This window comes from Undibacterium sp. TJN25, from assembly GCF_049339885.1.
Lineage (GTDB): Bacteria > Pseudomonadota > Gammaproteobacteria > Burkholderiales > Burkholderiaceae_D > Undibacterium.
In genome coordinates, this window is record NZ_JBMPPM010000002.1 from 1 (window position 1) to 57,331 (window position 57,331).

Genomic DNA, 57,331 nt, shown 5'->3' on the forward strand with positions numbered 1-57,331 from the left:
TTTATAACGAACGGCGAATGCATTCGGCGCTAGGCTATCAATCACCCAATAAATTCGAAGCACAACTCGCTCGGCAAGCGGCTTAAATCTGGAAACCCGATTGGTCCAGCCCAAGGGGTTCAGTCCACAAAGTGGGTCAGTTTTCAGTGCAAATCAACAGTTAGCGGACATACACAACCAGCTAGCTAAAACGAATTTGTAACGCTGCAAATTAAAGACTGTCATCGCTTCCTCACCGCATGAATTTTCCTTCACAAACGGCTGAGCGCGATCCCCGCACGATTGGTGCAACGGTTGCGGGTCCCTGCAGATGACCTGGCCCACTACTTGACTCCTGCGGACTAATGCCGCCAATTCAGAGCTAAACGGCATGGCGCAATAGCCTGGCATCACATACGTATCGGGTGACCGTATTGCAATTGGCTTGTTCCTCATGCAACCTCCACGTAGGTGCACACCTCCCATTTAATCATCAGTATCAATCGCTGCGGTCGCTATGGTGTGGTAGCATCGACAACTATCGGTATCCATCCGGGCGGAGGATTAGCCGAAGCCATACGGGAGTATATCCATGCGACTATTTGCTGTTGCTGCGGGCTGCCTCATGATGCTGGCCGCGCCTCTTGATGCCTCGGCCCAGGGGCATAATCGCGGGGATACTGGGGATGCAATTGCCGGAGAGCATGACCATAGCCACGCAATGACGGAAACGATGACGGAGACGCTCGGCACCGTCAGCTTCAGCACCTCATGCAAGCCCACCGTTCAGCCTGACTTTAATCGCGCGGTTGCCTTGATGCATTCGTTCCAGTTCGGCCCGGCGATCAACAGCTTTCGCGGGATATTCGACCGCGATCCTGAGTGTGCCATTGCCTATTGGGGTATTGCTCTTAGCAGCTGGGGCAATCCGTTCGCAGGCTTCAGGTCCCCAGCGCAACTGGCGCAAGGATGGAAGGCAGCCGAGGCCGGGCGGGCAATTGCCCCGAAAACGGCGCGGGAACGGGCCTATATCGACGCAGTCGCGCAGCTGTATGCGGATAGTGCGCGCATAGACCAGTCAGTCCGTCTCAACGCCTATGATACGGCGATGGCCAGGGTCAGCGCCGGCTATCCGGACGATATCGAGGCGCGTATCTTCTATGCCCTGGCCCTGGCGTCAGCGGCTGATCCGGCGGACAAGACCTATGCAAAACAGCTCAAGGCCGGCGCGATGCTGGAGGCGCTGTTCGTTCTATATCCCGATCACCCCGGGCTGGCGCACTACATCATCCATGCGTATGACGAGCCCGAACTTGCCTCGCGCGCAGCAGAGGCTGCGCGCCGCTATGGCAACATTGCGCCGTCCACGCCGCACGCCCTGCACATGCCGTCGCATACCTTCACGCGCATCGGCGACTGGCAGGCATCAATAGCTACGAATATGGCGTCGGCAGCGTCGGCCCGCAAGGCGGGTCAACCGGCAGACGAGCTGCATGCCAGCGACTACATGGTCTATGCCTACCTGCAGACCGCACAGGACGAGGCCGCCAGGAAACTCGTGCTGGCGTCTGCGGAAACATTCCGTCGTTTTGATCCTGCCAATGCAACCGGAGCGGCGCCCCCGACGACGGCATTTTTTGCCAATGCAGCCATTCCGGCGCGCTATTGCCTTGAACGACGCGACTGGGCGGCCGCGATGGCGCTGACGCCGTACGAAAGCCCGTTTCCCTACGCCGACGCCATCACGATTTTTACCAAGGGCTTGGGTGCCGCCCACTTGAAAAACGCCGCAGTGGCGCAAAAATCAATCGCTGACCTGGCCGATATACGCGACCGGCTGACCGCAAAAAAAGACAATTTCTGGGCTGATCAGACTGAGATTCAGCGGCGGGAAGTGGCGGCGCAGCTGAGCATCGCGCAGGGAGATACCGCTCAGGCACTGGCGACGCTTACCCGCGCCGTGGAGATGGAAGACGTGACTGAGCTCGCTTCGATCACACCGGGGCCGTTCGTGCCGGCCCGGGAAATGCTGGGTGAATTGCTGCTGGACAACTCGCAGCCGGCGCAGGCGCTGGTGCAATTCAAGATGACCCTTGCCAGACATCCCAACCGGTTTTGGTCGGTCTATGGCGCAGCGCAGGCAGCAAAAAGTTCAGACGATGTCGTAACGGCACAGGCCTATTTTCAGCAATTGCTGGCAATTGCTCACCTTACGGACGAACCGCGGCGCGCAGCGCTTGTCACGGCGAGCGAGGCCGTCAGGGGAAAATGATGATTTTCAAAAATTCTTACGGTTTCTCGATTCCACAGATCGAACTTCACCGGGATCTGTTTGATTACCGGCCCCGTCGCCGTAGCTGACGGAAGAACTTTATGGCCGCCCGGAACAATAGGGGGAAAATCACTTCGTAATGCCGCGAGTGTCTGCAAACGGAAGCGATTCGGCGGTGTCACACGTTTTGCCACGCGTGCCTGTTCCCCTCACCCTGCAATCAGCATGCCCCCAATGCCTGACGAGAGCACCTGTTTAACTGAGTAGGTGCAAAACCCTGCGCCGTATCTGGTTCACCAGCGGGCTCCTGCTGGCGGACAAGGCTCATTCACACTTAAGCCTGTCCCACATTGCTTGCGGCACACGTATTGCCATTTTCCAATGTTAGCCAGCGAACGGAGTCGTTTTGTCGTGGGCATTAAGCTTGCACATCACTCATGCAGCCATAGTCTGGCCATATCGCAAGGCTGCCGCATCTAACATGGAAAACAACAATGGAAATAAGAGAGTTGCTCGTCAGCTGCTATGCCGAACTGGACAACGGCGTCACTTCGGCCGTGCCGATAGACGTGTTTGAGCAGCGCGTGCTGAATTGCAATGTGCCGTTTGATGTCTATGCGCAAGGACTCGATTCTGCCATTGCGGACGGCAACTTCGCCATCCTGTCCCCAGGGATGATCGCTTTCATCAAGAGCGACGTTTGCCAGGCCGGCGCAGGTTTTCCCGGGTAGCTGGGTTGCTGACGCCGATCTGCCTGGCTGCCTGGCATTGCATGTTGCTTACTTCAGGAGTTGTTCATGAAAATCATCGGTATCTCGCCTGGCCGGCGCAATTTTCTGCGCAAGTCGGTTGCCATGGCGCCCGCAGTTGTTTTGATGGCAGGTGGCGCCGCCGCGGTGGTTTCTTCCGGTTCTTCAGGGTGGGACTATAAGCCTGCCTATTTCAGCGAAGCGGAATGGGTGCTGCTGTGCGCGCTGGTGGACCGCATGATTCCCGCGGACGCGGAAGGGCCGGGCGCGCTGGAAGCCGGTGTGCATGAGTTTATCGACATGCAGATGAATACGCCCTATGCCTACGGTGCGCTGTGGTTCATGCAAGGGCCGTTTGTGCCGTCGCCGGACGAGTTCGGCTACCAGCTGGCCATGAACCCGCGCCAGCTTTACCGCAGCGCGCTCGCCGGCCTGGCCCAGGCGGTGCAAAAAAAAACCGGCAAGCCTTTTGACCAGCTGGACGCTGCAGGTAAGGACGCCCTCATTGCCGACCTGGAAAAAGGTGCGCTGGAGATAGGGGAGGTGCCGCCCAAGACTTTTTTTGCACAGCTGCTGCAAAACACCCGCGAAGGCTATTTTTGCGATCCCAAGCACGGCGGCAATAAAGGCATGGCCGCATGGAAGATGATCAATTTCCCCGGTGCGCGCGCGGATTACATGGATTGGGTGGAACAGTACGGCAAACGATATCCGCTGCCCCCCGTTTCCATCGCATAAATACAAACCAGCACCCGTCGCTTGGATTGGTAAAGAACAAGAAGAACAGGAAACCGGCATGGCCGATATAAAAATGAAACCAGTGGATGCGGTCATCGTCGGCTTTGGCTGGACGGGCGCGATCATGGCAAAGGAGCTGACCGAGGCAGGCCTGAATGTCGTTGCGCTGGAGCGCGGCGAATACCGCGACACCTATCCGGACGGCGCTTATCCGAATTCTATCGATGAATTAAGCCATATCCAGCGCACCAAGCTGTTTCAGGATATGTCCAAAAGCTCGTTCACCTTCCGCCAGAAAACCGGCGATGTTGCCGTGCCTTACCGCCAGATTGGCGCGTTCAAGCCGGGAGAAGGTGTGGGCGGTGCCGGCCTGCACTGGTCCGGCCAGCACTGGCGGGTATTGCCGGAAGAGCTGGAGATCAAAAGCCATTACGAACGCCGCTATGGCAAGAGGTTCATCCCGGAAGGCATGACGATACAGGATTTCGGCGTCAGCTATGCGGAGCTTGAACCGCATTTCGATTTTGTTGAAAAAGTCTTCGGCACGTCCGGCCAGGCTTACCGCGTCAACGGCAAGGTGGTCGGTGACGGCAACCCGTTCGAGGCAGACCGTTCCGACCACTATGCGCTGCCGCCGCAGAAGGTGCCGTACACGTCGGACCTGTTCCGCAAGGCGGCGTTGCAGGTTGGGCTGCACCCGTTTATCGGCGCTTCTTCCAATGCGTCGCAGCCGTATACCAATCCCTACGGTTGCCAGATGGGTCCGTGCAATTTCTGCGGCTTCTGTTCCGGGTTCGCCTGCTACAACTATTCCAAGGCTTCGCCCAATGTGAATATCATGCCGGCGCTGCGCCTGGCCGCCAATTTTGAGTTGCGGCCCAACAGCAATGTGCTGCGCATCAACCTGGATGACAGCAAGACCATGGCAACCGGCGTCACTTATGTCGATGCCGCCGGCAAGACAGTGGAGCAGCCGGCGGACCTGGTCATCGCCAGCACGTTTGCCTACAACAATGCCCGGCTGTTCCTGTTGTCCGGCATAGGCAAGCCTTACGACCCCGTCAGCGGCGAGGGTGTGGTGGGGCGCAACATCGCCTACCAGACCATGTCCACGATACAGCTGTTTTATGGGCTGGACACCAATACCAATCCTTTCATCGGTTCCGGTGGCGTCAGTGTCGCGGTGGACGATTATAACGGCGACAATTTTGACCATGGCCCGCTCGGGTTTGTCGGCGGCGCGCCGTCCTGGTGCAACCCGGCCGGTGTCAAGCCGATAGCCGGTATCCCGGTGCCGACGGGAACACCGGCCTGGGGCAGTGCCTGGAAGAAAGCGGTAAAGGATAACTACGTCAACACCGTGTCCTTCGACATCCACGGCGCCAACATGGTGTACCGCGATTGTTATGTGGACCTGGACCCCACCTATACCGACAAGTTCGGCCAGCAACTGCTTCGGTTTACCTTCGACTGGAAAGACAATGACATCAAGATGAGCCGCTATGTCACCGACAAGATGATGGATGTTGCACATGCAATGAATCCAAAATCGATCAATGTCAGTGTCAAAAAATTCGGCGACCATCTAGATCTGCGCAATTACCAGACCACGCATTGGGCCGGCGGTACCCCGATGGGCGCAGACCGCAAGACGAGCGTGGTCAACCGCTACCTGCAAAGCTGGGATGTGCACAACGTGTTTGCGGTCGGCTCCGGTGTCTTCCCCGTCGGCATCGGCTACAACCCGACCGGCCTGGCAGCGGCGCTCACCTACTGGTCCGCCAAGGCGATACGCGAGCAATACCTGAAGAACCCCCGGCCTCTGGTGGATGTATGATGACAACGACGCAGATGAGAAGCAGCTCTTTACGCTGGCTGCACGCGCTGGTTTCATGTATCGCCTTTTCGGCAGGTTTGCCAGCGCATGCGGCGGATGCCGCGATGCCGGAGCGCGGCAACCCGCAGGCTCAGTTAATCAAGCAGGGCGAATACCTGGCCAGGGCCGGCGATTGCGTTGCCTGCCACAGCAGCGCAGGCGGCAAGCCGTTTGCCGGCGGCCTTGCAATGGCGACGCCGGTCGGCAAGGTTTATTCCAGCAATATCACACCGGACAAGGAGCAGGGCATAGGGAGCTGGAGTTTCGAGGATTTTGACAAGCTGATGCGCACCGGCGTCAGCAAGCGCGGCTATACCGTATATCCTGCCATGCCTTATCCGTCTTACTCACGGCTAAGCGTAGCCGACATGCAGGCCTTGTATGCGTATTTCATGCAGGGCGTGCAGCCGGACCCGGCGCCCAACAAAAAAGCCGATATTCCCTGGCCCTTGTCGATGCGCTTTCCGCTGACTTGGTGGCGCTGGGCGTTTGCGCCCCGGCCCGAACCCTATCAGCCGGCCACAGCGGGCAGCGCAGGCAGCACAGGCGGCACGAGCAGCGCCAGCGCGCAACTGCTGCGCGGCGCCTACCTGGTGCAAGGCCTGGGCCATTGCGGCGCCTGCCATACTGCGCGCGGCCTCGGCATGCAGGAAAAAGCGCTGACCGAAGTCGGCAATGAGGATTATCTGGCCGGTGGTACGGCAATAGACGGCTGGTCCGTGCCTTCGCTGCGCAATGAGCATGGCGGTGGCCTGGCTCGCTGGAGCGCGGCGGATATTGCCGCCTTCCTGAAAACCGGGCGCAATACCCACAGCGCATCATTCGGCGCGATGAATGATGTGGTCGCGCATTCGATGCAGTATATGAGCGATGAGGATCTGGCGAGCATTGCCGGCTATCTGAAATCCCTGTCGGCCAGCACGCCGGTAGCGGCTCCCTTTGTTGCCGATGACAAGATAGGCAAAGAGCTGTTTCGCGGCGTAGTCACTTCTGCCGGCGCGCAAATTTACCTGGACCGTTGCGCAGGCTGCCATCGCTCCGACGGCAAGGGCTACAGCAATGCCTTCCCGGCGCTGGCCGGCAACGCCGTGCTGCAAAGCGCGGACCCTACCTCCGCAATCAATGTGGTGCTGTCCGGCGGCAGGGTGCCTGCTACCGTCAGCGCCCCATCTGCACTGGCCATGGCGCCGTATTCCAGCCTGCTCAATGACGAGCAGGTGGCCCAGGTGGTCAGCTTTATCCAGACCAGCTGGGGTAACCAGGGTAGTCCGGCCACGGTCGTCCAAGTGAAAAAGATCCGCAGCATCTCGGTTGGGCTCACACCACTTGGCAAGGCTGCATTTGCAGCAGGCCGCGCCGATACTATTCCGGCGCCTGCGAGGACAAATCAAAAAATGGAGAGGCCCACGCAGGGGGCTGCAGATTTGTAGGGCCTGTGGGGAGCAGATGGAGGGGGAGGGTCGCTCACGGCCAAATTTAAATTCGGCTATAATTGCCGACATGAAAAAGCTGGCCCGATTTTTCCTGCTGTGCATGCTGATGCTGGCGATACCCTTGCAGGGCATCGCGGCAGGTACGATGCTGTTTTGCGGCGCCGGGCATCACCAGATGGCGGCCGATGTTGCCGGCGTTGCTAATGTTGAATATGCTGCGATGGCAATGCCGCAGGGCCATGAGCATCATCACCATGCCGCCGCTTCCGCAGGCAATGCTTCTGATCATCACCAATCCTTTGCCGCTGCGGCAAAGGATAAATGCAGTTCCTGCGCTGCCTGCTGCGTGGGCGCCGTGCTGCTGACGGCCTTTGCCGATCCCACCTTATCCCGCCCTTCCTCTGAAAAAATCGACCTGATTTTTTCTTCTTCCGCCGGTCATATCAGCGACAGCCTTGAACGGCCGCCCAGAGCCTAAACTCCGTTAGTCCTGTTGGTACTGCCTTGCTGAACCTGCGCTCTGTTTGCGGGTCTTGGATTGCAGATCCAGATACGGCAGCTGTTGTTGCGACCTTGCTTTTAATACGCTTGCCTGGTCGCGGTCTCTCACATTTTTACACAGGGATTGTATGAATCCATCAATTTTGGCGGCCTTGCGGCGGCAGGCGCTTGCCTGTTGCGCGCTGCTGGCTACGTCGGCTTTGCCGCCCTTTGCCATGGCGCAAACGGTACAGCCTGCACAGCCTGAAAAGCGGCCCGATCCGCTGGAGGCGCGGGCGCCTGTGCCTGCCTTGCAGTACCAGTCCAGCTTGCAGACCTACCGGCCCTTTGCCGACGAGGAAGTTGGCAACTGGAGGGCGCAGAACGATGCCGTCGGCAAGATCGGCGGCTGGCGCACTTATGCACGCCAGGCTCGCGAGCCTGACGCCGCGGAACTCAATGCCGGCGGCAAGAAGTCCCCGGCAGCAATGAAAGAGGAGGGCGGCCAGCAAGGCCACTCCCACCAGCATGCGGAGCACGGCCAATGAAGCGCATGCATATAGCAAATATCAGGAAAACGCTGAAAGCAGCCGCGCCGGCCGTTTTATTGCCGCTGCTGCTGGGTGGCTGTGCGTCGTTCAGCGCGGACGGCGGCTTTGCCAGCGTGGAGCAGGTCGCAAAGGAAAAGGCCGGCAAGGACGTCAGCTGGCAGCGCAGCGACACTGAACGCGATGTCGCCGCTAAAAGGGTAGAGACCTTGCTGGCGTCGCCCCTCAGCGCCGACGATGCGGTGCAGCTTGCGCTGCTGAATAACCGCGGCTTGCAGGCAGCGTTCTACGAACTGCGCATTTCGGAGGGGGAGTTTGTGCAATCCGGCCGCATCGCCAATCCCGGCTTCAGTTTCGGCCGTTTGCGCCAGGGCAGCGATCTGGAAATAGACCGCGGGCTGCAGTTCAATATTGTCCAACTGCTGACCATGCCTTACGTGCAGCAGATGGAACGGCAACGCTTTGAGCAGACCAAGCGGAATACGGCGATGCAGGTGCTGTCGCTGGCGTCTGAAACCCGCAAGGCGTATTACGTAGCGGTGGCCGCCGACGAATCCATGCTGTACCTGCAGCAGGTGAAAAAAGCGGCGGATGCTGGCGCAGAACTGGCGCGGCGCATGCAGCAGGCGGGCAACTTCAATAAGCTGCAGCAGGCGCGTGAGCAAGGCTTTTATGCGGACGCGGCGCTGATGCTGGCCAGGGCCGAGCAGGCGCAGACGCGCGCACGCGAAAAGCTGACCCGGCTGCTGGGCCTGTGGGGTGGGCAAACGGCATTTGTGCTGCCGGTGAAATTGCCGGAGCTGCCGCAGGCACCCGGCGACATGGCCGATCTTGAACAGCAGGCCATGACGCAAAGGCTGGATGTGCAGGCCGCGCGACTGGGCACCGAGCAGCTGTCAAAAAACCTGGGTCTGTCGCAGGCGACGCGTTTCGTCAATGTGCTGGACATAGGCGCCGTGCGCAACAGCTACCGGGATCAGCCGGTGGAACGCGGCTACCAAGTCACGCTGGAGTTGCCGCTGTTTGACTGGGGCGGCGCGCGGGTGGCCAAGGCAGAAGCCCTGTACATGCAGGCGCTGAACCGTACTGCAGAGATCGCCGTCAATGCCCGTTCCGAGGTCCGCGAAGCGTATCTGGTCTATCGCTCCAGCTATGACATCGCGCGCCACTACCGCGATGAAATCCTGCCGCTGAAAAAGCGCATCTCCGAAGAAAACCAGCTGCGCTACAACGGCATGCTGATCGGCGTGTTCGACCTGCTGGCCGATGCCCGCTCGCAAATCCTCAGCGTCAACGGCGCCATCGAGGCCAAGCGCGCTTTCTGGCTGGCCCAGGCAGACCTGGACATGAGCCTGGTCGGCAAGCCTGCATTGGGCGGTGGGGCCGGCATATCAGCTTCCTTGCAGGCGGAAGCCGAGGTCGGGCAATGATCACAATATATGGATAAGGATTACCAATGAGTTCAAGAAGACATTTCCTCAGTGGCCTGGGGGCGGTCACGGCCGCTGCCGCGGCGGCTTCGGTCAGCAAGGTGGCCATGGCGGCACTGCCTGAGCCTGTAACGCAAACTACACCGGACACGATGCCGCCTCTGGTGCCGCAGTCCGGCCGCCCCTATAATCCGGTGGTGACGCTGAACGGCTGGACGCTGCCCTGGCGCTTGAATAAGGGCGTCAAGGAGTTTCATCTGGTGGCGGAGCCGGTAGTGCGTGAGATGGCGCCCGGTTTCAAGGCCCACCTGTGGGGCTATAACGGCCAGTCTCCCGGGCCGACGATAGAAGTGGTGGAGGGCGACCGCGTGCGCATCTTCGTTACCAACCGGCTGCCGGAACATACCAGCGTGCACTGGCATGGGCAGCGCCTGCCCAATGGCATGGACGGCGTTTCCGGCCTGACGCAGAAATCCATCCAGCCCGGCAAGACTTTCGTCTATGAATTTGTGGCACGCCGGCCCGGCACCTTCATGTACCACCCGCATGCGGATGAAATGGTGCAGATGGCGATGGGCATGATGGGTTTCTGGGTCACGCACCCTAAAGGCAAACATCCGCAGATAGAAGAAGTGGACAGGGATTTTGTGTTCCTGCTCAATTCCTACGACATCGACCCCGGTGCCTACACGCCCAAGGTGACGACGATGCTGGACTTTAACCTGTGGAGCTGGAACAGCCGCGTGTTTCCCGGCATCGATCCGCTGGTGGTGCGCAAGAACGACAAGGTGCGCATCCGCGTCGGCAACCTGACGATGACCAACCACCCCATCCATATCCACGGCCACGAATTCCAGGTCACCGGCACCGACGGTGGCCCGGTGCCGCGTTCGGCCCGCTGGCCCGAGGTGACGACCGATATCGCCGTGGGGCAGATGCGGCAGATCGAGTTCCTGGCGGACGAAGAGGGCGACTGGTCCTTCCATTGCCACAAATCGCACCATACGATGAATGCAATGGGGCATGACGTTCCCAATTTGATCGGCGTTGACCATAGTGGCGTCGCCAAGCAGATCAACAACCTGATCCCGGATTACATGGTCATGGGCGAGCGAGGCATGGCCGACATGGCGGAAATGGAAATGCCCATCCCCGACAATACCGCGCCGATGATGACCGGCGAAGGCCCGTTCGGCGGCGTGGAAATGGGCGGCATGTTCACCGTCGTCAAAATTCGTAAGGACCAGAAGCCGGGGGACTATAAAGATCCTGGCTGGTACAAGCATCCGCCCGGCACCGTCGCGCATGAATGGACAGGCGGCACCACCGAGCCGGTGCGCGCCACGCCGGAAGCGGCGGCTGGCAACAGCATGCCGCTCAAACAAAAACACCAGCCGGAAGTGGAAGTGCAGGTACGCAAACCCACCGGCAAGATGGAACACTAAAAATGAAAGAAAACACGATGAATATCTTCAAGACACTGATGCTGGCGAGCCTGTTGGTTACAGCGACTCATGTAGCGAGCGCCGCCGAATCGGCAAGCCAGGAACCTGTTGTCGCCAAGGCGGCGTCTCGCGGCCTGACGGAAGGCGAAGTACGCAAGATCGATGCCGGAGCCGGCAAGATCACGCTGAAACACGGTGATATCGCCGACATGGACATGCCCGGCATGACCATGGTCTTTCGCGTGAAAAGTCCCGCCATGCTGGACAAGCTGAAGGTGGGCGACAAGATTGCCTTCAGAGTGGAGAAGGCGGATGCGGGTATGGTAGTGACGGAACTAGAGCTGTTGAAGTAAGCCGTTTAAGTTGTATGGGTGTTGGGCGAAGGCGTTCTCAGCTCAACACCCGGTGTTCGCATTAGTGATTTCCAGGTTTGCGAAGATGTTGGGCTGATAAAGCGTCAGCCCAACCTACCATTCTGCGCAGGTCCGAGCCTACGGTGCAAATCTGCATTAGCTTTACCTTGTCTTAGAAATAATATTTCGTGTCCTTGGCCCACACGCTGTTCGGATACAGCTTGTGCAGCAGGTCGAAGGCTTCGCGTGAATACACGCCGCGCAGCTGGTCTTTTTCCGGTTTGCTGGCGCCGTACGGACATTCCATGCGGGTGGAGGCAACCAGGAAGTGCAGCGCTTTTGGCGCTTCTTCATCTTTCGGCTTTTGTTTTGCCCATTCCAACAGCGGCGGCGCAATGTATTCAGTGCGCAGCGGCAGGCTGAGGAAAATTTTCTGCTCCTTGACAGCGGCTTCCGCCTGGGCCTGGCTCAGGTAGCGCGGCGAGGCGCTGGTTGCCTGCCTGTCCGCGGGGGAGGGCGTGTGGTCGAAGGTTTTGCAGCCCCAGTATTTTGCCTGGTTTTGCTGGTCAAAAATGGAGGGGCTCAGTTCGGGCGTGTTGACGAGGATCAGGCTGCCGGCAAGTTTTCTTTCCTGCCCCGGCTTGGCGGCGCGGTAGCGTGCATAAAGCTGCCTGGTGGTGGCGCGGGGTTTGGCGACGCTGTCCAGCATATCCAGCGCAGTCTGTTCATCGCCCAGCACCAGGGCACGGGCCAGCATGGTTTCTTGCAGTTTCGGTTTCCATGCGGCCGGCAGCAGCGGATTTTGCGCCAGTGTCTTTAATTCCGGCAGGGGCAGGAAACGAAAGACCGTACGTTCGAAATCATCATCTGTTTCCGGCTGTTTTGCTGCATTGCTGTCGATCGGCGTGCCGGAATCCAGTGCATCGGGCTGGCGCACGGCAGCTTTCAGGAATTCATCCTGTGAACCGGCGGACAGCATTTTCAGCGCCAGATAGCGGTTTCTTGTCGCTACAGACATGGTCTTGCCATAGGCGGCCAATACACGGTCCAGGTCTTTGTCGGCCTGCGCCGGATGGCCTTCCAGGATAGCCAGGCGGGCGAGATGGTATTGCACTGTCTGGTACAGCGGATGCGTGGCGGGCACGGCGGCTGCGGCTTTTCTTTCTGCCGGGTTCAGTTCATTGGCACGCGCCAGCGACAGCAACGGCGCCATCCACAGCGGATCGGCCTGTTTGAGCCAGCGTTGGCGCAGGGTGTCGATGGCGATCTTGTGCTGTTTCTGAATCTCCTCTTCGGAAGGGGCGTCCCAGTAAGTCGAACTGCTTTCCGCCTGCATGCTGCCTATCCAGGCGGTCAGCGGTTCCTTGGCTTCTATCATGGCAGTGCGCGGCTGATTGTCCAGCAAGACCAGGTAGTCGCTCAGCAGGCCGGCCGTTTCTTCATTGAACGGTGCTTTTTCCAGTGTGCGGGCCAGCACGGCGACGCGTTCGGCGGGGTTGATGCGCGCATCCACCAGCGACAGCATCTGTTTGGCAACGGGGAAGGATGGAAGGATTGCTTCCAGTTCTTTTTTTGCCTGCAACAGCGTTTCGTTACGTTCGCGGGCTGGTGGCTGGCCGTTTTGCAGCGGATAGTTCAGCAGCGCCTTGCGGATCAGGCTGCGGGCCGCCAGATAGCCGCCCAGCTTTTGCCACGGCGATTTGCCGTTGGCGGCAATTGCCTGGAATTGCGCATGGGCGGCATCGAAATTACGTGCGTAGAAGTTGGCGGCAGAGGTCTGGTAGGCCTGATCGTATTTCAGCCAGTCCGGCGCGTTGGCCGGGAGGGGCGGCGGCAACTGCAGCGTACGTTTGACGATGGGTTTGCCGTATTGGCGCGGCGGCTCTGCGCAGTTCGCAAACACCGCATCCTGCCCTTGCAGCCACACCTTGTGCCAGGCATCCGGCTTGCCGCCCGCGCCCAGCCTGGCGCGTGCTTTCAGCGTGGTGACGGCCTGGGTAAAGGCATCCGGATGGCAATTCAGATAGTCTTCCCCGGATTCGCTTTGCGCGCTCATTTCCACCGGTGCACCCGGCGGCAGCCCCCATAATTTGGCGAACTCTGCGCGGGCCTTGGGCCAGTCGTCGCCATCGCTCTGGGCATCGCTGGCCTTGACGCTGGTGTTGGCGCTGGCATTAGAGCTGTCAGCCGCGTCGCCCGGGACGCCGCCGATATGCCAGCGGTCCAGGTGCAGCGATTCCAGCTGGGCCGGTGTCAGCGGCTTGCCGCGTGCAGCCTGGAAGGTCAGGTATTGATAGATGCGCCAGTAACTACCCGGCAGTACACCGACGTTACCCGTTGCAAACGCGGGTAACTGTGCTGGCGCAACCTGGTATTCGGAGGCGAAGCGGTTTTCGGTAAATCCCTCCCCGCCGCTGGCAAGGACAGAGGTGGAAAAAGCCAGCGGCAGGGCGCTGGCCAGCAGGGAGTGGAGCTTCGTTGTGCGCATGGAAAGGTGCTTGGTCATGGAGTGGCAATCATGGAGTGTGCGGGGATGACGGGGTGGCCGCCGCGAGGTTCTGCCAGCTGGCGGCAGTCCAGGGGCGGGGTGAAAAGTAGTAGCGCCGATGGGCATGCACACGCATCCTCGGTTCGTCGCTGGAAAAACCTATCGCCGAGCGGCAGTGCGCTGGTGTAAAGCCCTGCTGCTGCAACAGTCTCTGGCGTAGCGCCTGCTGATCCGGCCCCATGCGGAAAGCCATGGGCACGATTTCGTCGGCGCGGCTTTGCTGCATCCAGTTGTCGTCCAGACACCAGGAAGCCAGTGCGGTCACGGACAGCGCAATGCGCGGGTCCAGTTGCTGCCGGATGGCAGCGATGGAGGCAGCCAGGAAAGCGCGCTGCGAGCGGCGCACTTCAAAATCCAGCTGCACCACGCGGCTGTTGCTGCGCTGCGCCACGCGCAGCAGCTCTCGCGTGATGCGCGCCTGTTGTGGCAGGCTGAGCGTAGGCGGCATGCGCCAGGAAGCATCAACATGCAGCACCGGCACCAGCGGCGTGGATTCATTGACCAGCAGCGGCATGGCGCGCGGGTGCACCAGGGCTTCATCACCCTGCAAGGTGATGGACGAGGCGACATAGGCAACGCCGATACCGGCGGGCAGCCAGCGCAGGTCTTCCGGTCTTTCCCAGGCCCATACCAGTTCTGAAGGCAGCTGCGCCAGTGCCGGATGCAGCTGTGCAGTGACCGCTTCGCTGCGGCTATCCATCTTCAGCGCCAGCGATATTCCGCAAGCCAGAAGGAAGAAGCTGACACCAAGGCTAAAGCCGCGCATTTCGCTCACGTAAAGGAGAGGTTGTTTTTCATGGATATTTTAACCGGTATGCAGTGCGGACCGGTTGAGAATTACTGACGCTGAACTGCGGTGCCTGCATTTGCTTGCAGCGAGGAAGAGGCAGGAAGAGGCAGGAAGAGGCGCTTGCAAAAATCCCCGCATGGCGCGGGGATTTAGCGAGGCGGATACCGGATTGAAAACCAGGCGCTTATTTAGCTTATTTGCCTGCCTTGCCCTGCCACACATCCATCATGTCCTGCGAGCCTTGCGAGCGTATGCCGTTGTCGGTCAGGATTTCGTCAGTGGCGGCCATCAGCTCCTTACGTGGCAACACGATGTTTTCGCCTATGCGCTGGTCGAACTTCAGCACGATCAGCTCATCCTTGGAATCGCGCAGCAGCGTGACCAGGTGTTTGAGGCTGCGTACCGGCGTGCCGTTGACGGAATACAGTACCGAACCGAAGCGGTTGTCGTAGCCCTTGACCAGCTTATGCGGGAAAAATGGTGCGCTGACTACGACCAGTTCTTCGCGCTCTGCGCTGGGCTCGTCCCCAAGCTGCGTCACCAGCGGGCTGTTGTTGTAGGCATAGGCATTCAGTGCCACGGGGTTGTTGGCGATCAGCGCGCGGAATTCCAGCGAGGCGCGAGAAAACACGATAGGGCCTGCAACGAAGTAAGAAGGATAGCTGCCCAGCAGCGGCGGTACCAGTTGCGGACGGGTGGCGCTGACGGGCAGCTGTATCGTCATCGTCTTGCCATTGCGGATCAGCGTCAACGGCAGTTTGCCGTCCTTGGCCAGCTGCTGTATGCGGTACTGGAAGCGCACATTCAGGTCTGCATTCAATTTCACCATGCCCTGGTTATCGACAGGAAATTCGCCGATCTGCGTGACCACGTCCCATTCCTTCAGCGGATAGGAAGCGCTGGATTGTGCCGGATGCTGCACCACCATGCCGTGCACGGATTTATCCAGCTTCAGGTAGGTGCGCAGCACCGGGTTTTCCAGAGTCTGCAGGGCATCGAACATGGCGGGCTTGCCGTCGTAACGGCCATCGGCGATGTCCTTGAGGAACAGTTCGATTTCTTCATTGGGGATGATGTAGCCGATATTCTGCGTATTGATCGCGCCGGAAAAGGCCAGGCCTATCATCTTGTCGCCGGCAATGACCGGGCCGCCGCTGTTGCCGGGGTTGATGGCGGCATCGATCTGTATCCGGAGGCCGGAGGTCTGGTAGTTGTAGGGCACGAACTCGATGCGGGAGACGATACCCTTGGTGATGGACAGCGATGTACCGCCGGTAGGGTAGCCGTAGGCCAGCACGGCATCCTTGATGTCCGGCAGCACATTGGCGCGTACCGGCGGCTTGTGGCTGGCGAAGAAGGATTCATCATCCAGCTTCAGCACGGCCAGGTCGATGCCGCGCGCAATGGCCACCACCGTGGCGGAAATCTTGTCGCCGCCCTGCTTGGCCTGCACCTGTACCTGGCTGGCGTAGCCGACCACATGCGCATTGGTCAGGATGCGGTTGCCCTCAATGACGACGCCGGAGCCGCTGACTTCCACTGGAGTGGCCTTGTTCCATGGCCGGAAAGGGTCGGGTGCGCGTATCGTCGAAAAAATCTTGACGACGGCGTTTTCCAGATGAGGCGAGGCTGGCACTGTAACAGGTGTCGCGGCTGCGGGGGCGGAAGTTGCAGGTGCGGGCGTCAACGGGGGAACCGTAGGCACCGGCAGGGTTGCCACGCCGTCGTCGGCTGTTTGCGGTGCGGCGTGCACAGGCAGGGCGAACAGGGCGGGGGATGCGCAGGCAAGAATGATCAGGCTGCTGCGGCAAAACTGGGTAAGGCGGCGAGGTGTCATGGGGCTCTTGAAAGATGCAGCTTTACGCTGGTTGGGAATGGTTTCAAAAAAGATTCAAAAACAGGCCTGAAACACGCAAGCCCGAGAATATAGCGAGCATAACCGAAGCTTGCAATCCCGGCAATTAAGCTTGTGTATCCAAATGCCAGGTGATATTGCACCTCAAGCTGCGCTTGTCTTCTTTCTCGCTATTGCGGTGGAGTTCCGTCGCCGCTTTTGGCCGCCGCCTCGCGCAATTTGTCCTTCTTGCTCTTTCTTTTCCCCTTGATGCCGCCGTTGAGCTGCTCGGTGGCCAGCGCGGCCGCTTCTTCAGTCATCGCCTGCTGCTTTTCTGCAGGCTCGAAGCCGGGAACCTGTTCGCGTGGCAGTTTCAGTTGCAGCCGGTTTTCTATCAGCCTCAAATGGGCTTCCGTTGCGGCACTGTAAAAGCTGACCGCAGCGCCGCTCTGGCCTGCGCGGCCGGTGCGGCCTATGCGGTGGGTGTAGTCGCTCACCGAGCGGGGCAGGTCGTAGTTCACCACGGCAGGCAACTGGGCAATATCGATGCCGCGCGCGGCCACATCGGTGGCGACCAGCACCTGCAGCCGCGCCGCCTTGAAATCTGCCAGCACTTGCGTGCGCTTGCCCTGGCTCAGTTCGCCGTGGAAGGCTTCGGCATGGATGCCGTTGCGGCGCAGCTTGTCGGCCACATGGCCAGCGGCGTATTTGGTGGCGACAAAAACCATGACCCTGCTCCATTGCTGTTGCTGGATCAGATGGCGCAGCAATTGCGTGCGCCGGCCCTCGTCCACGGCAATGGCGGTCTGTGCGATATCGGGTTTGCCGGCGTCGGTGGCTTCCACTTCGATGCGCAGCGGCTGCTGCAGTAGCGCAGCGGCCAGCGCGTCCACCGCAGGTGGAAAGGTGGCGGAAAAAAACAGGTTTTGCCTTTGCGCCGGCAGCAGCGCCAGGATGCGCTTGATCTCTTCGGCAAAGCCCAGATCCAGCAGGCGGTCTGCCTCGTCCAGCACCAGCGTGGACGCGCGTGAAATGTTGACGGCGTTATGGTCTATCAGGTCCAGCAGGCGGCCCGGTGTGGCGACGACGATGTCGGCGCCGCCGCGCAGGTGCAGCATCTGCGGGTTGATGGACACGCCGCCGAAGACGATGGCGATTTTCGGCTGCTGCGGCAGGTGCTGCGCATAGGCGCGCAGCGAGGCGCCGGTCTGCGCCGCCAGCTCGCGGGTGGGCGCCAGGATCACTATCCGTACCGGCTTCGGCTTTTCGTTGGGGGCCTGCTGCAGCAATTGCAGCAGCGGCAGGGCAAATGCGGCAGTCTTGCCGGAGCCGGTCTGGGCCAGGCCCAGCACATCCTCGCCACGCAGGATGGCCGGAATGGCGGCAGACTGGATGGCGGTCGGCGCGGTATAGGATTTTTCGCTGACTGCACGCAGCAGCGGAGGGATCAGGCCCAGGGAGGAAAATGGCACGGTGCTTGGAATGAGAGCCGGTGAGGGCGATGGATGCGGGCTTGCAGCCGCAAGTATAAGGCAGGCGGGAGGTATTTGGCGTGGGCGTCTTGAATTGCCTGCCCGAATTGTTTATCTGAATTGCCAGGCCATCACGACTTTGGCCCCCCGCCGCATTGTGCGTACCCGCATGGCGTTGGTTTCGCTGAGCTTGTATTCGAGCGCAGGGCGTTCTCCATCGGTCATCATGTGCAGGCCGTCGCGGCTATCCATGGGGATGTCCATCGTCCTGCCCTGGTCTGCCGATGCAGGGGCATAAACGCCCGAGGAAGCCATGCTCATGCTGCTACGGTCGGCATAGGCTTGCGTGCTCGCGCGCGGAACATCCATGCGTAGCGCCGAAGGTCTTGCCGCATCAGGGGGCACAGGAGCGGACGGGCCGCTGGAAACGTTAGCCGAAAGCTTGTCCGCCAGCGCCAGGGGGCTGACGAACACGGTAAGCAGCAGTAACAGCATTGGCAGCGCAATCGCTTTAATCGCATCCATGATCTTGCCTCAACAAAAAATAGTGTCACCCGTGATTCATCTGAAGCACCCGATATAAGCGTCCATTCCCGCCTTGAATCCAGAAAGTGAGGCGACTCTCTGGTCGGTTGATGCTAAATGATCTCGTGTTACTAATATCGTCCTGTTGAAAACGGAATTCCGTACGCCAGCTAACGCTGAAAGCAGGAAGTTTTTCAAGCAGACGCACTGGCAAAATCATTGTTTTCTGGAATCAGCTTATGCCTGTTTGGGCAGATGCTCCAGTAAGAAGAAGTGAGCGTTCGTGCTAATTTGTAAGACAATGTAATATTGCCAATAATGAAAGCCGGTCCGCTCTTCCGGCTTTCGCGAAGCTGAGATATAATTTCCATGTGGAAACATTAACTGTTACATGGATCTGTGCCGTGGCAATACGGCGCTTACCCTGAACAGCATGTCTTTTTGGATCAAGAGGCCGGCGATGGAAAGAAAATACTATTTCGAGATCGGTAATTGGGACGAAGCCGCATGGCTCGTGGCAAAACACGACCCCGAGCGCTTCCAGGACGAGAAGGTAGCAAAGACGCTGCTGAAAAACACGGTCATCGATGCGCTGTCCGCCAAGTCCCTGGACGAGCTGAAGCGTTTTGATCCCTTGGTCTACGGCCCCATCATGGCGCTGCCGTCCGCTTTTCTGCAGTCCAGCGCGGCCGGGGAATATGAGAGCGTGCACGTGCATTTTTGGCATTGCCTGGCCACGCTGGACCATTCCACGGTGGAAGTGCAGGGGCGCGAGCATGACGCCGCGCCGGAAATGGTGAGCAAAATAGTGAACAATATAGAGCACGCCCTGTAGCAAATCGGGCAGACAAAGTAAAACGGCGGCCGCGATATGCAGGCCGCCGTTTTTGTTTCAGGGCGAACGGCTAGGCTTGCAGCATATCGGCCACCCAGCTTTCCGCATCCTTGGTATTGTCAAAAGTCCGGTAGGGAAGGTTATGCTTCCTGAACAGTTTCTCGTAGCGGATGGCCATGATGGTGCGGCCCTCGACGCTGTCGTCCGTAACATGCGCAAAGGCGGATGCCGCGCGGCCCTGCTTCAGCAGGCAGCCTATCATCTTGTCCATCGCTTCATAGGCTTCCAGCGACATGATGGCATTGCCGCGGACAACCAGGATTTCCGCCCAGCGGCCCACCGGTTTGACAACCGTGTGCAGCGCATGCAGGGTTTTTTTCAGCGTCTGCACAAACTCCAGGTTGAACGGACCGCTCGCCTCATGATAGGCCACATTGCCGTCGAAGCGCGCGTCCAGATAGCCGTGCGCGCGGAAGGAGGTGACTTCAAATTGCCTGGTATTGAATCGGGCTTCGGTGAACATGGCTGCTCGCTGGTGGACTGGTGGCTGGTTGCTCTGTGCCTGCATTGTATTGGCTGAAGGCAACAATTTAAAGCACAGATCGCCTTGCGTTTGCAAACGATTGTTAGCTGGCCCTGCGGTTTCTGCTAGCTGCCAGGATGCCGAATCCCGGTGCAAAAAAAAGCGGCCCGTGATGGGCCGCCATGTGGCTTTGCGTTGGTCTGCTACTTCTGCAATGCTGCCTGGATGTATTCCAGGCGGTCGAGGATGCGCCTGCCTATGACGGCGGGGCTGTATTCCTCCGCCATCGTCCGCCTGGCTTCGGCGGAGATGCGGGCGCGCAGCTCGCCGTCTTCGACGATGCGGCGCATCAGCTCTGCAGCGTGCCCAACATCGGCATTTGCCCAGGTCTGGCCGGCTTTGTATACACCCACGTCTTTTTCTATTTGGACCAGCGTGTAATTGACCGGCAGCGAATTTTGCGGGCGCATGAACTCGGTATTGCCGGACCAGTTGGTGGCAATAACCGGCTTGCCGAGGAACATGGCTTCTGCCGGCCCCAGGCCATAGCCTTCCGAGCGGTGCAGCGATACCAGTGCGTCACAGACGGATTGCAGGTCATACACTTCCTGCCGCGTCATCGTTTCATTGATCCAGATGACATCGCTGCGGCCCGCCAGCCTGTCGCGCAGCGCAGCCACATCGGCGTTGTGGAACTGCGCATTCTGGGTCTTGATGACCAGTGCGGCTTTGTTGCCTGCGTTGTCGTTGCCTTTGCCAAAAGCCTGGTCGAAAGCGTCCAGCGCGGCTTGCGGATTCTTGCGCTCCTGGTATGACGAGAAGTCGTACATCATCAGGAACAGGAAGGTGTCTTCCGGCAGATTGAAACGGGCGCGGCTGGCATCCGGCGAAATACTGAAGTGTATCGCATGCGGCATGCGCACCACCGGCACCGGCGAGCGTTTGGCGACGGCTTCCTGCACAAAACCGGTCGGTACCCAGATTTCGTTCAGGCTGTTGAAACCGGCCAGGTGTTCATCCAGCATATTGGGCAGCTCCCAGTGCCAGAAGCCGATGTTATAGCGGGAGAAAAGGTGGGCCGGCAGATTCATCTCCGCTTCCGTCATCTGGTCTGCATTGATGTGGAACACATTGATCGCGTGTACCGGCTCCGTGACAAGGCGGCTTTCCAGGCTGCGGTCTTCCACGCGGCTGTTGTTGTTATTGTTGAAGTCGATGATGGCGCTGGGAATCGCTGCCGCATCCAGCGCCCCGGTAAACTGGCGCAGCGACTGGCCTACGCCATGCTCGGAACGGGCATAGCCGATGACGTTGACGCCAGGTGCGCCGCGTGCCTGCGGCAGATTGGCAGGCGGCTGTTGTGCGGCATTGAATACGTGTATGCCGCCTATGCTGATGCTGGCAATCTGCAAGGACAGATGGCGGACATCGTCGCTGTCGCCCAGTGCGTTAGGCACAAAGCTGGTTTCCGGCCTCAGGTGCAGCGTTGCCGGCCAGGTTTGCGGAAGCTGTTTCAGGTCGATGCTGATGTCGAATGGGCCAGCGTCGGAGATCTTCACGGTGCTGCGGTCGCCATCGTCCAGCCCGAGCGACATGGATAGGACAGGATTGCCGTGCGCGCGCTGGTGCATGTCCGGGTGGTGTATGCCTTGCAGCCTGAGCGTGCCGGAGGCAGGGCTGTCTAGAATAACAAACCGTGCCTGGCGGCCTACCCACCAGGCGTTCTTTCCGGGCTCTGCGTACAGGCCGGAAAAGCGGCTGATACGGCGTGACGGGCTGACCAAAGGAACTCCGCTGCTGCGGTCGCCGTAGGCTGCCGCGGCCTGCAGCGGATCCAGTCTCGCGGTATCCGGCAGTGCCAGCCCCACCTTGCTGGCCCAGCGCGAACCGCGAAATTGTCCAAAGGCCAATTGTGCAAAGGCGACCGGCCCGGTAATTTTTTGGTATTGTTGCAGCCGTGCGGCACCCAGCTTGCCGCCGGTTGCCTTTTTGTGCAGATACACCAGGCTCTTCGTCCAGACCGAGGGCTGGTCGTCAGGACCTATGGCCTTGTCCCCGCTGGCGCGCATGCCTGCCAGTGCGCGGCGCACCGGCAGAATATAGATGTCGGAGATACCGGCTTCGACGCCGCCGGATTCGGTAAACCAGTGATAAAACGCGACGCGGCTGCTACCCAGGGGGTCTGGAAACATCCGCTGGAGGTGCTGGTGCTCCAGCCATAGGCCGCGCAGCACGGGCGGCAGGTTGCCGGCATTGCCGTACACGAAGTAATCGGCACTATCGAACGGGTTTTCTCCCGCCTGGAAGCGTACGTCGGCATCCTCACGGTACAGCAGGCGTATAGCCGGTGGAATAGGCGTACCTTCCGAAAAGCCGCCGAATGCATAGGGATGCTTCCTGAATTCGGCAAAACCGTGGCTCAGCACGCGCCTGGCGTATTCCAGCGCCAGTTCGCGCGCTTCGCCTATCGTATCCAGCCGAAGGCGGTTCTGGTGCTTGGAAAATGGCTGAGGGTTCTGCGGATCGAAGCCGCTGAAATGGAAGAAGCGCAAAGGACGTCCGCCGGCCAGCCATGCATTGCCCTGGCGGGTAACAGGGCGGTGCGGCAGGTTCCAGTAAGCGACGTTGTAGCCGGGGTCGCGCAGCACGGCAAAGCCGCCGAACATGCCGGGCGCCATGTCTACCCATTTCTGGTCGGTAAACAAGCCGCGCGCCGGATCGGAGACGGCGCCGTATTCCAGCTTGTCTTCCCACCACTTGATGAAAGCATCCGATGCCGGCAGGCTGCCCAGCGCCAGGAACCCCAGGTTGTAGGAACCTGCGCGCATGATGTCGAGTTCGCTCGGCTCCAGGCCATCGTCCAGCGGGGCGGTCAGGTGCGGTGTGACCACGGCGGCTGCGCCTTCGTCCAGCAGGCGTTCCACATCCTCCAGGCGGTCCAGCACCAGGATGTCCGGGTCAATATACACAACGCGCTCGTAACCCTGGCGGCGCAAGCGGGCGAACATATAGGGCTTGGCCGCTGTGTTCAACTCCATGATGCCGTAGCGGAACAGGAATTCGCGCATTTTCGGCAACGGCAACTGCTCCACCGTCATCGCAGAAAACAGGTCGCCGCCGACACTCGCCGGGTCTTCACAGCGGTCCACCAGCAGCACATGCCTGTCCCATTCCGGGTGCGTGGTGCTGAGGCTTTCCATCAGCGTCCTGGCAAATGCGCCGTAATTCAGAGAAACAATGGTAAAGACCGCGGTTTTATTCGTTTTTTTCAAAATCCATTCCCAAATGATTGAACAGTACCCGAGGCCCGTGTTGGCGTGTCCGCCAAGGCCGATATCGGATACTCACTTGTACTTACAGCAAGGTAAAAGTTTAGGGATGGATGATACCCCAAAGCGCACGCTCCGGGAGCCAGCCGGGAGCTTCCAGAATTGTAATGAAATGCATCAAATATTGCCGGTAAAGCATGACGAATGCGCTTTTTTACTCTCTATCGCCATCATCTCCGGGCTTGTCATGGAACGGAATTCTGCCCTTGGCATCACGGGAACCGCAACCCGGTTAAGATAGCCGTGCAGTGACTGAAATGCATCTTTTTGCCGGTATCCGGCTTTCATCTATTCAAGGAAAACGCATATGGAAAATCGAAGACTGGGAGCCTCCGGCTTCATGGTGCCGGCATTGAGCATGGGTACCGGTACTTTCGGCGGCGGTGGCGAGCTGTTCCGTGCCTGGGGTTCCACCGACGTCGAGGGTGCGCGGCGCCTGGTGGATATCTGCCTGGAGTCCGGCGTGAACATGTTCGACAGCGCCGATGTGTATTCGGCCGGCCTGGCCGAAGAGATACTCGGCAAGGCGATACAGGGGCGGCGCGACAAGGTGATCGTGTCCACCAAGGCCACCTTCCGCATGGGAAAGGAGCCCAACAATGTGGGCTCGTCGCGGCACCACCTGATACGTTCAGTGGAAGGCGCATTGCGCCGGCTGGATACCGATTATATTGACCTGTTCCAGCTGCATGGTTTCGACGCGCTGACGCCGGTGGAAGAAGTGCTGCGCACGCTGGACGACCTGGTGCAGGCCGGCAAAATACGGTATATCGGCGTATCCAATTTCTCGGGCTGGCATTTGATGAAATCGCTGGCCGCCTCCGAAAAGAACGGCCTGACGCGCTATGTCGCACACCAGGCTTATTATTCGCTGATAGGCCGCGATTATGAATCGGAGCTGATGCCGCTCGGCATAGACCAGGGCGTGTCCGCTGTCGTGTGGAGCCCGCTGGGCTGGGGCCGGCTCACCGGCAAGATCCGCCGCGGCACCGGCTTGCCGGAACAAAGCCGGCTGCACAAGACGGCCGAATTCGGGCCGCCGGTCAGCGACGAGATCCTGTTCCGTGTTGTCGATGCGCTGGACGCCGTTGCGCAGGAAACCGGCAAGACGCTGCCGCAGATCGCGCTGAACTGGCTGTTGCAACGGCCTACGGTCGCTTCCGTCATCATCGGCGCACGCGACGAGGCGCAACTGAGGGATAATCTTGGCGCCGTCGGCTGGACGCTGTCAGCCGAACATATCAAGCGCCTGGATGCCGCCAGCGCGTTTATTCCGCCTTATCCTTACTGGCACCAACGCGGATTTGCAGAGCGTAATCCTTCGCCTGTTGCAGTCTGACAGTCTGAATTTCAGCCCGCCAGTCCCTCACGCCGGTGAGGGACTGGCGGGGCGGCATAAAAAGCTTGCACTTAAGTGTGCTGCCCCACCGACGGGCTTTGCCATTGCCTATATCTTCAGTCGTACGTCGCGGCTTTGTGCAGCACATTTTTACTGCACACCCCAATACCGGGGCACGCGCGATGCCGATAGACAATGATAAGGAGAATGCAATGAGCCTCGGACTGATTTTATTGATTATCTTGATTTTGATACTGGTAGGCGCATTCCCCGCGTGGCCGCATAGCCGCAGCTGGGGTTACGGTCCCAGCGGTGCAACGGGGCTGATTGTGATTATCCTGATTGTGCTTTTGCTGACCGGGCGAATATAGCTTTAGCGGCAGCAATGGTGCACTTCTATTGCACTCATGGTGCTCCAGCGGAGCACTGCAAGCAACGATGAAAAAGGCGGCCCTGCTTACGCGGGCCGCCTTTTTTATTTTCCCGACACCTGCTTATTTTTCCGCCGCTTGCTTATTTTTCCGCCGCCTGCGGCATGCCGAGTGCTTTCAGGATGTGGGCCAGCACGATCTTCCATGACGGCGAGGTCGCGGCTATTTCATCGTAGTGGCTGGCGCCGGTGAGGATGATGGCTTCTGCATGGTCGCCGGCCTCCCTGGCCCGCTTCGCATAATCTTCGCCGACGCGCGGCGGCGACACCGTATCCAGTTCGCCGTTGATCAGTATCGTGCTGCCGCCGACAGGCAGCATTTCTGCCGACGAGGTGTCGGAGAAAACGTCGGGTCGCATGGTGCTGGGCGTGCCGGTCAGCTGCACCATGTCGCGGTCGCAGCTGGACTTGATCAGTTTTTCTTCGCGTCGCAAATCCGCCAGGCCTCCCAGGCTGATCACTACGGGAATCGGCAGCGGATCAGGCTGGTACAGCGGGCTGGATACCGGCAGTTTTTTTCTGGCCGCTGCCCACTGGGCCAGCTGGCCGCCGGCGGAATGGCCGATGGCAACGACGCGGTTGGCGTCCAGTCCATATTTGCCGGCGCTGGCTTGCAGCAGGTTGAGTGCCGCGCTGATGTCCTGGTAGGTGCCGGGATAACCGCCGCCTTCTTCATCCACGCGCCGGTACTCCACGTTCCACACTGCAATGCCGCGCCGGGCGAGGTCGCCGGCGACGTTATGCATCTGCTTTATACCGCCGAACTCAACTGTCCAGCAACCGCCGTGGATGACGATGGCGACAGGAAAAGGGCCATGTCCCTCGGGTTTGAACAGCTCCACGAATTGCGAGGGCTGGGTGCCGTAGGCGAGGTGCACATCCGGCTCCGGCCCCTGCAGGTCCATGTAGTTTTTCAGACTCATCGGTGCAGCAGCCGCCGTGCCCACAGCGACGGCGGAAGCGGCCAGCAAGGTAGCGCAACCCAGGTTTTTCAGCATATCGGTTTCCCGTAAAATAGGAATCGGATTTCCCTCGCCCGCTCAGCAGCGGCGCGGGAAAGTGCACGATTTTAACCGATCACGCGGGGAAAGAGCGCGCAACTGCGGAGGCCTATGCCGGGATGGTATTTCTCTGCAGAATGGCAACCCTGATTCTTTGCCGGCGGTCGCCCATCAGGCTGCGCAATTCCTCAACGCTGATCTGGCTGACTTCCTGCATGCGCATCAACAGCCACGCGCCTACCGGCACGGAATGCTGTCGTATCAGGTGGATGATGGGGCGGGAAACGGCAAGTACGCGGGAAAGTGCGGCATCGTCGCGTAACTTCAATCTTTCTTTGATGGTGTTTAACAAACGGTTGGGATCGTAACTTGTCTTGTCCAAAGACGATGTCCTTACTGGCGTCATCGTAATACTCCATTGCAAATAGGTCTGCTGACCCGAATTCATACTGATACTGAAGATGTGGGCGGAGTATAAAAAAACAATGAGGAATTTGTAACTGAAAAACGCCGGCGCCGATGCAGGCAAGGGCGCACCGTTCATCCCCGCATGCTGCTGTTCGACCTTCCCATCATGCCGTTTATCCGATGCCGCTGGCGCGGTGGTGCGGGTAAATTTACTATACGGCAGTGAAAACACGTAGGGGAGTAAAAATGGCGCGCAAAAAATATCATTCCCTGCTCAGCATCATGGCAGCTACTGCTTTGCTATTGGCAGTAGCGCCGCAAAGTTTTGCCGCGCCGCAGCAAGACAATGCCGCCCTAAGCCGGAAAATTGCGGAGCTGGACGCCGAGGTCTTCGACGCCTACAACCGCTGCGACATGGAGAAATTCGAAAGCCTGTTTACCCCCGATGTCGAGTTTTATCATGACAACGGCGGCGCAACCTTTGACCGCGCCAGTGTCATTGCCAGCACACGTCAATATATCTGCAATAAAGTGCGCAGGCAGCTGCTGGGCGAGAGTCTTAGGATTTATCCGATCAAGGATTTTGGCGCGGTGGAAGAGGGGGAGCATATTTTTTGCCAGACTGAAAACGGGCGATGCGAAGGCGCGGCAAAGTTCCTGATGATCTGGGAGAACAAGGAAGGCCGCTGGCGCATCAGCCGGGTCGTCAGCTACGGCCACCGCGAACTCAGCGAGACGGAGAAAGCGCAGCTGCATTGACGTGATGCAAAGCGCTCCGCGTGCTATATCAGTCCGATATCCTTGCCCCTGACGCCGAACACGCGTTCCACCTGGCCTGCATTGAGCCCGTACATGCGTGCAAACATGCCGCCGAACATGGCGCGATATTCATTCAGCACAGGATAATCGCGGTTCTGGAACAGCGTTGCCTGTTCCACCCGTATCTGTTCACCCATGACCTGGCCGCCGTGTATGCCGCCGCCTAGCACCCAGTAGACGCTGCCGTGGCCGTGGTCGGTGCCGCGGTTGCCGTTTTCGCGGAAGGTGCGGCCGAATTCGCTGACAACGATGACGACCGTATCCTTCCAGTCGCTGCCCATCTCCTGCGCAAAGCCTGCCAGGCCACGCCCCAGTTCATCCAGCCTGCCGGCCAGGTAGCCGGTGGCGCCGCCTTCGCCGACATGGGTATCCCAGCCGCCGACATCGACGAAGCCGATGTTGTATTTATCCTTCATCAGCTTGGCGATGCGGCGGGCTTCCAGTTCAAAGCCTTTGGCGGTAATGGCATTGCGGTTGGCGGCATCCATCTCGCCTATCATTTCCTTCATGACGTCGTCGCGCACGGTAAAACCTTCATTGACCTGCTGCGCCAACGGCGTGCCCTGGTACATGGAAGCGATCAGCTTGCTCTGGCGCGCATCCACGGCGGGTTTGCCAACGGAGCGCAAAGCCGTATTCGGAATCTGCACGCCACCCTGCATGATCAGCGGCAACTGGTCGGTAAAGGAAATGGCCGCCGTGGTGTCCACATTGAGGATGCCTGCCAGCCGGTTCAGGAAACCGGAGCGGTAATCGCGGCTGCGGTCCAGCGGCTGACCCAGCTCTATGCTGTCCTGGGTTTCAAAATGGCTGCGCGACACATCCTCGGTACCGGCAAACGGCACAAAGGCTGCCTGGCCGGCGGTGAACAGCGGGTAAATGCTCTCGCGTAGCGCCGGGTGCAGGCCCCAGTCTGCGTTGATGGGCAGTGCCGAATTCAGGTCGGCGCCGGGTTTGGGCACGGCGATGTTGGGCCGTGCCTGGTAATAGAACTGGCTGGAAATCGGCACCAGCAGGTTGGCGGCATCATAGCCGCCGCGCATGAAGACAAACAGCAGCCGGGTCTTGGTCGCCGGCGCGGCCCACAGCTTGCCGGCAAACGAGGCGGCAGGCAGCATGGCAAGGGAGGTCAGGGACTTCAGCAAGGTGCGGCGTTTCATCATGTTCTCCGTTCTCAACAACACCTTAGCGGTGCATCAATTCAGGCGACGACAGCAGGAAGGTATTCCATTCCTGCGGCGAACTCGCCTGGTCCAGCACCTGGCGTGTGGCCGGGCTCAGCGTTTTTTGCAGCGACTGGTAATACAGCGCATTGGCCAGCTGCGGGAAGGCGGCGCGTTCCTGCGGCTGCGGGCCGTCGGTCTTGAACAGGCCGGCATTGCCGGAACCTATGGCCTTGGCGATCTCAAACCGGGTATTCATCTGGCCGGGGCTGGCCCACGATGCTTCCGTCAGCGGATAGCCGTCCGGCGTCTGGCGGCCATACAGCGGCTCGCCCATGCGGTTGAGCCAGTTCAGCATAGGGCCGGCGTTCAGGATGGCCTTGTCGTCGTAGGCCAGGCGCACGGCGGAAACCACATAATGCACCGGGTCCTTGAATTTATGCGCCAGCGACTGCGTGAATTCTGGCGAGGTGAACATGGTTCGCAGCGTGGCGGCAATGTCGCCATCGGTTTTAAGGAAAGTCTGCGCCATGCTTTCCACCAGCGCCGGTGGCGGTTCGTCCGCGACGAAATAGACCGCCAGCTTGCGGCTGATGAAGTGCGCGGTGGCAGGGCTGCTGCTCAGCTTTGCGATCGCTTCGTCCACTTCCGTCAGGCCGCGGCCGCGCACTGTCTGCCCCAGGAACTGCTTGTTGCCGTAGTCGTGGCGATTGGGGTTGAATTCAAACATGCCCTGGTGCACATACTGGCCCTGCAACTCCTTTTTGACGTTCGGCGTATTGTTGCCCATGTTGACGCCGACGCCGGTCAGGATGCGCGCCATTTCCTGCACATCGCGCTGGCTGTAGCCGCCGTTGACGCCCAGCGTGTGCAGCTCCATCAGCTCGCGCGCATAGTTTTCATTGATGCGGTTGACGGCGTTCTGCTCATTATCCAGGTAGCGTATCATCGCCGGATGGTGCAGCGTGGCGGCCAGCAGATCGCGGAACTTGCCTAATGCATGCGGGCGTATCGCCTTCTCTTCATAATCGCCGACCAGCAGGCGGATATTGCTTTTCCCCTGGTGGACGTTGAAATGGTTCATCCAGAACCAGGTCATCTGTTCCTGCAGCTGGTTGGATGAATACAGGTCGCGCAGCAATGAGCGGGTGGCCGATTCTCGCGCCAGCCGGTTCAGCTCCTGCTGGTAGGCTTGTTGGGCCGCCTTTTTTTCATCATCGCTGGTAATGGCGTCGGCATCCTTGCGGCGCTGCTCCAGTTCCAGGTTCAGTTGCTCTACCGGCCGCTGCGATATGGTCATTGCCGCGATCTGCGCCTGCACCTGGGGTGGCAACGTTGCGGCGGCAGGGTGCAGCTGCTGTTCCAGATAGCGGTCGTAGCCAAGCGCCTGCGCCTGCTGTTCGGCGGAGGAGGTGACACCCCAGCTGATGCGGTTGAGCGCATTGGTCAGCTCGGCCTGCTTCAGCGGTTGGCCGGACGCTTGCCCTGTACCAGTGGATGCACAGCCGGCAAGCAGCAGCATGGGCAGCAATAGGCCGCAGCCAGTGGTGAAGGCGAGAGCGAAGTGGGGTTTCAGCGCGGGAGGAGCAGGCATATTAGGGTGCCTCAAAGGTGATTACGGCTGTTATTGGTTCAGAATTGCTTCAGTATAGGAGCTAGAACGCAATGAACGGTCTTAACGATGACCGGTATCGTGTTAATGCTGAAACAATTTGTAACGCGCGTTGCCAGCAAATGGAAAGAACGGCCTGCGCCAGCATGCCGGTTTCTCTGTGGGGTTAGCGAATGCTTAAGGGACGCTTAATGGACGCCTAATGGACGCCTAATGTACTCTTAATGGACGCATACTGGACGCGTAATGCATAGGATAATCCAGTGCCGTTGAATCAGCTTTATCGTTGAAAGTTGATGGTAAAGGATTGCCCGGAATTCGGTACGTTACGCTTCGCTAACGCACCCTACTTTTTTTTAGTCCTTATTTTAGTCCTTATTTTAGTCTTTAACCGACGGGTTTCTGTGCCCAGAAAGGGCGGATGTAATCCTCCCGGCGTCCGGCGCGCACCAGCAGGTAGATACTTGCCAGCGTCACGGTGAGCAGCGCGGCAATCGAGCCTTCCACGCCGTAGTCTCCGCCGGTCAGCCATTGCGGGCCGCTCAGCTGTCCTTGAAGCAGTCCTTTGGCCGGATGTCCGGATACCGCGACAGAGAAGATGTCGCCCAGGCAGAAGTTCCATGCAATATGGATGCCTATCGCCAGCCACAGGCGGCGGGTAGCCATATAGGCAGCCGTAAACATGATGCCCGCCACAAAGGTGATGGCGATGGCAAGCAAAGTGACGCCGGCGTTGGGCGCATGCGACAGCGCAAAAATGACGCCGGACAAGATCAGCGCGATACGGGTTCCCAGGGATTTTTCCAGTATCCGGAAAATCACGCCGCGAAACAGTATCTCTTCAAAGAAGCCCACCATCACCGGTTCTGCCAGCGCAATCAGCACCGCCGTGCCGTTATTGTTGCTGCCGGTGATGGAGTAGGCTCCTGCAAGGGCAAGCGCGCCCATCGTCACGGCCAGCAGCAGCGTGCCGGACAGCAGGCCGGCGCCCAGTTCCTTGCCGGCGCCCGCCAGCGACAGCTCCTGTGCGCTGCGTTTTTCCATCAGCCGCACATACAGTAGGTAGGCGCCGATACAAAGCGCCGTGGCCAGCAGGTAGGGCCAGACGATGCGCATCGATTTTTCGACCACTGCCTGCACTATCCCGAATGTCAACGCCACCGGCAGCATGGTGGCGAGGATGCCCAGGATGATCCTGGTCAGCGGAAAATACAGGATGCGCTTTCCCACACTGCGGGTAGGGGGTGTGACGAGGCTTGCTGCGATCATTGCTGCTCCTTGGGAGTATTTACGATGACGTGGATTTTTTGCGGCCGGCGGCCTGCTTCGTCGCTTTGCCGGATGCAGTACGTGTTTTAGTGCCGGCCTCTACATTGTCTTTTTTTATTGTTCCCCTGGCTTCGCGGATGCGCGCACCGTAGCTTTTGGCTTCCAGCGCGCTTATCGTATCTTCCAGTGTTTGTTGCAGCGAGTAGGGCAGGTCGGCTTCCAGGCTGTCTGCGGCCATGGCGGTGGCTCGCCAGCACTCCTGCAGCAGCGGCAGCAGTGCCTGCCCTTGTTTCGTCAACTGTATCAGCCGTTGCCTGCCATCTTCTGCGCCAGCCTCGGCCGACACCAGACCCTTCTTGATCATCAGCGCAACAGTCTGCGTTGCCGCCGGCTGCGTCATGCCTGCCGTTGCAGCAATATGTCCTATGGTGGCTGGCGACTGCTGCATCAGCGCGCGCATCACCGGCGTGTAGCGCGGACGGTAGTCTATACCCGCTTCCTCATAAGCCGCTTCCACTGCGCCGTCCAGCAGCTCTGTCAGATGCCTTAGCAAGGTTCCAAGTCCTGGTTTCATCAAGATATATCGCTAATTATATAAGTGGTTAAGTAATTATAGGGATTTTTTCGAAGAATGGTAAAAATTTTTGAAACTATTCTGAAACGCCTGCTGTCAATACAGCAGCGACACAGGCCGATCGCAGCAGTGAAATGGAAAATGTCTTAAAAGAGATTTGGTACGGCTGCCGAAAGCGTCATATCATTGCTCGCCGGCGTCCGGCATCGGAACAACGCCCCGGCAGCGTAACGTCGCATGAAGTCAATACAGGAAACCAATGACCGGATATCTCTCTTTGTACGCGGCACCCGTAACGCATCAAAGCACGCTGCGGCGCATGGCATTGCCGGCGATCATCGCGCTGCATATCCTGTTCGTTTACCTGTGGATAGGGGCAAGGCATCAGGCGGCAGTGCAGGGGCATGCCAGCATGCCGCTAGTGCTGAGCTTCTTTTCGCCCGCACCTGAACCGCTGGAAACTACGCGTCCTGCACCTGTGCCGCCGGTGCATGAATTGAAGCCGCAGCCGGTGAATATCCCCTTGCCGCCGCTGGCGCAACCCGACAATACGCCGCGCATCACAGCAACGCCGGCAACAGCCATTGATCAAACACCGCAAACGCCGCAAACCACGCCCATCACGGCTAGCAGCGACATCACTGCCACCGCGATGCGCAGTGTCGGCAAGCTGGACAGGGAATTGCGCAAGGAATTCCCTACCATTGCCCGCGCGCAGCCGGAAACCATGCAATCAAAGCTGGCGAAAGGTATCGCCGCGGCCGGTGTCTCGCAGGAGCGCACGATGCAGGAAAGAATCAGCCCGGACGGGCGCAGGGTTACCAAGATCAGCGGCCCCGGCTACAGCTACTGCGTGACGACTGACAACGTCGGCCACGACGCAGGCTTTGACCAGATGCAGCGTGGCGTACAAAGCCGGACTACCACCTGCGGCACTCTTTTTGACTGAAACCTGCCCCGAAAGCGCCTCTATGCCACGCTGCTTCCTCGACCATATCGCCATTACCGCACCGACTTTGGAAGCCGGCGCCGATTATGTATACCGCGCGTTGGGTGTGTCACCGTTGCCCGGCGGCGAACATCCGCGCATGGGCACGCACAATATGCTGCTGCGGCTTGGCGAGACGGTATACCTGGAAGTAATCGCCATCAATCCCGCTGCGGAGGCCCCCGCCAGACCGCGCTGGTTCGGGCTGGATGCCTTGACGCCGGAGTCGCCGCCCCGGCTGGCTACCTGGATCGCAAGAACAGCAGATATCCATGCCAGCCATGCAGCAAGTACCGAAGCGCTGGGCAACATAGAGCCGATGAGCCGCGGTGCATTGAACTGGCAGATCAGCGTGCCGCAAGACGGCACACCGCCGCTGGGCGGCATGGCCCCGGCGCTGATACAGTGGGAAACCGAAGCGCTGCCGCCCAGCCGCATGCCTGACCTGGGCCTGACGCTGACCCGGCTGGAACTATTCCACCCCGAACCGCAACGGATCGCGGCGCTGCTGCGTTCGCTGGAAACGGACGGACTGCTTTCCGTCTCTGCATTGGCCGCCGGAGAAGTGCGCTACCTGGTAGCGCACATTGATACGCCGCAGGGGCCGCGGGTCTTGTCCGGGCAGTAAGCACGATGGCTGGCGTACAAGCTGCCCGATTGCCCAAGGTGTAAAATCCACAACACGGAATCTACATCGGAAGAAAGCGGCATGAATCTCATTTCCAGCCAGGACCAAGGCCATGCATTGGCCAGCCTGCAAAATAAAACCCCTTTCCTGTGGACGAATCCCGGCCACGGCAGCGTCCCTCACGCCGGAGGCCAGCCTCATCCGCAAGATATCCAGCAGGCCGCTAACCGCCTGCAGCGTTTCGCGCCTTTGTTGGCGCAGCTGTTTCCCGAGGTCGCTGCCAGCGGCGGCATCATCGAATCGGAACTGATGGCTGTCCCCCGGCTGCAGGATATCCTGCTCGGTGGCGGCAGCGCCGACACTGTCAACAGTGCCGGCCGCATCTGGATCAAGGGCGATCATGCATTGCCGATTGCCGGCTCCATCAAGGCGCGCGGCGGCATCCATGAGGTGCTGGAGTTTGCCGAACGTCTGGCGACCGAGCAAGGGCTGATCCATGCCGGATCGGATTACCTGGAGCTGGCGGGGCCGCAGGCGCGCAGCCTGTTTGGCCGATACACGGTGGCGGTGGGTTCCACCGGCAACCTCGGGCTGAGCATAGGCGTAATCGCTTCCGCGCTGGGCTTCAAGGCAGCCGTGCACATGTCGGCCGATGCCAAGGAATGGAAAAAAGAGCGCCTGCGCAAGCGCGGCGTGCAGGTAGTGGAGCACCAGGGCGATTATGAAAAAGCAGTGGCGGCCGGCCGCAGCGAAGCGCAGGCCGATCCATACAGCTATTTTGTCGATGACGAGCATTCGCTGTCGCTGTTTCTCGGCTATGCGGTGGCGGCGTCGCGGCTACAGGCCCAGCTGCATGCGCAAGGCATTGTCGTGGACGCGCAGCATCCTTTATTTGTTTATCTGCCTTGCGGCGTGGGTGGCGCACCGGCCGGCGTCAGCTTTGGCCTGAAGCAGGTATTCGGCGCGCACGTGCATTGCTTCTTTGCCGAGCCGGTGGCGTCTCCCTGCGTGCTACTACGCATGCTGTATCCAGACAGGCCCGGCATCTCCATCTACGACATCGGCCTGGATAACCGCACCGATGCAGACGGTCTCGCGGTGCCGGTCGCCTCCGAACTGGCGGTGGACGTCATGCGGCCTCTGCTGTCCGGCGTATTTACCGTGGAGGACGATGCGTTGTTCCGCCATCTATATCAGTTGCAGACCAGCGAAGGCATACGCATAGAGCCATCCGCCGCCGCCGGTTTTGCCGGCCCCGGCATGCTGTTGCAGACGGATGCAGGGAGGGCATATTTACAACAAAACGGGCTGGAGCCTCTGATGGGGAATGCCAACCACATCCTGTGGACGACCGGCGGCCTGTTCGTGCCCGAGGATGAATATGCAGGCTTTCTCGCCCGCGGCAAAGCGCTTGACGCGGAGTGAGCGCAATATGGCCTTGCATTGCTGAGCGGTAACATATACCATCAGAAAAATACCTTACGGCAATTATAATTTTTATATTACGCGCCAGGCTGATGCACGCATCAGCTTGCCACGGCAGCAGGATTCCAGGCTGACAGATCCAGTACGACGTTGAGCCTAACAATTTCAATAATGGGGACAAAATGAAAGTACATCAAAAACTGGTCTGGGCTGCAGGCGTCAGCCTTGGCCTGGCTTCATTGCTGGCAAGCGGCGTGGCACGCGCGGAACCCGGCATCACCTCCGACACCATCACGATAGGGCAGTCCGCCGGCTTTACCGGCACCGCAGCCGAAGAAGTGAAGCAGGCGACCGCCGGCGCGCAGCTGTATTTCGACATCATCAACAAGCAGGGCGGCTTATTCGGCAGGAAGATCGTGCTGGAATCGTTGGATGACGGCTTTGAGCCCAAGCGCACCGCAGAAAACACCCGCAAGCTGATCGCCGACAAGAAAGCCTTCGCGCTGTTCCTGTACCGAGGCACGCCGACCACGGAAGCCGTGCTGCCGCTGATCGACGAAGCAAAGATCCCGCTGATTGCCCCCGTCAGCGGCGCCTCCTCGCTGCATGAGCCGGCCCAGCATTACCTGTTTAACGTACGCACCAAATACCGCGATGAGGTGCATTCCGCCGTTGCCCAACTGGCCGGCATGGGGCTGAAGCAGTTTGCCGTGCTGGCGTCGAATGACTCCTTCGGCCTGGATGCGCTGGAAGGCTTGAAAGAAGCCATCAAGAAAAACAAGCTGCCAGAACCGCTGATCGCCAATTACGAACGCAATACCGTCGCCGTGGAAGGCGCGGTGAAAAAGATATTTGAGGCCAAGCCGCAGGCCGTGCTGCTGTTCTGTACCGCCAAGCCATGCGCTGCGTTCATCAAGCAATACCGCGAAGCGGGTGGCGGTCAGCAGCTGGTCACTTTGTCCAATGTCAGTTCGCAGGTGTTCCTGCAAGGCCTGGGCAAGGATTCGCGCGGCCTCGGCATGACGCAGGTATTCCCCAACCCACGCAGCGCCAGCGTGCATATTTCCAAGGAATTCCTCACGGCGCTGAAGAACCGTTCCGAACTGTCTGATTCCTATCCCACACTGGAAGGCTACATCTCCGCCAAGGTACTGGTGGAAGGCCTGAAACGCGCCGGCGCCAAGCCCACGCGTGAAGGCCTGGTTACTGCGCTGGAAAGCATGGGCGGATACGATCTGGGTGGCTTGACCTTGAACTACGGCCCCAAGAGCCGCGACGGCATCAGCTTTATTGAGCTGACGGTCATTGGTAAAGATGGTTATGTATTGAGGTAGTACTGCAGCACTTAGCACCTGGAAATGGTCAACTACAGGAGAAGCCTTGTATCGGGCGGTACCTACTTCTTTACAGCCACTCTACAAATCGCCTTGCCTCTTATTTGACGGACCACGTTGAATTATTGAGGCAAGCGCTTCAAGGCGTGCAGATTGCAAAGCCATTTCATATTGATGCCATCGTCATATTGCCCGAACATTTGCATACCATCTGGACTTTGCCGGAGGGCGATGCGGACTATGCCACGCGTTGGAAAAAGATAAAACGCGACTTTACCCATGCCCTGATTCAGAATGGAGTTGCCCCGACGAAGAACAAAAGGGGCGAGTATGATTTATGGCAGCGACGTTATTGGGAACACACAATTACGGATGACATGGATTTGCAAAGGCACGTGGACTACATCCATTTCAACCCGGTGAAGCACGGCCTTGTCACCGAAGTCTCGGCGTGGCCGTATTCCTCATTCCACCGTTTTGTCCGGGACGGCTTATTACCCTTGAACTGGGGTGGCAGCAGCGGTGCCGACAATATTAAACTAGCTGGCGAATACAAAATCCCAGAGTAGGTAGCCTGGATGGAGCGAAGCGCAATCCGGGAGCAGTCCACGAAAATAATTCAAACTTGGTGCGAGCCAAATTCATACCTTGCAGGATGGATTGAGGCTGAGCCCCGGATTACGCTACGCTCCATCCAGGCTACGTATGGTGTGCTACGACCTTGGAAATAAGATGCCACTCACCCGCCAATATTCGCCTCACCGGCGATAAAAAAATCCTAAATAGGTAGCCTGGATGGAGCGCAGCGCAATCCGGGAGCGCTCCACGAAAACGATTCAAACGTAGGGCAAGTCAAATTCATACCTTGCAGGACGGATTGAGGCTGAATCCCGGATTGCGCTACGCTCCATCCAGGCTACGTATGGTGTGCTACGACCTTGGAAATAAGACGCCACTTCACTCGCCAATATTCGCCTCACCGGCGATAAAAATCGCGGGGTAGGTAGCCTGGATGGAGCGCAGCGCAATCCGGGAGCGCTCCACGAAAACAATTCAAACGTAGGGGAAGCCAAATTCATACTTTGCAGGATGGATTGAGGCTGAGCCCCGGATTACGCTACGCTCCATCCAGGCTACGTATGGTGTGCTACGGCCTTGGAAATAAGATGCCACTTCACTCGCCAATATTGGCCTCACCGGCGATTAAAAAATCTCAAGTAGGTAGCCTGGATGGAACGAAGCGCAATCCGGGAGCAGTCCACGAAAACGATTTAAACGCAGGGTAAGTCAAATTCATACTTTGCAGGATGGTTAAGGCTGAACCCCGGATTGCGCTACGCTCCATCCAGGCTACGTATGGTGTGCTACGACCTTGGAAATAAGACGACACTCACCCGTCAATATTCACCTCACCGGCGATAAAAATCCCGGGGTAGGTAGCCTGGATGGAGCGCAGCGCAATCCGGGAGCGATCCACTAAAACGATTCAAACGTGGTGCGAGCCAAATTCATACTTTGCAGGATGGTTGAGGCTGAACCCCGGATTACGCTGCGCTCCATCCAGGCTACTTATGGTGTGCTACGGCCTTGGAAATAAGATGCCACTCACCCGCCAATATTCGCCTCACCGGCGATAAAAAAATCCTAAATAGGTAGCCTGGATGGAGCGCAGCGCAATCCGGGAGCGCTCCACGAAAACGATTCAAACGTAGGGCAAGTCAAATTCATACCTTGCAGGATGGATTGAGGCTGAACCCCGGATTACGCTACGCTCCATCCAGGCTACTTATGGTGTGCTTCGGCCTTGGAGATAAGACGCCATTCACTCGTCAATATTCGCCTCACCGACGATTAAAAAAACCACAAGTAGGTAGCCTGGATGGAGCGCAGCGCAATCCGGGAGCAGTCCACGAAAACGATTCAAACGTGGTGCGAGCCAAATTCATACTTTGCAGGATGGTTGAGGCTGAACCCCGGATTACGCTACGCTCCATCCAGGCTACTTATGGTGTGCTACGGCCTTGGAGATAAGACGCCACTCACTCGTCAATATTCGCCTCACCGACGATTAAAAAAACCACAAGTAGGTAGCCTGGATGGAGCGCAGCGCAATCCGGGAGCAGTCCACGAAAACAATTCAAACATAGGGTAAGCCAAATTCATACTTTGCAGATGGATTGAGGCTGAACCCCGGATTACGCTACGTTCCATCCAGGCTACTTATGGGTAATCGAACCTCACGCAAGCACTTCCCGCACCAGCACCCGCAACTCCGGCAGCAATTCTTCCTCAAACCAGGGATTGCGTTTCAGCCACAGCCTGTTGCGTGGGCTGGGGTGGGGTAGCGGCACGGTATGCGGCCAGCCTTTGCGCCAGGCTTGTACTGTTTCGGTAACCGAGGCCTTGGGTCCGGGGAAATGATAGGCCTGCGCATACTGGCCGATGACCAGCGTCAGCCGGACATTCGGCAGGTGGGCCAGCAGGGATTGCCGCCAGGCCGGCGCGCACTCCGGCCGCGGCGGCAGGTCGCCGGCTTTGGAACTGCCGGGAAAGCAGAAGCCCATCCCCATCAGCGCGACCTTCCTGGCATCGTAAAATACATCCGGCGTCATGCCCAGCCACTCGCGCAGCCTGTCGCCGCTGACATCATTGAACGGTATGCCGGTCTCGTGTACTTTGCGGCCCGGCGCCTGGCTGGCGATGAGAATGCGGGCGGACGCATGCATCTGCAGCACCGGCCGCGGTCCCAGCGGCAGGTGTTCTGCACACAGCGTGCAGGCGCGGACTTCGGCGAGCAGGGCGGCGAGGCTGCTCATACGTGCCGGTCTTCCTGTTTGGGCACGACGCTCATCCTCTCCATCACAAAAATCCCGTCGATATCCACGGCACCGCCGCAATCAGTATCAGCGCGATAAACAGCGCGCCCAGGTAAGGCCATACATATTTCATCGCATGGTCGGGGTTCACGCGGCCTATCGCGCAGGCGGCATAAAAGCCGACGCCGAAGGGCGGTGCGAACAGGCCCAGGCCCATTGCAAACACTACTACCATTGCATAATGCACTTCATGGATGCCGACCGCACGCGCGACCGGAAACAACAGCGGGCCGAACAATACGATGGCCGGTATGCCTTCCAGCACGCTGCCCAGTATCACGAAGGCGAAGACCGAGATCACCATGAAACCCGCCTTGCCGCCGGGCACCAGGGACATGCTCTCCGCCAGCAGGTGGGAGAAGCCGGATTGCGTCAACCCCCAGGCCATGGCGGTGGCGCAGCCGATGATGAACAGGATGGCGCCGGACAGCGAGGCCGTCTCCACCAGCATCGGGTACAGGCGCTTCCAGTCAAACCGGCGGTATATCAGTAGGCCGACCACGAAGGTATAGGCGATGCCCACGGTGGATACTTCCGTTGCGGTAGCGATGCCCTCGGCCACTACGGTGCGGATGACAAAGGGCAGCGCAAGCGCCGGCAGTGCAATGAAGAACAGCTTGATGATCTGGCCCATGGTCGCCCGCTTTACGCTGGACAGGTCTTCACTGCGCGTGTGGAAAAAGACCACCACGGCGAGCGCCAGTGCGCCGATCAGCGCCGGCAGCAGGCCGCCGGCAAACAGCGCCGCAATCGACACGCCGGTGACCGAACCTATCGTAATCAGCACTAGGCTGGGCGGTATGGTTTCCGACATCGCGCCGGAGGAGGACAGCAGCGCAATCATGCGGCCGTCTTCGGCGCCGCGCCTTTTCATTTCCGGCAGCAGGGCCGGCGCCACTGCAGCCATATCCGCTGCTTTGGAGCCGGATATGCCGGACACCAAGTACATCGCACCCAGCAATACATAAGCGAGGCCGCCGCGCACATGGCCCAGCAGCGAGGCGAGAAAATCGACCATCGCCCTGGCCAGCCCGGTCATCTCTATCAGCAGGCCGAGGAAGACGAACAGCGGCACCGACAACAGGATCAATGCCGACATGCCCTCATCCATGCGGCTGACGACGATGGTCAGCGGGGTTTGCGTCGTCAACGCCAGATAGGACAGCGTCGCCACGCCGAAGGCAAAGGCAATCGGCACGCCGCAGCCTACGCACACCGCCACCACGCCGACGAAAAAGATCAGCAGGTTGATATTGCCCAGCTTGAAGAACAGCGGCTGCGCCGCCCACAATGCACCGCACAACAGACCGAAGCAGGCCAATGCAATCAGCAGTTGCCGTCCGCGGGCTTGCTGCAGCAGCCGTATCAGCACGATCGCCATCATCATCACCGCGCCGACGCCTATCGCTGCCACGCGCAGGCCGTCATGGATTTCCAGCGCCGGTGACGTGATCATCCACTGGTCCTGGAAATACTCATACGCCGGCAGGATGATTTCCAGCACAAAGGTCGCCACCACCAGTTGCGCGGCAAGCTGCACCCAGTGCCTGGCACCGGGCCGCAGCCGGCTGACCAGCGTGGTCAGCCGCATGTGTTCACCGCGCCGCAGGGCAATCACTGCGCCCAGCATCGCCAGCCACAAAAAGAGGATGGACGCCAGTTCATCCGACCAGGTGATCGGTGCATTGAACACATAGCGCGAGGTGACGCCGGCCAGCAGGATCAGGATTTCCAGCGCCACCAGGATGGCGGCCGGCACTTCGCTGGCCCAGGCGAGCAGCCTGTCCAGCTTGTTCAGGATTGGATAAGGCGAGGGCGCAAAGGAAACACCGGCGTCCGCTGCGCCGGCGAGTGGTTGGCTGGTATGCATGAGGCTGTTTCTTTATTCCAGTTTGCCGGTGTATTTTTCCAGCAAGGCCCAGGCATCGGCGCCGTACTTCTTCTTCCATTCCGCATAGAAGCCGGATTTTTTCAGCGCTGCGCGGAACAGGTCCGGGTTCACTGCATTAAAGGTCAGGCCCTTGGTCTTCAGTTCCACTTCCAGCGTGTTGTTCAGCCGGCGCACGTCGTCGCGCTCGTTGATGGCGGCATTGTTGAAATGTTTGGTGACGATGGCCTGGATGTCTTTCGGCAGCTTGGCCCAGTTCTTGCCGCTGGCCAGCAGCCAGAAACCGTCCCACATGTGGTTGGTCTGCGAGCAGTATTTCTGCACTTCATACAGTTTGGCGGTCTGGATCACGGCCAATGGATTTTCTTCGCCGTCTACAATCCTGGTTTGCAGCGCCGAATAGACTTCACCGAAATTGATGCTGGCCGGCGCCGCGTCAAAGGCCTTGAACATCGATGTCCACAAGGGGCTGACCGGCACGCGTATCTTCATGCCCTTCAGGTCGGCAGGGGTGTTGATGGGTTTGGACGAACTGGTGATCTGGCGAAAGCCGTTGTCCCAGATTTTTTCAAAGGGGTGCAGGTTGGCTTTTTCTATATTGCTGCGGATGAAGGCGCCGAGCTCGCCATCCATGGCCGGCCATACCTGCTGGTAATCCTTGAACGCAAAGCCGATGCCGTTGATGGAGGCCACCGGCACCAGCGTGGACAGGATCAGGCCGGACAAGGTAAAGAAATCTATCGCGCCGGAACGTACCTGCGACAGCATGTCGGTATCGGTGCCCAGCTGGCTGCTGGGGAAAATCTGTATGCTGACACGGCCATTGGTTTCCTTGCGGATGGCGTCCGCGGCTTCTTTCGCGCGCACGTTCAGCGGATGGGTAATGGGCAGGTTGCTGGCGAATTTCAGGTTGAATTCCGCGCTTTGGGCAAAGGCGCTACCGCTGGCAAGGCCGGTGGCGGAGGCGAGGGCGCCCAGTGTCAGTGTGGATGCATTCGACAGAAAATTTCTGCGCTTGGTGTTCGGCATTTGTCTCGTCCTGTTTTGTCCGGTTATATCGGATACCTGTTGGAATATCTGTTTAGTCTTCTGGTGTTGGTAGCAGGGTAAAGCCGTCCGTCAGGCCCAGGGTGGCAGGCCGGTTTGCAGCGGCCCGGTAGGGCCGCAAATAAGTCGATGAGCCGATCTGTAAATCGGCCTATAAATCGTGCACAAAGATACGCTGTGGACTGTTTATTTGTCAATTTTAATCGGGGGCCAGCCGTCGGGGTGTGAGAAATGTCGTTTTACCTGCCACCGCAGGCACATATTCGCCCAAAAAACCCGGTTTAGGAAAGATATTCACCTATAAGGTTTTTCCAGACGTTAAAGCGATACAATGGGGCGGTTACAGGTCACCTTTCCGGGGTACAAGCCTTATCCGCATAGTGGATAAGGCGCATAATGAAACTCTCTCATTTCATCAACGAACACATCGAAGAAATCCTCGTTGAATGGGACTCTTTTGCCCGCACCTTGCAGCCCGCAGCAAAGGGCATGTCCATGCTGGCGCTGGAAGACCATGCGCGGCAGATGCTGGCGGCGATCGCGCTGGATATCGATACCGCAGAAAATCCCGCACAGCAATACGAAAAATCCAAAGGCATGGCGCCGGCACGCATCGGCGCGGAAAGCGCGGCGTCCATCCATGGCACCCAGCGGCAGGTCAACGGTTTCACGCTGGTGCAACTGACGGCCGAATACCGTGCATTGCGGGCCACCGTGCTGCGGCTGTGGCTGCCCAAAATAGAACGCGTGACCGAAGCCACCACCAACGACATGATACGGTTCAATGAAACCATAGACCAGGCGCTGGCTGAATCCGCGGTGACCTACTCGGAGCGGGCGACCCGCACGCGCGATACTTTTCTCGCCATCCTCGGCCATGACCTGCGCAGCCCGTTGACGACCATCACGATGGCCGGCGATTTCCTGTCCCGCGCCGAAGTGGGTAATGAGCGCACGCTGAAGGTGGGCGCGCGCATCAAGCGCAGCGCCGCGACAATGACGACGATGGTCAATGATCTGCTGGAATATGCGCGCACCCAGCTGGGCGGCGAGATGCCGGTGACGCCGAGCCTGTCCAATATGCGCGACATTTGCCAGTCGGCGATGAATGATGCCAGTGCAGCCCACCCGAATTGCGAGTTCAGGATGGAAATCTCAGGTGAACTGGCCGGCTATTTTGATAGCGCGCGCCTGCACCAGGTATTCGCCAACCTGCTCAACAATGCGGCGCAATATAGTTCCAAGACTTTCCCCATTACCATACTTGCGGTCGGCGAGCCCGATGCGGTATTCGTGCATATCAGCAACCGCGGGCCTGTGATTCCTCCGCATTCCTTGCAGACCATCTTCAATCCACTGGTCCAGCTTTCCATGGATGGGCATGAGGCAGACCGGCCCTCCACCAGCATAGGCCTGGGGCTATTCATTGCGCGCGAAATTACCGAGGCACATGGCGGCAGCATTGCGGCCGCCTCCACCGACGCTGCAGGCACCATATTTACAGTGCGCCTCCCGCGCATGCAGCTGGCCTGAACCGGCACGCTGGCCCGGTTCAGGCCAGCCCGGGTCTGATGAATTCCCGTGCTGCATCCCTTTGTGATGGTGTGTATGAAAAGAAACTACCTGCAGGTTGATGACGCGCGGTATCGTCCTACATGCTTAATAACTAAATAGATATCGTTTGTAGAACAAAAAGAGTACTGTGTAACAATCTAGTAAAAGCAATAGCTTCCGGTCTGGCAACTCGACAGAATCAAGCAAATCAACAGGGCCGTTCCAGCCAACATGACCGATATAAACGAGGCGCAGTATGTGCCTTCCGTTCACAACAGGGATGATGCTTCGTTGCTGCAATCGCAAGATGCGAAACAGCTGCGGGTGAAGGTCGTCGATCTGCTGACGCAGGCAGACGAAGAAGCAGAACTGGTCCGTCTCAGGATCGCCGGCCTTGTGGCCTCGGTGGGCCAGTTGCGCGAAGCCGCAAAAGGCAAGGATGCGCTGGAAGACCTGGTGCTGAAGCTGCGCGATGCCAACCATAACCTGATCATTGCCACTTTCAGCGCCCAGGATTTGCAGGCGATGGCCGAAGCCGCCGCGCACCGGCAGGATGAGTTCCTGGCAATGCTGGCGCACGAGTTGCGCAACCCGCTGGCGCCTATCATGATGGCGGCCGAGTTGATGGGCAAAGTCACGATATCTCATCCGCAGCTACCCAGGCTGCATGCCATCATTTGCCGCCAGGTCAATCACCTGACCCGCCTGGTGGATGACCTCCTGGATGCTTCGCGCGTCAGCAGCGGCAAGATCACCTTGCAAAAGCGCGTGCTGCTGCTGTCGGAAGTGATTGAAAACGCGGTAGAGACCAGCCAGCCCTTCATCGATAAGCGCAAGCAGCTTCTTACCCTACAAATGCCGGCGGAAGCCGTCGCCGTAGACGGTGACCTTGTCCGTCTGGCGCAGGTGTTCTCCAACCTGCTGATCAATGCCACCAAATTCATGCCGGAACGTGGGGAAATTACGCTTTCCACCCACCTGGCGGACGGTTCCGTCGTCATTTCCGTCAAAGATAAGGGCGTCGGCATCGCTCCGGATATCCAGCCCTTCATCTTTGACCTGTTCAAGCAGGGACCGCACGCGCTGGACCGTTCGCAAGGCGGGCTGGGTATAGGCTTGTCGCTGGTGCGCGCTATTGTGGAAATGCATGGCGGGACAGTGACGGTGAAAAGCGCCGGCGCCGGCTTCGGCAGCGAATTCATCGTGACGCTGCCGGTCTCGGCAGAAATGCCGGTGAAGATCGACCAGCCGCCGTTAAAAAACCTTTCATTCCGCGCGTTTAAAATCCTGATCATCGAAGACAATACCGATGTCAATGCCACGCTGAGCGATTTCCTGACGCTGGAAGGGCATGCCACCACGTCCGCGTATGACGGCATGGCCGGCATTGCGTTGGCAAAAGACAATGACTACGACATCGTCCTGTGCGATATAGGCCTGCCGGGCATGGACGGTTATGCCGTCGTCAAACAACTGCGTCTGGATGCGGTCCCGCCTTTGCCTTGCTATATCGCTCTCACAGGGTATAGCCAGGCGGAAAACAGGAATCTGGCCAGGGAGGCGGGGTTTGACCATTACCTGGTAAAGCCCATCGCCATAGACGTCCTGACGAACCTTGTCTCATCCTGTGTCCCCTACTGACGCGCACATGGCTACACTTTGCTTTTTTCCATCTTGCGCCCATGCTTGCACCTTAATTCCGGCGGATAAATTTGCCCTTCACCCTTTCCGTTGTATAGCGGGAATACATTAATTTATGGCAACCAACGACGATCAACGCCACCGAATGATAGCAAGGGCCGTGACGCAACGCCCCGATGCTGTCGTGGATGTGACGATACACCTGTGGGAACGGCTGGCCGCCGAACTCATTTTAATCATTGGAGACGGCGGCTTCGAGTCGCTCTATTCAAGAAGCCTTCATCTTACGAGCGCAAGCTTTTCATGGATGGCGAACAGTCCTCCAGCGCAAGCCTCAGATTCCCGGTTCGCAGGTTTAAGAACCTGCCTTGAAGGGCAAGATGCCACAGCAGCCGGGGAGGCAAGCGTTGCCTTGCTGGCCACCTTCATCGATATATTGAGCGCTTTAATCGGCGAGTCCTTGACGTCCAGCATATTACGTTCGGCCTGGGGTGATGACGCACTGAATGCAGCAGCAAAGGAAACTCCATAATGAGCAATAAAGTGACAATACGCCGCCTGGCGACAGGCGTTCCGGGGCTGGACGATCTGCTGGGCGGCGGCCTGCCGGAATTTTCGTTCAACCTGCTGGCGGGCACGCCCGGTAGCGGCAAGACGACGCTGGCGCACCAGATGATGTTTTCGCTGGCCAACCCGGAGCGCAAGGCCCTGTTCTTTACGGTGCTGGGCGAATCGCCGTTGAAGATGCTGCGCTACCAGCAGCAGTTCCCTTTCTTCGACGTCGACAAGGTCAACCATTCGATCAAATTCGTCAACCTTGCCGCCGATTTGCTGAAAGGCGATTTCGACCGCGTGCTGGCCCGCATCAGCGAGGAAGTGCAAAATTTTTCACCCAGCCTGGTCTTTGTCGACTCTTTCCGCTCGGTGGTGCAGTCGGCCCAGGCCATGGATTCCGGCGTCGCCGGCCTGCAGCATTTTGTGCAGCAGCTCGGCATGCAGATGACGGGCTGGCAGGCAACGACTTTCCTGATCGGTGAATACCTGGCGCCGGAGGCCGAATCCAGCCCGGTATTTACCGTGGCGGACGGCATTATCTGGATGTCGCAACTGGTGCACCGCGATGCCATGATACGCAAGATACAGGTCGTCAAGATGCGCGGCCAGGCCCAGAGCCCGGGCGTACACACTTTCCGCATCAGCGACGACGGCTTGCGGGTGTTCCCTCGGGCGGTGCTCAAGAACCATATAGAAGAGGATTTCGAGATATCGGGAGACAAGCGTTTGTCGATGGGCATACCCATGCTCGACAAAATGATGGGCGGCGGCTTGCCCGCTGCCTATTCCCTGCTGGTAGTGGGACCTTCCGGATCAGGAAAAACGGTGCTGGCGACACAATTCTTGGCGGAGGGGGCGCGTATAGGCGAGCGCGGCGTCATTGCCTCATTCGAGAAAAGCCCCAACCAGTTGCTCAGCCTGCAGTTGGACAAACTGGTCAAAAACGGCGATGTCGGCCTGATCAATACCCGCACGCTGGATTTATCGCTGGATGAGATATTGCACGACCTGGTGGAGATGATCAACCATACCAAGGCGAAGCGGGTGGTGATCGATTCCCTCTCCGGCTTTGAGCTGGCGCTGGCGTCGGTGTTCCGCGAAGACTTCCGCGAAGCGCTGTACCGGCTGGTTGCGGTACTGACCGGCATGGGGGTGACGGTACTGATGGTGGCGGAACTGGAAGACCAGTACACGTCCCTGCGTTTCAGTTCTTACGGCAATGCCTTCCTGGCGGATGCCATCTTGATGCAGCGTTATGTAGAGGTAGAAGGGCAATTGAAGCGTGTGATGTCCGTGGTGAAGGTACGCGCCAGCGCGCATAGCAACGATATCTGCTTCTTCGATATTTCGCAAAGCGGCATTGAAATCGGTGAGCCGTTGACAGGCTACGAAGGTATTTTGTCCGGTTATCCGACAAAGGGCTAAAAAAATCAAGCAAGGGGTGCGATACCGAACCGACTATTCCAGGTATCTGCCCCATGGTGCAAGTCAGTTTTCTCGATCAGCGGCGTTACAACGAACAAAAAATGGCCACGCCGGCATTCCTCATTGAGCAAGCTGAAAAGATGTCCGGCCGCACCACGGCCAGTCTGCAGTCAGAGTGACCAATCGGCAGAAAGACGCAATGAACAACAAACAGCAGGACGGCAATGCCGGGCATGACGATGGCCAGGCCGGCGCGCCAGGTCAGCCATTGGATCACGCGAAATCTGCTGAAAAAAATATCTCGCGCCGGGAAAGCGCCGTGATCGACGCTGCTGCAATAGTGTTGCTGCGCGAGAAACGCGTCACCGAGCGGGAAGATGCGGCGCACATGCGGGAGATGGGAATCTCTGCGTCCGAATCTTCCCAGGCGTCGGCAAATGACCACGTGGTGTTGTTGCAGCAAGCCAATACCCATCTCATCATTGCCTCCATAGAGGCGCATAAGCTGACAGAGCAGGTCGAAACAGCCAAGGATAAGCTGCATTACCTGGCACACCATGACGTGCTGACGGATCTGCCCAACCGCCTGCTGCTGCAAGACCGCATAGGCCAGGCCATAGAGCGTGCCCGCCGCCAGGGCCAGAGGCTGGCGGTGATGTTCATGGACCTGGACAGGTTCAAGCACGTCAATGATTCTCTTGGACATTCCGTAGGAGACGAACTATTGCAGTCGGTGGCCCGCTGCTTGGTGGCGTGTGTACGCCACTCCGACACCATCAGCCGCCAGGGCGGCGATGAATTCGTGCTCTTGCTTCCCTATATCGAACACGCGGAGGATGCGGCATTGTCTGCTCAAAAGGTGATTGCGGCGCTCACCCCCGCGCATCACATAGGCGGATATGACCTGCATGTCAGCGTGAGCATAGGCATCAGTATTTTTCCGGATGACGGAATCGATACGGCAGGCCTGATGAAGAATGCCGACACGGCCATGTATCACGCCAAGGAACAGGGGCGCAATAACTACCAGTTTTTTTCCGATGCGATGAATGCCCGCGCGATGGAAAGGCAGGCAATAGAGTCCAACCTGCGGATGGCATTGGAAAAACAGGAATTTGTGTTGCACTACCAGCCCAAGGTCAACCTCGAAACCGGCGCCATTACCGGGGCGGAAGCACTGCTGCGCTGGAAGCATCCGCAGTGGGGGCTGGTACTGCCGGCGAGATTCATGTCGATTGCGGAAGAGTGCGGGCTGATCGTGCCGATAGGCCGCTGGGTCTTGCGTGAAGCCTGCACGCAGGCCAGGCGGTGGATTGATGCCGGGGTTGGGCCTGTTCCGGTTGCCGTCAATATCTCTGCGCTGGAATTTCGTCACAAGGATTTTTTCGGCGGCGTGCGCGACATCCTGAGCGAGAGCGGGCTGGACGCGGCATCGCTGGAACTGGAAATCACGGAAAGCGTACTGATGCGCGATGCGGAAACCAGCACTGCCATCTTGCAGCACCTGAAGGACATGGGCGTGCAGCTTGCAGTGGACGATTTCGGCACCGGCTATTCCAGCCTCAGCTACCTGAAGAAATTTCCCATCGACGTGCTCAAAATTGATAAATCTTTTGTGGACGACATTGCTACCGCCGCCGGCAACGGCATTATCGTCAGCGCCGTCGTTGGCATGGGGAATAAGCTCAAGCTGAAAGTGATTGCGGAGGGTGTCGAGAACCAGGCGCAGCTGACTTTCCTGCAAGCGCAGAATTGCGAAGAAGGGCAAGGCTACTTCTTCAGCCGCCCGCTGGTCGCCGAAGAATTCGTCCGCCTGCTCGTCAACCGGCGCCGTATGTATCGCGCGCTGGACAAAAAGAATACGCCATAAAGCCGGCGTCGCCATGGCGCCGCGCCATCTTCGTCAAGACCCTGCTGCTTGCCAACGGGGCAAGAACTAGTCATGCTTCTCTCAATTCTGGACAGTTTTTAGGTCCGGCGCATCCTGCCCAAATCGATTAAGTCGATTTATTTTCATCTTCCTGCAATATTTCCGAATGTGATACGTCTTCACAGGTATGGAAACGACGCTGAACCCTGTCGGCCCAGCCGGGCCTGGTGAAACGATGGCCGAAAAAGAAAATCGCATCACTGAAACCGTCCTGCGCGAGCGTGCGCGGCTGGGTAACTTCATCCGCAGGCAGGTGTCCGATCCCGGCGAGGCGGAAGACATCCTGCAGGACGTTTTTTACGAGTTTGTTGAAGCTTACCGTTTGCCCGAACCGATAGAGCAGGTGGGCGCCTGGCTGTTCCGCGTGGCGCGTTACCGCATTATCGACCGCTTTCGCAAGAAGAAGGAGCAGGCGCTGCCGGAGGCTTCAACGGAGGACGAAGGCGGCTCCTGGCTGGATGAGGTATTGCCGTCTTCCGACGCCGGGCCGGAAGCGGCGTATGCACGGACGGTGCTGCTGGAAGAACTGTCCCGGGCGCTGGCGGAGCTGCCGGCCGAGCAAAGCGAAGTGTTTATCGCCCACGAGCTGGAAGGGCGCAGCTTTGAAGAGTTGGCGGCGGAAAGCGGCGTGAGCCGCAACACGCTGCTGTCGCGCAAACGCTATGCGGTGCTGCACCTGCGGCAGCGCCTGCAGACGATTTATGACGAGTTCAATGACGAATTTAAATGATGAATTTAAATGACGAATCCGAACGATAAATTTGAGCAATGAATTCGAATGATGAATTGAATGATGAATTGAATGAAAAGGAAAAATGAAATGATCCGCAAATACAAAATTGCCAAAATAGCCGTGCTGGCGCTGGTTGGCTTGGCCGTGGTGCCCTGGGTAGTCATGTCGCTGTGGAACTGGCTGATGCCGGCCCTGTTCACCGGCGTACACACGATTGATTACCTGCGCGCGCTGGGCCTGCTGGCCTTGTGCCGCATACTGTTCGGCGGTTTTCGTGGCCACGGCGGAGGCTGGCGCCGTCACCGGCACATGCAACAGCGCTGGGAACAGATGAGTAATGAAGAGCGTGAAAAATTCCAGCAAGGCATGATGGGTTTTCGTGGTAGGGGCAGGGATCAGTCATGAAAAAGAAGGCCGATGCGAACTGTAAGCAGGCTCCGGGCATCATCGTTCCGGTGGTGAACCTGAAGCGCTGCGAAGGGAAGGCGGATTGTGCCGCCGTATGTCCGGAAAACGTCTTTGAGGTCCGGCGCATAGACGATGCAGATTATCAAGGCTTGGGCTTGCTGAATAAGCTGAAATTGCGCGCGCACGGCATGCAGGTTGCCTATACGCCGAACGCGGATGCCTGCCAGGCCTGCGGCCTATGCGTCAGCGCCTGCCCGGAAAAAGCGATTACGTTATCCAGGGCTGCTTGAGTCTGGCAGCGAAAACGGCACATGCGGCAAATGCGGCAAGGCATGCGCTGGTGCTTCAATGTAGACGCTTAACGATTTCACCTAGCTGTTGCATCGGCCGGTTGAATCCGCAGCCGAGCCCCGGCATTAAGGGAATTCATTTCAGTCGGCTAAACCACTATAACGCTACAAGTTCGAACACTCAATGCGGTTACGGCCATTTTGCTTGGCTTTGTACAGCAATTTGTCCACCGCCTCGACGAAATCCTTGGCTTCCATCTCGGCTGAGGGTTTGATCGTTCCTACACCCATGCTGGCACTGACAAAGCGGCCGATAGTAGAAGCCTCATGCGGGATCTGCAGATTTTCCAACTTGCGCTTGCAACGCTCGGCGACATGCAGCGCAGCATTGGCGTCGGTTTCCGGCAATACCAGCACAAACTCTTCGCCGCCAAACCGCGCAACGATGTCTCTCGAACGGGTCACCGACAGGCCCAGTGCCTGCGCGATTTGCTTCAGGCATTCGTCGCCTCGGATATGGCCATAGTAGTCGTTGTATTGCTTGAAAAAATCCACGTCTACAACGATCAGCGACAGCGGCTGCCCGTTGCGTCTTGCACTCGCCCACTCGGTATCTAACGCCGACTCAAACTTGCGTCGGTTGGCTACGCCCGTCAGGCTATCCTTGAAGGAAAGCGCTTCCAGCTCCTTCTGCAGGATGATCAGTTTTTCTTCACTCTTCTTGCGCTCGCTGATATCGAACATGAAGCCGATCAGTGAATCTACTTCGCCCTGTTCATTGCGTACCACGTGCACCACGTCGCGTATCCATACATAGCCGTCGCTCTTGGTCAGCGCGCGGTAATCCGCTTCGTGATCCACACCGGCTTTTGACTGCGCCACGCAAAAATTCACGACGTAATCCCGGTCTTCCGGGTGCATACGCGTTGCCCAGTCTTCTACCGTCAGCCAGCTGTCCTGCTTCCAGCCCAGCAAAGGCTCTATCTGCGGGCCAATATAGGCAAACTTCATTGTCACCCAGTCTATCTTCCAGGGGATAGCCTTGGTCGATTCCAGCAAGGTCCTGTAGACCGCGTTGTCGCTATCGAGTTCAAGCTTTTCTTCAGACATACAGTGCTCCACATTTAATACATTAGTAATTTAAAAAAAAGGGACTAATCCCGGCCAGGCATTATGCCTTGGGAATTGGATTGGTGTACTGTTGGCTTTGCGGTCCAAAAACAGTGGAAGAAACTGTACTTGGCGTGTAGCAGAGTGTGGGTCATCAAGGTGCTTGTTACAAAGCCACCCCTGATGTTCGAGGTCGGAACGCCTGGTTCTTCGTTTAATCCCTGAAGAATTTTCGACAGGGCTTTGCTTTCCTTTTTTTTTCAAGGGGGGGGGCAGCGCTCTCGCAATATATCGCGCACTGTTCGCGAGCATTTTCCTCCAAGCTGACTCTTTATTACTTTCATCGACATTGAGAGGTAAATCGGAAGACATGATCGTCTGGAAATGGCCGTAACGGTCACACGACTTTATCGCATCTGACGTGAGGTGCCATTTAAGGTATAAGCCTGCGCAGCTTAAATGAGGCTTTGGCTAATCCCGCACCACACGCCAGCCTTACATCACTGCCTGCCAAGTCCTGCCTTCTTCTGCTTCTTTTCTTCTTTCTTTTCTTTAGGGGTTTTCAGCGGCTGTTTCTTTACGGCTTTTTTATTGTCCTGGCTTTTACTCATGATCTTTCTCCGTCAGTTGAAAAACTTAAACCTATCGCATTTTTGGCATTCAGACGCGTTGCGCCTGCGGGCTAACCCATGCTGCAGTCTACACCATGCAGGCAGTGCCGTAAGTTAATCGTGCACTGCAGCATGCCGCGGCCTCTTCCGTGCCAATAGGTGCGCCAAGTCTCATCCACGCTACACCTGTGCCATGCACCGTTATGGTGTGTGTTCTGGCGCACATACGCCGTATTTGAAAACCGCCAATCTATGGTTTTCAAAAAGGAGAGAATAATGACACCTATAGACCGTAACTTTTTGGATGCGTCGGCCGACACTACCACTTCCGGCGTATCCTGGGCTTCCATTTTTGCCGGTGCCGCTGCTGCTGCCGCGCTTTCCCTGATCTTGTTGATTCTGGGAGCCGGCTTGGGCTTTTCCTCGGTTTCACCGTGGGCCAATAGCGGCATCAGTGCCGCCACGCTGGGCACGTCGTCCATCCTCTGGCTGGCGTTTACCCAGATCGCCGCAGCCGGGGTCGGCGGCTACCTTGCCGGACGGCTACGTGTGAAATGGGCTACCGTACATACGGATGAAGTCTATTTTCGCGACACCGCACATGGCTTCCTGGCGTGGGCAGTTGCATCGCTGGTGACGGTGGCCCTGGTAGGTTCCGCCGCCGGTAGTGCGATATCGCATACGGCTTCTGCCGGTGCGACGGTTGCAGGCACTGCCGTTGGTGCTGTCGGTGCAGCCGGTGTTGCTGCCGGAAGCCAGGCACTGCCTTCAGCCTCCGGCACGGGTTCTTCGGATAGCGGCGGCATGGGTTATGCCGTGGATTCGCTGTTCCGTTCCAACCAGGCATCCGATGCTGCTGCACCGAATGATAATGCCAGCCGCATGGAAGCAATGCGCATCTTTGCCAATGGCATACGCGCCAAGAAACTGCCACAGGAAGACGTGCAGTATCTGGGCCAGGTCATCGCCAAACGCACTGGCCTGTCGCAAGCCGATGCTGAAAAACGTGTCAACGATGCATTCACCAACACCCAGACCGCCATCAACAACGCAGAGCAAAACGTGAAACAGGCTGCCGACAATGCCCGCAAAGTGGCCGCTTATTCTGCGCTGTGGATGTTTGTGGCCTTGCTGTGCGGCGCTTTTGTGGCCAGCCTGTCAGCAACCTTCGGCGGCAAGCAGCGTGACGGCGTAGTTCACACGCAGCGCGTTACCGTTCCAGCCTGAGCGTTTTAAGCTGTTGGATTTGTTGAGTAGTTTGTTCTTTATTTTTAATGTCAATGAGGGAGATTAATCATGCGTTCACTTTTATTATTGTTTCTTGGGGTGCCTATTCCCATCATTATCCTGATCGCCCTGTTCGTGCGCTAACAGCAGGCAGGTAAAGGAAGGTCACGCTGGATAGCCAGCGTGACCTTTTTTTTGCGCCATACTGGGCGTTGCGGCGCGGTGACTGGAGTAATTGACTGGGGCAGTGGCTTGATCCGGGTCACCAGATTGGCGGCATCTTCGGATCTGCTGCAACAGGTAAAAGAAAGGCCGCGCCATATGATGGCGCGGCCTTTTGTGTAGCGGTGATGCCGGTGTTTATCCGGGCAAATCGTCCAGGCTGGCAGGTTCTTTCACCACTGCGCCGTTGCGCTCTGCGCGGAAGCGGGAAGACATCTGGTAGGCGGCTTTGCGCACGCGCATGATGGAGCCGATAGGGCGGTGCGCTGCAATGCCGTGCCAGGGGCTGAAGGACATGCCGTCATCCACCGCTGCCGACAAGGCCTGGTTCCAGGCCGGTTGCGGCGGCGCGGTGATGCGGGCCACAGTGACATAGGGGCTGAGGTCTTCCGGCCAGGGCACCGAAGCGTCTTCCACCGGCATTTTCTCCAGGTCGGTACACAGTTGCGCGCGTACTTCCCATTCGGCGCTATTGCCGGCGAAGAAGTCGACGACCGCTGCACGCAGGCCATCCGGCTTGCCGTCCAGGTCTACCGGGGCCTTGGTCAGCTTTGTCAGTCCCGGAGAAACCGGCACGATGGATATCTTTGCCATATAGGGGCCAAACAGGATAGGCGCCTGGCTGAAGAAGGTTTCACCGAGGATATTGGTTTCCGGATGGCCGCCCAGCGCGATGATGGTGGGGCTCTGGCCGCCGGCGGCTTCGATGACCCTTTCGGTGCCGCGCAATACTGCCGACAGTGCTTTTTTGAGTCCGGGGGCTTTGTCGGTTGTTGGCGCCAGCAGTTTCAGGTTGCCCAGGAATTTTTTCGGCCCGGGCGTGCTGAAAGAAGGGGAACCGTTGACCAGCACAAAATCCTGCGTGGCATCGCCTTCGCTGCCTTCCAGCCGCGGGCCTTCCACTCCGACGACTTTCACCGCCATGCCGCGCGGCGTGGAGACATTGTCGTCCAGCATGTCGCCGGGGATCGTGGACAGCCGCATCACCACCGGCCAGCTGCCCGGCTTGCCGAAAATCCCCTGCGCATAGGCCGGCGCCAAGCCTGCGGCTACGGTCAGTTCGCCGCGCAGCAGGCCGTGGCTTTTGGCGTGCACGCTGCGGCTCGCATGGCCGGAATCCTTGTAGGTGATTTCAGAAATATGTTTCAGCGTATCGAGCATGCCGGCAAGGGTTTCTGCCTCGCCTTCTTCGGGTACTTCAAAGCCGGGCTGGTAGATGACGGGTGAAACGGGAGGGGTGGCGTGGGAATCCATGGCTGGCCTTTCAGGGATGTTGGGAGGATAACTCAACGAGTGTGCGGGAGGCGGATAGCGGCGTCGGTGTGTCAGCGTACCGCCGGTGAAGATCAGGTTGCTTCGATGCCTGCACTGATCGGTCGAAATTCTATTTGTAACGTAGCGCACTCCGGGATGTGTACCTGTAGCGGTGGATCGCTCCCGGGTTGCGCTGCGCTCCACCCAGGCTACATTCCCGCGAGCGTATCTATGTGAGCTGCCGCACGGTGTTTGCCAGGCGCGGGAGTATGGTGAATGTATGGCGCGAACATTGGTCGCCTTATTTCAAGGAGATATCGTATGAACCAAAAAACCAAAGACCCTTCCCAGGACCCGCATAAACCTGAACAGGCTTATCCCGACCATGCCCAGCAGGCCAAGGAACAAAGGGAAAAAGCCGAGGCGGATGAAGCCGCCAGCCGGCAGGAGAAGAACCGCATGCTGGATCACCAGGGCGGCCGCAAACAGTAAGCTGACTTAGGTGGTGCGCCGCACTGCACCACACCACTCAGGTCCAGTCAGGCTTTGCGGCAAACCAGTCGCTGAGGAAGTCGATAAAGGCGCTGACCTTGGCCGACAGGTTCATCCTTTCCGGATAGACCGCAAAGATGTCGGCATCCGGCAGCGTCCAGTCTTCCAGCACCAGCTTCAGGCGGCCTGCCTGCAGGTGCGCCTGCACATCCCATTCCGAGCGCGTCAGCACGCCGAAGCCGGCCAATGCCCATAGCAGCGCCGTTTCGCCGTCATTGGTGCTCAGCGTGCCGCGCACCTTCACGGTTTCGCGCTTGCTGCCGCGTGTCATGTGCCAGGTGCCGTACGCGGCGTCGCTCTCGCGCAGTACGATGCACTGGTGCGTCTGCAGCTCGTGCGGGGTGGCCGGCACGCCAGCTTTTTTCAGGTAGGAAGGGGCTGCGCACAGCATCCGCCGGTTGCCGGCGATCTTGCGGGCCACCATACGCGAGTCGGGCACGGTGCCGAACCAGATGCCGACGTCATAGGCCTGGTCCGCCAGGTTGATGGCGCGGTCTGTCAGCTCCAGTTGCACCTCTACCTGCGGATACTGCTGTGCAAAGGCGATGATCGCCGGTGCGATATGCCGCCTGCCGAAGCCGAAGGTCGCATTTACCCGCAACAGGCCCCTGGGCACTGCGCGGCTGCTGGAGATCGTTCGTTCCAGTTCCTGCAGGTCTGCCAGCAGGCGCGAACCGGTCGCCAGGTACATTTCCCCTTCATGCGTGACGCTGAGCCGGCGGGTGGTGCGGTTCAGCAGTCTGACGCCGAGCCGCTTTTCCAGCAGCGAGAGCCGTGAGCTGATGGCCGGCGGCGTCAGGTTCAGTTCCCTGGCCAGCGAGGCCAGGCTGCCTTGCTTGACCAGGCGCACAAAAAAATCCAGATCCGATATCGCGTCCATGGCTGCGCCTTATTGTGTTCTAGTGCTCGTTGTTGCTGCTATTAGTAAATTTTATTAACTAATAGATGAAATGAGATTGTATTATAAATATCCAGGCGAGGACTACACTTCGGGTCATCAGCGGTTTCACCCAACCGCCTTTAAAAATGATGGAGACGACGTGCCCCGCACCCTATATCAAAAACTGGTGGATACCCACACCGTCATGCGGCTGGATGCGCAGAACGTGCTGCTGTATGCCGACCTGCATATCATGAACGAATACACCAGCCCGCAGGCTTTCGCTGGGCTGAAGGAGCAGGGGCGCAGCGTTGCCGTGCCTGCCCAGCAGATGGCCGTGGTGGACCATATCATTCCCACGCATCCGGTCAGTTTCCGCATCATCCAGGAGCCGCAATCGGCGATACAGGCGACCAACCTGGCCAAAAACTGCGCCGAGCATGGCATCACGCTGTTCGACACCAATGACACGCTGCAAGGCATAGAGCACGTGATTGCCCCCGAGCACGGCATGATACGGCCCGGCATGGTCGTGCTGTGCGGCGACAGCCACACCACGACCTACGGCGCGCTGGGCGCGCTAGGTTTTGGCATCGGCACTTCGGAAGTCGAGCACGTGCTGGCAACGCAGACGCTGGTATACCGCGTGGCGCAGGATATGCGCATCACCGTCAACGGCCTGCTGCCGGCCGGCACCACGTCCAAAGACCTGATCATGGCCATCATCAGCCGCATCGGCGCCCAGGGCGCGCGCGGCTATGCGGTGGAGTTCTGCGGCACGGCGATTGAAGCACTGTCGGTGGAAGCCCGCATGACGCTGTGCAATATGGCCGTGGAAGCCGGTGCGCGCGGCGCGCTGATTGCGCCGGATGATAAAACCGTGGCCTATGTGCTGCAACGCGCTCCGGACATTGCCGGCGAAATGAAAGCGCTTGCGCTGGCGGACTGGGCAGCCTTGCACAGCGACCGCGCTGCATCT

General features: G+C 58.6%; 50 protein-coding genes (1 of these 50 cut by a window edge). 31 read left to right on the plus strand and 19 right to left on the minus strand.

What is annotated here, in order from left to right:
• Positions 1-571: 571 nt before the first annotated feature.
• From ACO0LO_RS03610 to ACO0LO_RS03655, 10 genes are all read left to right on the plus strand, one after another.
• Positions 572-2,251 (plus strand): tetratricopeptide repeat protein, encoded by a 1,680-nt coding sequence (locus ACO0LO_RS03610; RefSeq protein WP_422962830.1) that lies wholly within the window; start codon positions 572-574, stop codon positions 2,249-2,251.
• A gap of 494 nt (positions 2,252-2,745) precedes the next feature.
• Positions 2,746-2,982: a hypothetical protein gene (locus ACO0LO_RS03615; RefSeq protein WP_422962831.1), complete on the plus strand. Its 237-nt coding sequence runs from the start codon at positions 2,746-2,748 to the stop codon at positions 2,980-2,982.
• A 66-nt stretch (positions 2,983-3,048) separates the two neighbouring features.
• Complete coding sequence (locus ACO0LO_RS03620) at positions 3,049-3,738, plus strand: gluconate 2-dehydrogenase subunit 3 family protein (RefSeq protein ID WP_422962832.1); 690 nt, start codon at positions 3,049-3,051, stop codon at positions 3,736-3,738.
• Positions 3,739-3,796: 58 nt separating this feature from the next.
• The gene (locus tag ACO0LO_RS03625) at positions 3,797-5,575 is read left to right on the plus strand and encodes a GMC family oxidoreductase (RefSeq protein WP_422962833.1); all 1,779 of its coding nucleotides are present in this window, start codon (positions 3,797-3,799) and stop codon (positions 5,573-5,575) included.
• Entirely contained in the window at positions 5,572-7,044 is a 1,473-nt protein-coding gene (locus ACO0LO_RS03630) for a c-type cytochrome (RefSeq protein ID WP_422962834.1), read from the plus strand. The genes ACO0LO_RS03625 and ACO0LO_RS03630 overlap by 4 nt, the downstream gene beginning before the upstream one ends.
• A 70-nt stretch (positions 7,045-7,114) precedes the next feature.
• Entirely contained in the window at positions 7,115-7,525 is a 411-nt protein-coding gene (locus tag ACO0LO_RS03635; protein WP_422962835.1) for a hypothetical protein, read from the plus strand.
• A gap of 151 nt (positions 7,526-7,676) precedes the next feature.
• Positions 7,677-8,075: a hypothetical protein gene (locus tag ACO0LO_RS03640; RefSeq protein WP_422962836.1), complete on the plus strand. Its 399-nt coding sequence runs from the start codon at positions 7,677-7,679 to the stop codon at positions 8,073-8,075.
• A gap of 5 nt (positions 8,076-8,080) precedes the next feature.
• On the plus strand, positions 8,081-9,505 hold the full coding sequence (locus ACO0LO_RS03645) for a TolC family protein (RefSeq protein WP_422962837.1): 1,425 nt from the start codon (positions 8,081-8,083) through the stop codon (positions 9,503-9,505).
• A gap of 26 nt (positions 9,506-9,531) precedes the next feature.
• Complete coding sequence (locus tag ACO0LO_RS03650) at positions 9,532-10,950, plus strand: multicopper oxidase family protein (protein WP_422962838.1); 1,419 nt, start codon at positions 9,532-9,534, stop codon at positions 10,948-10,950.
• A gap of 2 nt (positions 10,951-10,952) precedes the next feature.
• On the plus strand, positions 10,953-11,303 hold the full coding sequence (locus tag ACO0LO_RS03655; protein WP_422962839.1) for a copper-binding protein: 351 nt from the start codon (positions 10,953-10,955) through the stop codon (positions 11,301-11,303).
• Positions 11,304-11,475: 172 nt separating this feature from the next.
• Here the strand turns inward: ACO0LO_RS03655 and ACO0LO_RS03660 are convergent, their stop codons facing one another.
• The 5 genes from ACO0LO_RS03660 to ACO0LO_RS03680 form a co-directional block, all read right to left on the minus strand.
• The gene (locus ACO0LO_RS03660) at positions 11,476-13,809 is read right to left on the minus strand and encodes a hypothetical protein (RefSeq protein ID WP_422962840.1); all 2,334 of its coding nucleotides are present in this window, start codon (positions 13,807-13,809) and stop codon (positions 11,476-11,478) included.
• Positions 13,810-13,819: 10 nt separating this feature from the next.
• Positions 13,820-14,617 carry a hypothetical protein gene (locus tag ACO0LO_RS03665; RefSeq protein ID WP_422962841.1) on the minus strand — a complete coding sequence of 266 codons (798 nt, stop codon included), beginning with the start codon at positions 14,615-14,617 and terminating at the stop codon, positions 13,820-13,822.
• Between the two features lie 217 nt (positions 14,618-14,834).
• Complete coding sequence (locus tag ACO0LO_RS03670) at positions 14,835-16,478, minus strand: trypsin-like peptidase domain-containing protein (RefSeq protein WP_422962842.1); 1,644 nt, start codon at positions 16,476-16,478, stop codon at positions 14,835-14,837.
• Positions 16,479-16,666: 188 nt separating this feature from the next.
• Positions 16,667-17,947 carry a DEAD/DEAH box helicase gene (locus ACO0LO_RS03675; RefSeq protein WP_422962843.1) on the minus strand — a complete coding sequence of 427 codons (1,281 nt, stop codon included), beginning with the start codon at positions 17,945-17,947 and terminating at the stop codon, positions 16,667-16,669.
• A 111-nt stretch (positions 17,948-18,058) separates the two neighbouring features.
• A complete protein-coding gene (locus ACO0LO_RS03680) occupies positions 18,059-18,472 on the minus strand; it encodes a hypothetical protein (protein ID WP_422962844.1) in 414 nt (137 codons plus the stop codon).
• A 460-nt stretch (positions 18,473-18,932) separates the two neighbouring features.
• Between ACO0LO_RS03680 and ACO0LO_RS03685 the strand changes: the two genes are divergently transcribed.
• Positions 18,933-19,307 (plus strand): hypothetical protein, encoded by a 375-nt coding sequence (locus tag ACO0LO_RS03685; RefSeq protein ID WP_422962845.1) that lies wholly within the window; start codon positions 18,933-18,935, stop codon positions 19,305-19,307.
• Between the two features lie 70 nt (positions 19,308-19,377).
• Here the strand turns inward: ACO0LO_RS03685 and ACO0LO_RS03690 are convergent, their stop codons facing one another.
• Positions 19,378-19,830: a hypothetical protein gene (locus ACO0LO_RS03690; protein WP_422962846.1), complete on the minus strand. Its 453-nt coding sequence runs from the start codon at positions 19,828-19,830 to the stop codon at positions 19,378-19,380.
• Positions 19,831-20,033: 203 nt separating this feature from the next.
• Positions 20,034-23,102, minus strand: coding sequence for a glycosyltransferase (locus ACO0LO_RS03695; protein ID WP_422962847.1), 3,069 nt, complete (start codon positions 23,100-23,102; stop codon positions 20,034-20,036).
• 364 nt (positions 23,103-23,466) lie between these two features.
• Between ACO0LO_RS03695 and ACO0LO_RS03700 the strand changes: the two genes are divergently transcribed.
• Positions 23,467-24,498, plus strand: a complete 1,032-nt coding sequence (locus ACO0LO_RS03700) for an aldo/keto reductase (RefSeq protein WP_422962848.1) — start codon at positions 23,467-23,469, stop codon at positions 24,496-24,498.
• A gap of 212 nt (positions 24,499-24,710) precedes the next feature.
• Positions 24,711-24,869: a DUF3309 domain-containing protein gene (locus ACO0LO_RS03705; RefSeq protein WP_422962849.1), complete on the plus strand. Its 159-nt coding sequence runs from the start codon at positions 24,711-24,713 to the stop codon at positions 24,867-24,869.
• A 142-nt stretch (positions 24,870-25,011) separates the two neighbouring features.
• Here the strand turns inward: ACO0LO_RS03705 and ACO0LO_RS03710 are convergent, their stop codons facing one another.
• Together ACO0LO_RS03710 and ACO0LO_RS03715 are read right to left on the minus strand one after the other, a co-directional pair.
• Entirely contained in the window at positions 25,012-25,926 is a 915-nt protein-coding gene (locus tag ACO0LO_RS03710; RefSeq protein WP_422962850.1) for an alpha/beta hydrolase, read from the minus strand.
• A gap of 112 nt (positions 25,927-26,038) precedes the next feature.
• Positions 26,039-26,311, minus strand: coding sequence for a hypothetical protein (locus tag ACO0LO_RS03715; protein WP_422962851.1), 273 nt, complete (start codon positions 26,309-26,311; stop codon positions 26,039-26,041).
• 272 nt (positions 26,312-26,583) lie between these two features.
• On the opposite strand from ACO0LO_RS03715, the gene ACO0LO_RS03720 reads away from it, so the two are divergent.
• The gene (locus ACO0LO_RS03720; RefSeq protein WP_422962852.1) at positions 26,584-27,096 is read left to right on the plus strand and encodes a nuclear transport factor 2 family protein; all 513 of its coding nucleotides are present in this window, start codon (positions 26,584-26,586) and stop codon (positions 27,094-27,096) included.
• Positions 27,097-27,119: 23 nt separating this feature from the next.
• On the opposite strand, the gene ACO0LO_RS03725 is transcribed toward ACO0LO_RS03720, so the two are convergent.
• The 4 genes from ACO0LO_RS03725 to ACO0LO_RS03740 form a co-directional block, all read right to left on the minus strand.
• Positions 27,120-28,316: a DUF1501 domain-containing protein gene (locus ACO0LO_RS03725; RefSeq protein ID WP_422963473.1), complete on the minus strand. Its 1,197-nt coding sequence runs from the start codon at positions 28,314-28,316 to the stop codon at positions 27,120-27,122.
• Between the two features lie 25 nt (positions 28,317-28,341).
• The gene (locus ACO0LO_RS03730) at positions 28,342-29,913 is read right to left on the minus strand and encodes a DUF1800 domain-containing protein (RefSeq protein WP_422962853.1); all 1,572 of its coding nucleotides are present in this window, start codon (positions 29,911-29,913) and stop codon (positions 28,342-28,344) included.
• A gap of 405 nt (positions 29,914-30,318) precedes the next feature.
• Positions 30,319-31,200 carry a lysostaphin resistance A-like protein gene (locus ACO0LO_RS03735; RefSeq protein ID WP_422962854.1) on the minus strand — a complete coding sequence of 294 codons (882 nt, stop codon included), beginning with the start codon at positions 31,198-31,200 and terminating at the stop codon, positions 30,319-30,321.
• A gap of 19 nt (positions 31,201-31,219) precedes the next feature.
• Positions 31,220-31,774, minus strand: a complete 555-nt coding sequence (locus ACO0LO_RS03740; RefSeq protein WP_422962855.1) for a MarR family winged helix-turn-helix transcriptional regulator — start codon at positions 31,772-31,774, stop codon at positions 31,220-31,222.
• A gap of 259 nt (positions 31,775-32,033) precedes the next feature.
• Here ACO0LO_RS03740 and ACO0LO_RS03745 point away from each other — a divergent pair, with 259 nt between their 5' ends.
• The 5 genes from ACO0LO_RS03745 (at position 32,034) to ACO0LO_RS03765 (ending at position 36,718) form a co-directional block, all read left to right on the plus strand.
• Positions 32,034-32,723, plus strand: a complete 690-nt coding sequence (locus ACO0LO_RS03745) for a hypothetical protein (RefSeq protein WP_422962856.1) — start codon at positions 32,034-32,036, stop codon at positions 32,721-32,723.
• Positions 32,724-32,745: 22 nt separating this feature from the next.
• Positions 32,746-33,390, plus strand: a complete 645-nt coding sequence (locus tag ACO0LO_RS03750; RefSeq protein WP_422962857.1) for a VOC family protein — start codon at positions 32,746-32,748, stop codon at positions 33,388-33,390.
• 81 nt (positions 33,391-33,471) lie between these two features.
• Positions 33,472-34,815, plus strand: a complete 1,344-nt coding sequence (locus tag ACO0LO_RS03755; protein WP_422962858.1) for a D-serine ammonia-lyase — start codon at positions 33,472-33,474, stop codon at positions 34,813-34,815.
• Positions 34,816-34,997: 182 nt separating this feature from the next.
• The gene (locus tag ACO0LO_RS03760) at positions 34,998-36,149 is read left to right on the plus strand and encodes an ABC transporter substrate-binding protein (RefSeq protein WP_422962859.1); all 1,152 of its coding nucleotides are present in this window, start codon (positions 34,998-35,000) and stop codon (positions 36,147-36,149) included.
• A 104-nt stretch (positions 36,150-36,253) separates the two neighbouring features.
• Positions 36,254-36,718, plus strand: a complete 465-nt coding sequence (locus ACO0LO_RS03765) for an REP-associated tyrosine transposase (RefSeq protein WP_422962860.1) — start codon at positions 36,254-36,256, stop codon at positions 36,716-36,718.
• A gap of 1,668 nt (positions 36,719-38,386) precedes the next feature.
• Here ACO0LO_RS03765 and ACO0LO_RS03770 read toward each other — a convergent pair.
• The 3 genes from ACO0LO_RS03770 to ACO0LO_RS03780 are packed head-to-tail and all read right to left on the minus strand — an operon-like array spanning position 38,387 to position 41,942.
• Positions 38,387-38,965: a uracil-DNA glycosylase family protein gene (locus ACO0LO_RS03770; RefSeq protein ID WP_422962861.1), complete on the minus strand. Its 579-nt coding sequence runs from the start codon at positions 38,963-38,965 to the stop codon at positions 38,387-38,389.
• A gap of 43 nt (positions 38,966-39,008) precedes the next feature.
• Positions 39,009-40,895 carry a TRAP transporter large permease subunit gene (locus tag ACO0LO_RS03775; RefSeq protein WP_422962862.1) on the minus strand — a complete coding sequence of 629 codons (1,887 nt, stop codon included), beginning with the start codon at positions 40,893-40,895 and terminating at the stop codon, positions 39,009-39,011.
• 12 nt (positions 40,896-40,907) lie between these two features.
• Positions 40,908-41,942 carry a TRAP transporter substrate-binding protein gene (locus ACO0LO_RS03780; protein ID WP_422962863.1) on the minus strand — a complete coding sequence of 345 codons (1,035 nt, stop codon included), beginning with the start codon at positions 41,940-41,942 and terminating at the stop codon, positions 40,908-40,910.
• Positions 41,943-42,356: 414 nt separating this feature from the next.
• On the opposite strand from ACO0LO_RS03780, the gene ACO0LO_RS03785 reads away from it, so the two are divergent.
• The 9 genes from ACO0LO_RS03785 to ACO0LO_RS03825 all read left to right on the plus strand — a co-directional run bounded on the left by ACO0LO_RS03785 (position 42,357) and on the right by ACO0LO_RS03825 (position 50,496).
• Positions 42,357-43,493 carry a sensor histidine kinase gene (locus ACO0LO_RS03785; protein ID WP_422962864.1) on the plus strand — a complete coding sequence of 379 codons (1,137 nt, stop codon included), beginning with the start codon at positions 42,357-42,359 and terminating at the stop codon, positions 43,491-43,493.
• A 252-nt stretch (positions 43,494-43,745) separates the two neighbouring features.
• The gene (locus ACO0LO_RS03790; RefSeq protein WP_422962865.1) at positions 43,746-45,155 is read left to right on the plus strand and encodes a hybrid sensor histidine kinase/response regulator; all 1,410 of its coding nucleotides are present in this window, start codon (positions 43,746-43,748) and stop codon (positions 45,153-45,155) included.
• A 115-nt stretch (positions 45,156-45,270) separates the two neighbouring features.
• Complete coding sequence (locus ACO0LO_RS03795) at positions 45,271-45,687, plus strand: hypothetical protein (protein ID WP_422962866.1); 417 nt, start codon at positions 45,271-45,273, stop codon at positions 45,685-45,687.
• Positions 45,687-47,135 (plus strand): RAD55 family ATPase, encoded by a 1,449-nt coding sequence (locus tag ACO0LO_RS03800; protein WP_422962867.1) that lies wholly within the window; start codon positions 45,687-45,689, stop codon positions 47,133-47,135. The genes ACO0LO_RS03795 and ACO0LO_RS03800 overlap by 1 nt, the downstream gene beginning before the upstream one ends.
• A 53-nt stretch (positions 47,136-47,188) precedes the next feature.
• The gene (locus ACO0LO_RS03805) at positions 47,189-47,314 is read left to right on the plus strand and encodes a hypothetical protein (protein ID WP_422962868.1); all 126 of its coding nucleotides are present in this window, start codon (positions 47,189-47,191) and stop codon (positions 47,312-47,314) included.
• Between the two features lie 20 nt (positions 47,315-47,334).
• The gene (locus ACO0LO_RS03810) at positions 47,335-49,005 is read left to right on the plus strand and encodes a putative bifunctional diguanylate cyclase/phosphodiesterase (protein ID WP_422962869.1); all 1,671 of its coding nucleotides are present in this window, start codon (positions 47,335-47,337) and stop codon (positions 49,003-49,005) included.
• A 235-nt stretch (positions 49,006-49,240) separates the two neighbouring features.
• Positions 49,241-49,795, plus strand: a complete 555-nt coding sequence (locus tag ACO0LO_RS03815) for an RNA polymerase sigma factor (RefSeq protein ID WP_422962870.1) — start codon at positions 49,241-49,243, stop codon at positions 49,793-49,795.
• Positions 49,796-49,885: 90 nt separating this feature from the next.
• On the plus strand, positions 49,886-50,203 hold the full coding sequence (locus tag ACO0LO_RS03820; protein ID WP_422962871.1) for a hypothetical protein: 318 nt from the start codon (positions 49,886-49,888) through the stop codon (positions 50,201-50,203).
• Complete coding sequence (locus tag ACO0LO_RS03825) at positions 50,200-50,496, plus strand: 4Fe-4S binding protein (protein WP_422962872.1); 297 nt, start codon at positions 50,200-50,202, stop codon at positions 50,494-50,496. Before ACO0LO_RS03820 ends, ACO0LO_RS03825 begins: the two co-directional genes overlap by 4 nt.
• A 165-nt stretch (positions 50,497-50,661) precedes the next feature.
• Here the strand turns inward: ACO0LO_RS03825 and ACO0LO_RS03830 are convergent, their stop codons facing one another.
• Positions 50,662-51,606, minus strand: a complete 945-nt coding sequence (locus tag ACO0LO_RS03830; protein ID WP_422962873.1) for a GGDEF domain-containing protein — start codon at positions 51,604-51,606, stop codon at positions 50,662-50,664.
• An 887-nt stretch (positions 51,607-52,493) separates the two neighbouring features.
• Between ACO0LO_RS03830 and ACO0LO_RS03835 the strand changes: the two genes are divergently transcribed.
• Positions 52,494-53,444: a hypothetical protein gene (locus ACO0LO_RS03835; protein WP_422962874.1), complete on the plus strand. Its 951-nt coding sequence runs from the start codon at positions 52,494-52,496 to the stop codon at positions 53,442-53,444.
• 360 nt (positions 53,445-53,804) lie between these two features.
• On the opposite strand, the gene ACO0LO_RS03840 is transcribed toward ACO0LO_RS03835, so the two are convergent.
• Complete coding sequence (locus ACO0LO_RS03840) at positions 53,805-54,920, minus strand: catalase family protein (RefSeq protein ID WP_422962875.1); 1,116 nt, start codon at positions 54,918-54,920, stop codon at positions 53,805-53,807.
• A gap of 321 nt (positions 54,921-55,241) precedes the next feature.
• Here ACO0LO_RS03840 and ACO0LO_RS03845 point away from each other — a divergent pair, with 321 nt between their 5' ends.
• Positions 55,242-55,412 (plus strand): hypothetical protein, encoded by a 171-nt coding sequence (locus tag ACO0LO_RS03845; RefSeq protein WP_422962876.1) that lies wholly within the window; start codon positions 55,242-55,244, stop codon positions 55,410-55,412.
• 37 nt (positions 55,413-55,449) lie between these two features.
• Here the strand turns inward: ACO0LO_RS03845 and ACO0LO_RS03850 are convergent, their stop codons facing one another.
• A complete protein-coding gene (locus ACO0LO_RS03850) occupies positions 55,450-56,352 on the minus strand; it encodes a LysR substrate-binding domain-containing protein (RefSeq protein ID WP_422962877.1) in 903 nt (300 codons plus the stop codon).
• 160 nt (positions 56,353-56,512) lie between these two features.
• Here ACO0LO_RS03850 and leuC point away from each other — a divergent pair, with 160 nt between their 5' ends.
• A protein-coding gene (gene leuC, locus ACO0LO_RS03855; RefSeq protein ID WP_422962878.1) for a 3-isopropylmalate dehydratase large subunit crosses the window boundary here: on the plus strand, positions 56,513-57,331 show its 5' portion. Its footprint extends 669 nt past the window's final position; the window shows 819 of its 1,488 coding nt (coding positions 1-819); its start codon is at positions 56,513-56,515; its stop codon lies beyond the right edge, outside the window.

Coding starts and splice junctions, on each gene's coding strand:
- ACO0LO_RS03815 (WP_422962870.1), top strand. CDS start 49,241: ATGGCCGAAAAAGAAAATCGCATCACTGAAACCGTCCTGCGCGAGCGT.
- ACO0LO_RS03780 (WP_422962863.1), bottom strand. CDS start 41,942: ATGCCGAACACCAAGCGCAGAAATTTTCTGTCGAATGCATCCACACTG.
- ACO0LO_RS03735 (WP_422962854.1), bottom strand. CDS start 31,200: ATGATCGCAGCAAGCCTCGTCACACCCCCTACCCGCAGTGTGGGAAAG.
- ACO0LO_RS03625 (WP_422962833.1), top strand. CDS start 3,797: ATGGCCGATATAAAAATGAAACCAGTGGATGCGGTCATCGTCGGCTTT.
- ACO0LO_RS03690 (WP_422962846.1), bottom strand. CDS start 19,830: ATGTTCACCGAAGCCCGATTCAATACCAGGCAATTTGAAGTCACCTCC.
- ACO0LO_RS03750 (WP_422962857.1), top strand. CDS start 32,746: ATGCCACGCTGCTTCCTCGACCATATCGCCATTACCGCACCGACTTTG.
- ACO0LO_RS03745 (WP_422962856.1), top strand. CDS start 32,034: ATGACCGGATATCTCTCTTTGTACGCGGCACCCGTAACGCATCAAAGC.
- ACO0LO_RS03645 (WP_422962837.1), top strand. CDS start 8,081: ATGCATATAGCAAATATCAGGAAAACGCTGAAAGCAGCCGCGCCGGCC.
- ACO0LO_RS03795 (WP_422962866.1), top strand. CDS start 45,271: ATGGCAACCAACGACGATCAACGCCACCGAATGATAGCAAGGGCCGTG.
- ACO0LO_RS03830 (WP_422962873.1), bottom strand. CDS start 51,606: ATGTCTGAAGAAAAGCTTGAACTCGATAGCGACAACGCGGTCTACAGG.
- ACO0LO_RS03810 (WP_422962869.1), top strand. CDS start 47,335: ATGAACAACAAACAGCAGGACGGCAATGCCGGGCATGACGATGGCCAG.
- ACO0LO_RS03840 (WP_422962875.1), bottom strand. CDS start 54,920: ATGGATTCCCACGCCACCCCTCCCGTTTCACCCGTCATCTACCAGCCC.
- ACO0LO_RS03775 (WP_422962862.1), bottom strand. CDS start 40,895: ATGCATACCAGCCAACCACTCGCCGGCGCAGCGGACGCCGGTGTTTCC.
- ACO0LO_RS03670 (WP_422962842.1), bottom strand. CDS start 16,478: ATGACACCTCGCCGCCTTACCCAGTTTTGCCGCAGCAGCCTGATCATT.
- ACO0LO_RS03630 (WP_422962834.1), top strand. CDS start 5,572: ATGATGACAACGACGCAGATGAGAAGCAGCTCTTTACGCTGGCTGCAC.
- ACO0LO_RS03835 (WP_422962874.1), top strand. CDS start 52,494: ATGACACCTATAGACCGTAACTTTTTGGATGCGTCGGCCGACACTACC.
- ACO0LO_RS03700 (WP_422962848.1), top strand. CDS start 23,467: ATGGAAAATCGAAGACTGGGAGCCTCCGGCTTCATGGTGCCGGCATTG.
- ACO0LO_RS03760 (WP_422962859.1), top strand. CDS start 34,998: ATGAAAGTACATCAAAAACTGGTCTGGGCTGCAGGCGTCAGCCTTGGC.
- ACO0LO_RS03620 (WP_422962832.1), top strand. CDS start 3,049: ATGAAAATCATCGGTATCTCGCCTGGCCGGCGCAATTTTCTGCGCAAG.
- ACO0LO_RS03725 (WP_422963473.1), bottom strand. CDS start 28,316: ATGAAACGCCGCACCTTGCTGAAGTCCCTGACCTCCCTTGCCATGCTG.
- ACO0LO_RS03800 (WP_422962867.1), top strand. CDS start 45,687: ATGAGCAATAAAGTGACAATACGCCGCCTGGCGACAGGCGTTCCGGGG.
- ACO0LO_RS03820 (WP_422962871.1), top strand. CDS start 49,886: ATGATCCGCAAATACAAAATTGCCAAAATAGCCGTGCTGGCGCTGGTT.
- ACO0LO_RS03790 (WP_422962865.1), top strand. CDS start 43,746: ATGACCGATATAAACGAGGCGCAGTATGTGCCTTCCGTTCACAACAGG.
- ACO0LO_RS03755 (WP_422962858.1), top strand. CDS start 33,472: ATGAATCTCATTTCCAGCCAGGACCAAGGCCATGCATTGGCCAGCCTG.
- ACO0LO_RS03740 (WP_422962855.1), bottom strand. CDS start 31,774: ATGAAACCAGGACTTGGAACCTTGCTAAGGCATCTGACAGAGCTGCTG.
- ACO0LO_RS03680 (WP_422962844.1), bottom strand. CDS start 18,472: ATGGATGCGATTAAAGCGATTGCGCTGCCAATGCTGTTACTGCTGCTT.
- ACO0LO_RS03640 (WP_422962836.1), top strand. CDS start 7,677: ATGAATCCATCAATTTTGGCGGCCTTGCGGCGGCAGGCGCTTGCCTGT.
- ACO0LO_RS03710 (WP_422962850.1), bottom strand. CDS start 25,926: ATGCTGAAAAACCTGGGTTGCGCTACCTTGCTGGCCGCTTCCGCCGTC.
- ACO0LO_RS03650 (WP_422962838.1), top strand. CDS start 9,532: ATGAGTTCAAGAAGACATTTCCTCAGTGGCCTGGGGGCGGTCACGGCC.
- ACO0LO_RS03720 (WP_422962852.1), top strand. CDS start 26,584: ATGGCGCGCAAAAAATATCATTCCCTGCTCAGCATCATGGCAGCTACT.
- ACO0LO_RS03610 (WP_422962830.1), top strand. CDS start 572: ATGCGACTATTTGCTGTTGCTGCGGGCTGCCTCATGATGCTGGCCGCG.
- ACO0LO_RS03635 (WP_422962835.1), top strand. CDS start 7,115: ATGAAAAAGCTGGCCCGATTTTTCCTGCTGTGCATGCTGATGCTGGCG.
- ACO0LO_RS03850 (WP_422962877.1), bottom strand. CDS start 56,352: ATGGACGCGATATCGGATCTGGATTTTTTTGTGCGCCTGGTCAAGCAA.
- ACO0LO_RS03825 (WP_422962872.1), top strand. CDS start 50,200: ATGAAAAAGAAGGCCGATGCGAACTGTAAGCAGGCTCCGGGCATCATC.
- ACO0LO_RS03770 (WP_422962861.1), bottom strand. CDS start 38,965: ATGAGCAGCCTCGCCGCCCTGCTCGCCGAAGTCCGCGCCTGCACGCTG.
- ACO0LO_RS03730 (WP_422962853.1), bottom strand. CDS start 29,913: ATGCCTGCTCCTCCCGCGCTGAAACCCCACTTCGCTCTCGCCTTCACC.
- ACO0LO_RS03785 (WP_422962864.1), top strand. CDS start 42,357: ATGAAACTCTCTCATTTCATCAACGAACACATCGAAGAAATCCTCGTT.
- ACO0LO_RS03685 (WP_422962845.1), top strand. CDS start 18,933: ATGGAAAGAAAATACTATTTCGAGATCGGTAATTGGGACGAAGCCGCA.
- ACO0LO_RS03615 (WP_422962831.1), top strand. CDS start 2,746: ATGGAAATAAGAGAGTTGCTCGTCAGCTGCTATGCCGAACTGGACAAC.
- ACO0LO_RS03805 (WP_422962868.1), top strand. CDS start 47,189: ATGGTGCAAGTCAGTTTTCTCGATCAGCGGCGTTACAACGAACAAAAA.
- ACO0LO_RS03665 (WP_422962841.1), bottom strand. CDS start 14,617: ATGCGCGGCTTTAGCCTTGGTGTCAGCTTCTTCCTTCTGGCTTGCGGA.
- ACO0LO_RS03845 (WP_422962876.1), top strand. CDS start 55,242: ATGAACCAAAAAACCAAAGACCCTTCCCAGGACCCGCATAAACCTGAA.
- ACO0LO_RS03655 (WP_422962839.1), top strand. CDS start 10,953: ATGAAAGAAAACACGATGAATATCTTCAAGACACTGATGCTGGCGAGC.
- ACO0LO_RS03705 (WP_422962849.1), top strand. CDS start 24,711: ATGAGCCTCGGACTGATTTTATTGATTATCTTGATTTTGATACTGGTA.
- ACO0LO_RS03660 (WP_422962840.1), bottom strand. CDS start 13,809: ATGACCAAGCACCTTTCCATGCGCACAACGAAGCTCCACTCCCTGCTG.